Source organism: Oceanobacillus limi, assembly GCF_900111445.1.
In the GTDB taxonomy this organism is placed as follows: Bacteria; Bacillota; Bacilli; order Bacillales; family Amphibacillaceae; genus Ornithinibacillus; species Ornithinibacillus limi.
The window spans coordinates 1-56,944 of sequence record NZ_FOHE01000004.1 but is presented as its reverse complement, the minus strand read 5'-3'; the positions used below and the strand labels follow the sequence as shown (position 1 = coordinate 56,944).

The following is a 56,944-nucleotide window of genomic DNA, read 5'->3' as shown; positions in this document are numbered from 1 at the left end:
GCAATTATGTTAACTGGTGGAGCTATTGCTTTTTCAACGACAGTTTTTATGACAATTACAAACAACCGAATATTAACTCCCAGCGTATTAGGATTAGATTCGCTTTATATGCTAGTTCAGACGTTTATTATCTTTATTTTTGGCGCTAATTCTCTTGTTATGATGAGTAGTAATATCAACTATTTAGTATCAATTGGCATTATGATACTGTTTTCATTAATTCTTTATCGATTCTTATTTAGAGGAGAAAAGAATAATATCTACTTTCTACTATTAATAGGAATGATCCTAGGAACGTTCTTTGGTAGCTTTACAGACTTTATGCAAGTGCTGATTGATCCGAATGAGTTTATGGTTGCACAGGATAGAATGTTTGCCAGTGTCAATAACGTAAATACAGATTTAGTATATATATCTATCGTCATCATAGTAGCTACATTAATTTACTTTATGCGTTTTTATAAATATTTAGATGTCATGGCGTTAGGAAAAGATGAAGCGATTAATTTAGGTGTTCCGTATGATTACATTGTGAAACGGTTACTAATAATCGTTGCGATCCTAATTTCTGTTTCAACTGCATTAATTGGTCCGATAACATTTTTGGGACTGCTTGTTGTCAATGTGTCTTATGAATTAATGAAGACTTTCCGCCACTTCTATATTATTTTAGGTGCAGTATTTATTAGCATTATTGCATTAATAGGTGGACAGTTCATTGTTGAAAAAATATTTACATTTAATACAACTATCAGTGTGATTATTAACTTCATTGGTGGCATTTACTTTATATATCTTTTGTTAAAGGAGAATAAATCATGGTAGATATTAAAAATGTATTCAAATTGTATAACCAAAAGAAGGTTGTTGACGATGTTTCCTTATCAATAGAAAAAGGAACCATTACATCGTTCATTGGCCCTAACGGTGCAGGAAAAAGTACGTTAATCTCAATGATCAGTCGCCTTATTGCAAAGGACAATGGGGAAATCACGATTGATGGTCAAGATATTATGAAAACGAAAAATAATGAGTTAGCTAAAAAAATCTCAATTTTAAAGCAATCGAATTCTATTAATTTAAAATTGACAGTCCGGGAATTGGTTGGGTTTGGAAGGTTTCCATATTCTCAAGGGAAACTAACGAAAGAAGACCAGGAAAAGGTTGATGAAGCAATTGATTACATGGAACTAGGAGAGATTCAAAATAAATATCTAGATGAGTTAAGTGGTGGTCAGAGACAACGTGCCCATATAGCGATGGTTTTAGCTCAGGATACAGAGTACATTTTACTTGATGAGCCACTGAATAATTTGGATATGAGACATTCTGTTCAAATTATGAAGACATTACGGAGACTAGTAGATGAGTTAGGGAAGACTATATTAATTGTGATACATGATATCAACTTTGCTTCTTGCTACTCAGATCACATTGTTGCTCTAAAGGATGGGAAAATCATTAAGCATGGTCGTACATGTGATGTCATTGATCAATGTGTATTAAAGGATATCTATGATATGGATATTGATATTCAGAATATCGATGATAAACGGATTTGTGTGTATTTTTAAGTAGATAGGAAGCTGCGTGCTTTTTATCTACTTATTGGGCATTCACTGTTTATGGCATACGTGGCAATATTACTGGAAGGATCAAGTAGTACTTCAAACCCCCCAAAAAATTTTGGCTAATAAAAAGTCCCTTATAATAGTTAGCAGACGTGCTAGCTATTATAAAGGAACACTACTTATTTATAGTTTACCTTATCAAGGCGATTCGGTAAATGGAATTGCTTAATAAAGATAAATCCCATCTTGCTTTTGAGCGCTCAAGTAGGTTGGGGAATTGATAGATTAGCTTGTTTTTGTACAGTACAGAAAATGGCTTGGATTTTTTGGGGAGATGGAGTATTACTAGTCATTCAATTAGTAGTAATATTGCAATCTATTAATCAAATAAAAGGAGTTAATATATATGAAAAAGTTGTCCATTTTATTAATTATGGGTTTAATGATCTTTTTAATTTCTGCCTGTGGATCTGCTGAAGGTAGTGAAGATTCGAATAATGATACAAAAGATATGGTTACGGTTCAACATGAATTAGACGAAACAGAAGTGCCGAAAAATCCTGAAAAAGTTGTTGTCTTTGATTTCGGTATACTGGATACCTTAGATAAACTTGGCGTTGATGTAGCTGGTGTTGCACAATCTGGAACTATTCCTACTTACTTAGAAAAATTTGCGAGCGATGATTATGAGAACATTGGTAGCTTGAAGGAGCCAGATTTTGAAAAAATTTCCGAAATTGATCCAGATGTGATTATTATTTCGGGACGTCAAGCTTCACTTTATGAACAATTAACTGAAATAGCACCTACTGTTCATCTTGGGGTTGATACAACAAGGTATATGGAATCTTTCAAGGAAAACATGGAAATTGTAGGAGAAATCTTTGATAAACAAGATGAAATTGGTGAAGAATTAGCAGCTATTGATGAATCGATCTCAACTATTAATGAAAAAGCCTCTTCTTCAGGGAAAAACGCGCTTATCATACTTGCAAACGATGATAAAATCAGTGCATATGGTCAAAATTCAAGATTTGGTGTAATTCACGATGTATTTGGTGTTCCAGCAGTTGATGAGGATATTGAAGCATCTACACATGGAATGAATGTTACATTTGAGTATGTTAGTGAACAAGACCCTGATCTGTTGTATGTGGTAGATCGTAGTGCTGTCGTAGGTGGAGAATCTTCTGCACAACAAATTGTAGAAAATAAGCTAATGGAAGGTACGAAGTCTTACCAAAATGATGATATTTATTATTTAAACCCTGATGTTTGGTACCTATCAGGTGGAGGACTTACATCTGTATCTGAAATGATTAATGAAATTGATGCAACTTTAGGTGAATAGGATGTAGTAACAGAAGCAATCCATACATTAGTGGGTTGCTTCTGTTATTTGTGGCAAAAGTGAGTAAAAATGTAGTAGTTTTGTTATCTAAATGTTAATATGTGCGACTATGTCAGGCTACAAGGGGATTTAAAGATAAAGGCGCGTTTTTAAAGACTTGCTTCCATACCTCTAAATATGTTTGAATAGGAATACATTAAATTTAGAAATGAGGTATTTACTATATGAAGAAGTTAATTTTGCTTATCTTATCAGTAGGACTAGCTGGTCTACTAGTAGCTTGTGGAGATAATGAGGATGCTGAAGACGGAGCAGAAGAAGGTGCTGAAGCCACGGAAACTGGTCAACAGGAACCACCAGAAACAGAAGTAACGGAAGAAGAAAAAGTGGCCGAAGATGAAGTTGTAGCAACTATCAATGGAGAAGAGGTTTTAGGAAACAGATATAATCCAATCTATAGCCAAACCAAAATGAATATGGCTATGTATGGTCTTGATACGAGTGACAAAGATGCACTCAAAGAACAAACAGTCAACGAATTAGTTGCACAAGTGTTAATTAAACAAGAAGCTGAAGATAAAGGAATAGAGGTTACGGAAGAAGAAGTTCAAACTGAAATGGAGTCGATAGAAGAGGAAGAGCTTGAGTCCTATTTGGAACAATTCCAGTTAACAGAAGCTGAGTTTAAAGAGCAAATCAACTTTAATGTATTGCTTAATAAGTATATGGATCAAGAATTAACAGTTGATGAAGTCTCAGATGAAGAAGTAGAAGAAAGATATGATCAATTGGTGGAACAAAGCGGAGAAGAAATTGGTGAATTAGAAGAACTAGAGGAAACAATTCGTCAAGATTTGAAAGACCAGAAACAATCTGAACAGCTCCAAGCAAAATTGGAAGAGCTTCAAGAACAAGCGGAAGTAGAGAAGTTAATTTAATAAAGATATATTAACTGTAAACTCTTAATCAAAGAGGGATCCGAACAGTCATTCCATTCATGGATGGATCAGCATTTGTTCGGATTCCTCTTTTTGTTTTTTTATCTACTTTATTTTTTTGTATAATGCGAGGTAACTTATCAAATTCTTTGTTCAAAATTATTATTGTAAAACTTGTGCAGCTTTTGTGAGAAATAATTTCATATCCTGATCACTGCCGATCGTAATTCGCAGGTAATTATTAATTGGATGCTTGTTAAAGTGGCGGACTAGTACACCAATTTTCTTGAATTGTTGATACAAATAGGTAGCCGATTCTTTATAGTGGGTGACAAATATAAAGTTAGCTTGAGATGGTATGACATGGAAGCCAAGCTGTTTTAATTCATCTGAAACCCAAGAACGTGTCTGTAATATTTTTTGCGTTGTTTCTTTAAAATAACTCTTATCCCGAAAGGATGCTTCTGCACCAGCAATTGCCAGTCGGTCAATTGTATACGAATTAAAGGAATCTTTGATTCGCGTTAATCCCTCAATAAGTTCAGGTTGACCAAGCGCGTAACCAATTCGTAAACCCGCTAGAGAGCGTGACTTAGAAGTAGTTTGGACAACTAATAAGTTTGGGTAGGTTTGAATCAAAGAAACAGCTGATTCTGTTGCGAAATCAACATAGGCCTCATCAATAATGACAACTTGTTCCGAATTCTGTTCGACAATGCTAGCTACATCATCAAGTGACAGGAACACACCTGTTGGTGCATTTGGATTAGGGAAAATCACACCACCCTCTGATTGAAAGAACCCTTCTACCTGTAGTGAAAAATCCCGTTGGACAGGAACTTCTTCATAAGGAATATCAAATAGCTTACAATAGACAGGGTAAAAGCTGTATGTGACAGTTGGAAAGCGAATTGCTTTTCCAGACTCAAAAAAGGCCATAAAAGAAAAGGCCAATACTTCGTCGGATCCATTGCCAACGAATACATTTTCTTTTGCCAATTGATTATAGGAGGCAATCGCATCTCGCAACTGTTCAACAGTTGGAGAGGGATACAGATTTATTCCCCTTGCTAATTCCGTCTTGATTGCATCTGTAACCTTTGGGGAAGGGGGATAGGGATTCTCGTTGGTATTTAATTTTAATATATCCTTTTGGTCGATCTGCTCGCCAGGAATATATGGCACCGTGCGTTTCACCATGGAACTCCAAAATTTACTCATTAGCTACACCCTGCTTGCTACTATGTCTTTTATGAAGTTCCTCCTTAATATCTGTGGTGGTCACGCCCAACAATTCCATTAACACAAGCGTGTGATAGGTAAGGTCAGCAATTTCCCAAGTGACTTCAGCTTTATCTTGATTCTTTGCACCAATAATTACCTCACTCGTTTCTTCGCCAATTTTCTTAAGAATCTTATCTACACCTTCTTGGAAGAGATATGTCGTGTAAGATCCTTCTACGGGATGAACTCGTCTATTGGAAATGCTTGTTACAACATCTTCAATAATATTATTTTTGCTTGGTTGGTCTTCCCAAGCGGTATGATAAAAGCATGTCTTTTCCCCTGTGTGGCAGGCAGGTCCTAATGCGTTCACGTGAATAAGGATCGTATCCCCGTCACAGTCATAGGAAATGCGTTTTACGACCTGTTTATTTCCGGAGGTTGCGCCTTTATTCCATAATTCGTTTCTTTTACGGCTATAGAACCATGTTTCCTTCGTTTCGATGGTTCTTAAATAAGCCTCTTCGTTCATATAAGCAAGCATTAATACTTCTCCAGTTGTCTCTTCCTGAACAATTGCTGGGATAAGTTGGTTTTCTGAAAAAATAGGACCTTCAATAGGCATTACGTATTCCTCCTAACAGGGATGTTGTGTTTGGACAAGGCATTTTTTAAATCAGGAATGTAGATTTCACCATAATGGAAAACTGAAGCAGCTAGGGCTGCATCAGCAACTCCAGGTTCTAGGATGGTTTGAAAATGGTTGATTGTTCCAGCCCCACCGCTAGCTACTACAGGGATATTCACAGCTTCAGCTATTTTCTTCGTTAACTCAACGTTATAGCCATTCTTTTCTCCATCGACATCAATGGAGTTAACAACTAGTTCACCTGCCCCTAGCGTCTCTCCGGCAATAGCCCATTCCAGTGCATCGCGATAGGTGTTTTTTCTTCCGCCATGAATGAATATGCTCCATTTATCGAATTCCACTTTTTTTGCATCAAGAGATAGGACAATACATTGTGATCCGAACTTTTTGGCAGCACGTTTAATAAGCTGAGGATCTTTAACGGCAGAGCTATTGATAGAAACTTTATCAGCTCCGGCACGCAATACTTGATGAATGTCCTCTAATGTACGAATTCCTCCACCAACTGTAAATGGAATGGCGATTTCTGCTGCTACTTTTTCCACGATTTCTAAGAAAATATTGCGTTCTTCATTCGAAGCTGTAATGTCATAAAATACAAGTTCATCTGCACCTTCATCATTGTATCTTTTTGCTATTTCCACCGGGTCGGCAACGTCTTTGATGTCTTTGAATTTTTTTCCTTTAACGACACGTCCTTTGTCTACATCTAGACAAGGGATAATTCGTTTAGCTAGCATGTTGATCACCCTCCGATAATGATTCAAATGAAAGTGTTCCATCATATAATGCTTTACCGATAATGGCACCGTAGAGGTTCATCGATTGGAGCTTTTCAATATCCTCTTTACTAGATACTCCTCCTGAAGCGATGACATTAATGGATGATGCATCATTCATGGCTTGAAGCTCTGCGAAGTTGGGGCCTTTTAACATGCCATCCTTTAAAATATCTGTATAAATGATCGTGGCTACACCAATATCCACTAATTCCTTTAGTAAGTCTAATGCACGAACTTCGCTTGTATGTTTCCATCCATTTGTTGCTACATAGCCGTGCCGCGCATCAATGGAAACGGCAATTTTAGTACCGTACTTCTCTACAGCACTTCTTAAAAATGCTTTGTCATCAATTGCTGCAGTGCCAATAATGACACGATCGACTCCTATAGCAATATAGGCATTAATTTGTTCTAAGGAACGAATTCCACCTCCAACCTGAACAGGGATGCTTGTTTCGGAAGCTATTTCATGTATAACAGATTGATTGCTAGCATTTCCTGTTTTTGCTCCATCTAGGTCTACAAGATGAAGGAACTTAGCTCCCTTTTTTTGCCAACGTAATGCCATATCTATTGGTGAATCGCTATAAACTTGTTCTTTATCGTAATCTCCTTGGATGAGTCGAACGCAATTACCACCCCGGATATCGATTGCTGGAAAAAGAATCATGATACCATCCCCCCAAAGTTTTTTAGTAGCTGAATTCCAACCTTTCCGCTTTTTTCTGGATGAAACTGCATCCCGATAATGTTATCTTTTTGAATAATAGCGGGAACTTCTATGCCATAAGCGGTACTACACACAAGTTCACTGGCGTTCATTTCGGAAGCGTAATATGAATGGACAAAATAAACGTAAGCATTTTGTTCTACATGTTTCACAATGGTGCTATTTTGTTTCATAGATAATGTATTCCAACCCATGTGAGGGACTTTTACCGTATCGGTAATACGTTCGATCTTGCCTTCAATGAGCCCAAGTCCTTTTGAAATTCCACCTTCACTACTTGTTTCATATAGGAGTTGCATTCCTAGACAAATCCCTAATAGGGGTTTGCCATTTGTTACTTCTTCTTGGATTACGTGAACAAGGTTTGCGTTTTTTAACGCTAACATGGCATCTTCAAATGCTCCTACCCCAGGTAAAATAATTGCTCTTGCTTTCTTTATTTCATCTGGATCTGTTGTTAAAATCGACTCTAATTCCAGTTTTTCTAGTGCGAATTGTAAACTTTTGATATTTCCAGCTCCATAATCAATAATTGTGATCATTTTTAATCTCCTTACTCCCTATCATGGTTTTACAAAACCCCTTTTGTAGAAGGAATGCCTTGAATACGTGCGTTTTTCCGACTTGCTTCATCTAAGCATCTTCCAAATCCTTTAAAAATAGATTCAACAATATGATGGCTGTTCCTACCATATTCCAGATTAATATGTAACGTAATATTTGCTTGGTTAACAAATGCATGAAAGAATTCTTCGACTAGCTCCGAGTCAAAGTTTCCAATTTTGTCTTTTAATCCATCCACGTTAAAAACCAAGAAGGGTCTTCCGCTAATATCAATTGTAAGAGAGGACAATGCTTCGTCCATTGGGGTTTTAACAGTAGCATACCGATTAATTCCCTCTTTATTGCCAATGCTTTCACGAAAGGCCGTTCCCAAAGCGATTCCAATATCCTCAACCGTATGGTGTTCATCTACTTCGAGGTCTCCTTGACAAGATAAATTTAAGTCAAATAATCCATGCTTTGTAAATAAGATCAGCATATGATCAAAAAATCCAACACCTGTTTGAACATTAGCGTCTCCTGTTCCGTCTATGGTGAACTGTAATTGGATGTCTGTTTCGCTTGTTTTGCGTGAGGTAGAAAAACTACGCATGTGCATCATCCTTTCTTAGTCGAATGGAATTGGCATGAGCTGTCAATCCCTCCGTGTTTGCTAGACGTATGATTTGATCTGCGGCTTGAAGCAATCCTTCTTTAGAATAATGGATAATACTCGATTTTTTTATAAAGTCGTAAACCCCTAATGGGGAAGAAAATGTTGCCGTACCGCTTGTCGGTAACGTGTGGTTAGGACCAGCAAAATAATCCCCCAGTGGCTCAGGGGAGTATTTGCCTAGAAAAATTGCCCCTGCATTTTGTACAAGTGATAGTTTTTCGGAAGGGTTTTCCGTCATTATTTGTAAATGTTCCGGTGCGATTTGATTAACGACTTCAAATGCCTCCATGATGGATGTTGCAAGGATGACTTTCCCGTTAGCTTGTAATGATGCCTTTGCAATATCCTTTCGTTCTAATTGGACAACTTGTTCTTCTAGTTCCGTCACAACTTGTTCTGCAAATTCTTTACTCGTAGTAATACAGATTGCCCTTGCTTCTTCATCATGCTCTGCTTGGGAAAGTAAATCTGCTGCAACATAACGAGGGTTGGTAGTTTCGTCGGCAACTACACAGATCTCACTTGGCCCTGCAATCATGTCAATTGCAACATCTCCATATACCCATTTTTTAGCCCGGGCTACATAAGCGTTTCCTGGCCCGACAATTTTATAGACCTTTCCAATTGTTTCTGTTCCATATGCCAATGCCGCAATAGCTTGTGCACCACCAACTTTATAGACACGATCAACACCAAGGAGTCTGGCTGCTACCAGGACATAAGGATTAATTTTTCCGTTTTTGTCTGGTGGAGTCGTAATAGAGATAGATTTAACGCCGGCAAGTTGTGCTGGAATGACATTCATTAAAACAGTAGAAGGATAAGCGGCCTTGCCGCCAGGAACATATACACCAACCTTTTCGATAGGCGTAATCTTTTGACCAAGTACCACATCATTCTCTCTTTCTATAAACCAAGATTTTTCTATTTGTGAGCGGTGATAGGTTTCTATGTTTTCTTTAGCCTGGGTTAATGCGCGAATAAAAGCTTCGTCAACTAATTCTTGTGCATCGTCAAATTCTTGGTTGGAAACAGTAAACTGCTTTACCTTTACGCCGTCAAATTTTTCGGTGTATGACGCTAATGCGGTGTCACCATATTGTTGAACGTTGGCGATGATATCTAAAACAGCTTTATCTATCTCCCTGTTATGAGGTGTAGGCGCCGTTAGATCTTTTTTATAAAACTGTGCGGTCGTCACCACGTCCATAATTCATCCCTCCAGTGCTTTTTTTAGCTTTGTTACAAAATCTTCTATGGTGTCCGTTTTTGTAGCAAAGCTTGCTTTATTAACAATTAATCTTGTGCTAATGTGATCGAGCTCTTCAAGAACAGTTAGCCCATTTTCACGAAGTGTTCTACCAGTTTCTACGATATCTACAATTACATCTGCCATACCAATCAAGGGTGCAAGCTCAACCGATCCATTTAATTTGATTGTTTCAATTGGTATCCCCTTACGTTGAAAATGATTCTGTGCTACAACTGGATATTTAGAGGCTACTGTTAACCGTGACCTTTGCTGTAGGGATGAATTCAATCCTGCTACAACAAATTTACATTGACCGAAGTTTAAATCGAGTAATTCGTAAAGGTCAGATTGGGCTTCTAATATATTATCTTTTCCTACAATACCGATATCTGCTGCTCCTTTTTCCACATAGGTAGGAACATCTACTGCTTTTACGGAGATCAATTTTACCTTTCTTTCTTTATCGTAGAAAACGAGTTTCCTAGTATTATCCTCAATATCATCAAAGTGAAAACCGGCACTTTGTAAAAGCTTAATAGAGCTATTGGAGGTTCTTCCTTTAGCTAGTGCTACTGTCATCAATGCCAATTATGCTCCCTCCCTTAACCGATTAATTTGTTCTTGTAATTCCTGGTTCGTATGAAATTCTATGGTTTCTGTTGCAGTAGTAAGTAAGTTTTTCGTTTGCTTGAGCGTTATTTTGTATCTTACATTCGAATGAAAATGATTCACTTTCTCTAATGGACACAATACGACGCTTTGCCCATTCCTTCGAAAAAGCTGAGCGATGTTTGCTGCTTGCTTTCTTTTGCTAGGGTCATAGAAAACAGCAATTTCCTGTGTATCGTATGGATCCTCTTGTTGTTCTAAGGTTAAAAGTAAGTCAATATCAAATGCAAAACCGATCGCTGGTATGGAAGCTCCGAATTGATCTGCAAGGTGATTGTAGCGCCCTCCTGTTAAAATTGGCTTTCCAATACTTTCGATAAATCCCTGAAAAATAACATCTGAATAATAATCCATATGATTAATTAATCCTAAATCTAAAACAATACGTTCTGTACACTGGTAAGCTTCAAGTAGACTACATATTTCCTCAAGTGTTTCTAGTTTTCTTTTCATATTGGCCGGTAATTCAAGTTCCTTGGCACGTTGGATAACTGTAGTTGGATTCCCATATAATAATGGAATTTGTTCCACGATGTTTTGGACGGACTCATTCATGTTTAGCTTATTTATAAATTGTTGTAATCCAGCTATATTTTTCGCTTGAACAAGTTGTTTAAATTGGTTTGTTTGCTCTGGTGTTAACGATAAATGATCCAATATTTCTTTGAAAAAACCCGCATGGCCAATTTCGATCGTAAAGGTTCCAACCTGTAAGTCGGATAATATATGTTCAACAAGAGCAAGTATTTCTGCATCTGCTTCTGAACCGTTGTTTCCAAAAAACTCAACACCTGCTTGTAATTGCTCATAATCTGTTATTTGTTGTGATGTGTTACGAAATACATCCGAAACATAAAAATAACGCAATTCTTCGGTTAATTGAGGTGTTTGCTTTGCAACTTGTTGTGTGATCGGTATTGTAATATCAGGTCGTAAAACAAGTACACGTCCCGAGCGATCTATAACCTTTATCATGTCATCCTGCTTCAAGGTGCCTGTTACGGTTGTATATAGGTCATAGGACTCGAATGCTGGTGTTTGTATTTGTTGATATCCATAAGTCGAAAAACGCTTCTTAAGGAGATCGATCACTTTTTCCTTTTGCTTAAAAGCTATCGTATTTAAATCAAGCTTATTCTCCTTCACATAGGAATGCATTTTCTGCTCCTTTCTGATTAACAAAACACTTTATTGCTTTATCGCTTTATCTAATTAAAGTTATATAGTATTCTAGTAGTTAAATAGATAATTGTCAATACAAGGGGATGTTTTTAATGTTTGATTACCATATTCATAGTGATTTTTCAGCAGATTGTTCTACTCCAATGGAAAAAACAATTGAGGAGGCAATTCGCTTAAATCTTAAGGAAATTTGTTTTACGGAGCACATTGATTATGAGTACCCAGATCCAACAATAGATTTTGACTTGGATGTAGAAGGGTATAATCGTAAGATCTTGGAGATGCGACAAGCTTATTCTCAAGAAATAATAATAAAAAAAGGTGTGGAGATAGGTGTTCAGCCTCATCTTTTGGACCAATATCGATCGTTAATGAAGAAGGAAGTTTTTGATTTTGTTATTTGTTCGATGCACACCACTGAGAGAAAAGATTTACACTCGGGTGATTTTTTTGAAGGGAAAACAGTGGACGAAGCTTACCAAATATATTATGAAGAATTACTTTATTGTGTACAAAACTATGATCAATTTAATATTTTAGGGCACCTTGACTTGGTAAAACGGTATACACAAGAGAGGAGTACACAAGATTTTCGTGAGATTATTTCAGAGATATTTAAAATAATAATTCCACGAGGACAGGGGATCGAACTTAATACCTCGGGCTATCGCTATGGATTAAGAGGTGGAATGCCAAGTAAGGATATACTACAACAATATAAGCAACTTGGTGGTGAAATCATTACACTTGGGTCCGATTCCCATATCGAAACAACACTAGGATATCAATTTCAGTCTTCATTGGAGTTGTTGGATGCGATTGGCTTCACTTATCTTGCTACATTTACGAAGCAAAAACCAACATTTCATTCGATTAATGACTTGTTACAATCTGTCAAATAACTGTTGGAAATACGTCATAGCAAATAGGAGAGTCCTTGGTATAATAGAGCTATAATCTTATCCAATAGCTGGTGGTTTAAAATGAACTATCTGAAAAAAGTTTTATTAATAATTTGTGGGTCTATCTCTTTGGGAATCGGAATCCTAGGAGTTGTACTCCCATTAATCCCTACAACACCGCTCTTATTATTAGCTGCTGCATGCTATATTCGGAGTTCGGAGCGATTATATAAATGGTTAATTCAAAATAGATATTTTGGTTCCTATATAAGAAATTATCGAGAAGGCAAAGGCATCCCGTTAAAAGCTAAGGTAATGGGGGTATCCTTAATTTGGCTGTCGATGAGTTATACCATCATTTTTGTCGTACCGTTATGGATTATTAAAATTGTCCTGACGTTCGTAGCAGCATACTTTACATGGTTCATTTTGAAACAAAAAACATTGTGTAAATCCACCGATAAAGCAGGTAGTAAACCTTTAGCAAGTCAGACATATAAATGAAAGTAGGTAGTTTAATTAGGTGGCAATTTACACTGTAAGTATTGTTTGTTATTCATTTATTCGTGACAAGTACAGGCGAAATGACTTACAATAAAACAGATGGTCAAATATTTACTTGGTCTGTAAAGGAATGATTTTTAGTGACAAATCATCATGTATATGAAAGATTAGTTCGTGTTACATCGTCAGAAAATGTTTTAGTTAATGAACCATTAAAAAACCACACGTACACTCGTTTAGGTGGTGAGGCTGACTACTTTGTAACACCAACAACTTATAAACAAGTTCAAGAAATTGTAAAGCTTGCTAACCATGAGAATATAAAATTCACCTTATTAGGCAATGGTTCGAATTTAATTGTAAAAGATGGTGGAATTCGTGGTATCGTCATGAACTTAAATAAATTAACCACAATCGAAACAAATGGAACAACGGTCGTTGCTCAAAGTGGAGCTCGAATTATCGATGTATCGAGAGAAGCACTAAGCGATAAGTTAACCGGTTTAGAATTCGCCTGCGGAATCCCTGGATCCGTTGGGGGAGCATTGTATATGAATGCAGGTGCTTACGGTGGCGAGATTAAAGATGTGCTTGAATCAACGATCGTTGTGGATCCACAAGGGAATTTGCTGACGTTAACAGCGGATGAATTGGATTTAGAGTATCGATCGAGTAATATTCCAGATAAGGGATACATTGTTTTAGAAGCAACGTTCTCATTAAAAGAAGGAAATTATGAAGAAATAAAAGCAGTGATGGATGACTTAACCTTTAAACGGGAGTCAAAACAGCCGCTGGAGTACCCTTCGTGTGGAAGTGTGTTTAAACGGCCGCCTGGATATTTCGCTGGTAAGCTAATTCAAGATAGTGGCTTACAAGGGCAACAAATAGGTGGTGCTCAAGTATCCTTGAAACATGCGGGTTTTATCGTTAATAAGGATGAAGCGACTGCACAAGAATACATCGATCTAATTAAGCACGTTCAAGCAACCGTCCACGATAAATTTGGTGTTCGATTAGAGCGTGAAGTTAGAATTATTGGTGATGATTTAAATCGATAAATCATAGTTAAAAGCTATGGGCTGATGCTCGTAGCTTTTTTGGTTCGGGATATGTTGTATTCATTCAAGAAATTACCTATATATAAAAAGCAAGGATCCCTCATAATTGGGATCCTTGCTTAGATCTTTATCCTCTGAATCTGTGTAAGAACTGTTGCAATCTTTCATTATCTGGGTTTTCCAGTACTTTACTTGGAGGGCCTTGCTCGGCAATTACCCCGTTGTCTAAGAAAATTACACGGTCAGCAATATCAAGAGCAAACTCCATTTCATGTGTAACGAGTACCATCGCCATTTCCCCTTCTTTTGCGATGTCGCGAATAACTTCCAATACTTCTCCAACTAATTCAGGGTCTAGCGCAGAAGTTACTTCGTCAAATAGCATCACCTTTGGTCTCATGACTAAAGCGCGGGCCATGGCTACACGTTGTTTTTGTCCACCAGATAATTGGCTTGGGTAATTGTCTAATTTGTCACCAAGGCCAACCTTTTCCAGCATTTCAATGGAACGCTTTTTAGCACTCGCTTTATCTTCCTTTTGTACATGAATTGGTGCAGTCATACAGTTTTCTAAGATTGTCATATGCGGAAATAGATTAAAGTGTTGGAACACCATGCCAATATCTCCGCGTACCTCACGTAAATGCTTTTCTGTGGCTGGTACTAATTCTCCGTTCTTTTCCATATGCCATAGGTTTTTGCCATCTACAATAATTTCACCTGATGTCGGTTGCTCAAGTGTCATAAGCATACGAATAATAGTTGTTTTCCCTGATCCACTTGGTCCAATAAGGGCAACCTTTTCGGCAGGTTTAATATCTAGGTCAATTCCTTTTAAAACTTCTACATCGCCAAATGATTTGGTAATATTCTTGTAGCTTACGATTGCGTCTTCGTTATTCGTGGTTGATTCAGTTGCACTTTCGTTTGTCACAACAGATGTTTCTGACATTACGACACCGCTCCTTTACTTTCTTTCATCGAATGAAGTGCTTCTTTCTTATCAAAACGACGATTCATTTTATTTTCTAGCTTCTTAATAAGTAGAGCTGATGGATAACTTAAAACTAAGAATAAAATAGCCACAATAGTTAATGGTTCTAGATACCGAAAGTTTTGTGCACCATAATTATTCGCTAGCTGTAATATACCAACTACACCAATGGTTGATGCTAATGGAACTTCCTTAAACATAATAATTAGGTAGTTCCCAAGCATAGGGATGGTAGGTGGTATGGCTTGTGGTAAGATAATTTTAGTCCACTTTTTGGGTGTTGAGAAGTTTAAGGCTTTCGATGCTTCCCATTGTCCTTTTTCTACATTATCAATACCAGAACGATAAACCTCACCAATATACGTACTATAATGTACACCAAGTCCTAAGACCGCACAAGTAAATGGATCTAATGTTACTCCAACATATGGGACCATTGGCCAAGCGAAGTATAAAAAGAACAACTGTACAAGTGGTGGTGTTGATCGAATGAATTCCATTACCCATGAAAGAACCCATCTTAAAGGTTTCATTTTCATTCTACCGATAAAGGTCCAAATAAATCCGACGATCAATGCACATAAGTAACACGCAAAAGTTAGCGAAATAGTAATACCTAATCCTTCTACAACTAAAGGGAAGGCTTCAAAGAACGTATCCCATTGCCAATTACTCATTGAGTAGCCACCCCTTTCTTAGAGAAAGCTTCCATTTTTTTGGTTAACCATATTAATGGTAATGCCATCAGGAAGTAGAATACAAGTACTAATAAATAAACAGTTGGTGCTTGTGAAAGGTTTGCATCTCTTAATAAATCTCCTTGATATAGGATATCATGCATTCCAATTAATGACACTAGTGACGTAGACTTGAGCATTAGAATTAAATAATTTCCGAATTCAGGTAGCATCATACGAACTGCCTGCGGTAGAATTACTAATCTCATACGCTGAAATCGTGTCATGTTTAAAGCAGTTGATGCCTCGTGCTGTCCTTTTGCGACGGATAAAATCGAGCCACGGACGATTTCTGACATATATGCTCCGTAGTTTAATGAAATTGCTAATACACCAGCCCAAAAATTACTTCCAATATCAAAATTAAATAGCATTGGTAATGCGTAGAATAGCCAAAATAATTGCACAATTAAGGAAGTACCGCGAAAAACTTCGACATAGAAGCCAGTGAAACTACGGAGGATAATATTGTTGGAAAGGCGACAGAATCCAGCAATGAAAGCCATGGAATATCCAAGAATTATTGATGCGAAGAGAACTTTGAGTGTTACTTCCACACCTTGTATAAGTGCGGGGAAGATGTCTGCAATCGCACTAATGGTAATCACTCCCTTATATTTATTACTTTCGTTAAATGAAAGGGTCAGACCCCCGGTCGAGGGAGCCTGACCCTTTGGAGTCATAATATAACTTGTTTACGAATTAGTACTGATCTCCACTACAAACGCCTTCAGTAGTGATTTCTTCTGGAACTTCATTATTTAAGAAACCATTTTGTTCCATTAATTCTACAATAGTCCCATCTTCTTTTAACTCTGCTAATTTTTCATTATAAGCCTCGCGTAATTCGTCACTATCTTTATGGAATGCCGCAGCGCCATAACTAGGAATACCTTCAATATCTGGTTGTTCGAAGTCTTCTACAAATTCTAGGTCATCACCAGAAGTTTCTAATGCCATTCTTAACGTCATTTCTGTAGCAGTAGTTGCATCTGCTCGGCCGGAAGAAACAGCAGAGAAAGTAGCAGGTATATCTGCAGCAGCTTGTATTTGACCGGCATCTACGCCTTCCGTTTTCACATATTCATTTTCAGTTGCACCTGACATAATAGATACTGTTGCGTCTGCCTCAGCTATATCTGAATAGCTATGTAAATCTAATGGATTCCCTTTTTGAACGACAAGTCCTTCACCATACATCATTTCAGGATCACCAAAGTCCACTTGCTCACAACGGTCTGGGTTGATTGCCATACCAGCTGTAATAACATCAAATTTACCGGCGTTAAGTCCAGGAATCAATTGTCCGAACTCAGATAGCTGTGCATCTAATTCTTCAATTCCAAGTTCAGCAAATACTGCTTCTGCAATATCATATGCAGCCCCTTTTAACTCACCATCTTCTTCGTATGCATAAGGTTTTTCATTTGCAAAACCAATTGTAACTTTTCCTTCTTCTTGGAGTTGAGCTAGTAAGCTATCATCTCCACTTTGTTCACTATCTCCATTATCTCCAGAAGTGTTTCCGCTATCTCCATCTCCACTAGCATCATCCCCACATGCAGCTAATAGAATAATAGAAAATACAAAAATTGAAGCTATTAATAACTTCTTCATACCCTAAATGACCTCCTAAGTTTTTTTAATACATTGGCTAACTCGCCAAGTACTATCGTAAAGTATTTTCCCTTTTTACAAACCGTTTGAAACCTTAAATTTAAGACATTGTCCATTCGAAAACGTGGTGACTTCCATATTAGGTATAAATCACCACATTGATTCCAAAAGAAATACACTTGAAAGAAAAACAGATTTCAAACAGCTATATATTAATGTTATCGATAACTATGTACGAGTTCAAACGCAGTATATTTAGATAATTTGGAATTAAATTGCATATGATTGCATAGGTCCGACCTTATCTTGATGATTCTAAAATATACTCAAATATAGTTGAAAATTCTATTAAATCCCCAAAAATTGACAACGAGTCATGATTTACTAGTTAGACAATAGAATATGAAATATGTACGATATCAGTATAATCGTTTGAAGGAGGATTCAGATTGAATATTGTTGTAGTTGGTGCAGGAGCATTAGGTGTTTATTTTGGAGCCCGCTTGGAGGAAGCTGGTGAGAAAGTAACGTTTTTAGTACGGGAAAATAGAGCTTCACAAATAGAAAAACACGGACTTAAAGTAAATAGCACAAAAGGAAACTACACATTTGAAGATCCAAACGTCGTTAAAAAAGTCGAAGAAATCGATGAGGTAGACCTAGTCTTTTTAAGTGTAAAAGGGTATCATTTGGAGGGAACGTTTCATAGCTTGAAAGAATTACGGAAAAAAGGTGCCTATATTTTACCGGTGTTAAATGGAATCGAGCATATTCCAATCTTACAAAACGAATTAGGGAAAGACTTTGTTCTTGGCGGTCTCTCTTTTATCATGGCTACGTTAAATGAAAAAGGACATGTGGAACATAATAGTGATTTCCATCAGCTTGTTTTTGGTTCACTTGAAGCTACTCAAACGAGCATTTGCCATCAGCTCAAAGAGATAGCCTCAAAAGCAAACATACAAGTAGAAGCTAGTGATGATATTTTACGTGAACTATGGAAAAAGTATATGTTTATTAACGCTTTTTCTGGGATAACGACGGCAACAAACTTACCAATTGGTCCGATTCGTTCCAAACAAGAAACCTTTCGTATCGCCGAGATGATGCTCCAAGAAATGAAGCTGATTGCTAATGCGCATAATGTGAATGTCTCCGAAGAGGATGTAGAAGATGCTAAGTCAAAATTGATGAGCCTACCAGATAAGGCTACTTCATCGATGCATCAGGATAGAAGAAAAGGCTACGTCCTTGAATTAGATCATTTGCATGGAGGGGCAATCCGTTTAGCGAAGGCGATGGGGGTGGAGGTCCCGTATATGGAGTCGATCTATGGAATAATAAAACCTTTTGAAAACAACCAACCTAATTTTACAAAAAAAGGAGTGTCATAAAGTTGATCATTTACATTATTCTAGCAATCATAATAATATTTGCGGTACTAGCTTTATCTCTTTTTACAACATCAAAAGGGTACGCATATAAACATACCGTTGATCCATTACCAAATGACAATAATGAATCAACTAATCAAACACAGACCGAGCGAGAGAAGGAGTAGAATATGAAATTTTCAACAATCGGAACAAGCTGGATAACCGAGATGTTTATTGAAGCAGCTCATCAGATTGGAAAGGTAAAATTGTATTCCGTATATTCAAGAAAACAAGAAGCTGCTGCACGATTTGCTGAAAAGACTGGAGCTGAAAAATGGCATACGGATCTAGAGGAATTGCTGAAGGATTCAATCGATTTTGTGTATGTTGCTTCTCCAAACATCTTACATTATGAACATGCCTTAGCTTGTATCCGCCAAGGAAAGCATGTTTTTTGTGAAAAGCCCTTAGCTTATACACGTAAGCAAGTGGCTATTCTTATGGACGAAGCCGTTAAAAATAACGTATTTATTTTTGAAGGCTATCGTCACTTGTACTCACCGAATTATGAAATTTTGAAACGAAATCTGAATCAAGTTGGAGAAATACGAAGTGTGCTCTTGCAATACATTCAATACTCCTCAAGATATGATGCGTTTAAGGCAGGCGATGAGCCTAATGTGTTTTCCAAGGCGTTTGCTGGAGGAGCATTAATGGACTTAGGGGTTTATCCATTAAGTATGGCGATCGATTTATTCGGAAGTCCAGCTGATATTGACTATTTTCCAGTTAAATTACGTAATGGAATTGATGGAAGTGGTACTTTAGTGTTATCGTATACCGATTTCCATATTACAATTATGTGCTCCAAAATTGCCCAAGGAACCATACCATCTGAGATTCATGGGGAAGAAGGTACATTAACAATGGATCATATAGCTCCAATAAAACAAATAGGATTAACAACTCGTTCCTCCCAGGAAATTGAGCAATTAGCAGGTTCGCAGCTAGATTTAGACATGGTTTATGAATTAACGGCATTTATCAACATGGTAGAAACAAATGATACAGAGCAATTTATTCAAATGATGGAACGAAGTAATAAGGTCGCAAAGTGGTCGGAGATTGCAAGAAAGAAATCGGGGATATTATTTCCAAGCGAAGAAAATTGATAAAAAAACGAGATCAAATGCGATCTCGTTTTTTATCATTGATTCTACTTTTTTGAAAGATTTATCTACCTTATCGTTTCGTATCAAGTGGCTTTAACTTCGCTTCAATCTCTTTTCTTTGATCCTCAAAAAATGGTGGTAGGGCAAGGGATTCACCTAAATGCTCAACTTCTTCATCGGTAGCAAATCCTGGCCCATCGGTCGCCAATTCAAATAGAATACCATTTGGTTCTCGGAAATAAAGCGACTGAAAATAGAATCGATCTACTAGTCCAGAATTAGGAATTCGTTCAGCTTGAAGACGTTCTCTCCATTTGGCAAGTTCATCTTTGTTTTCAACTCGAAATGCCACATGATGCACACTGCCTCGTCCAGGTCTTTCCCTAGGTAAATCATTTCTAACCTCCAAATGGACCTCTGCGCCTGTTCCGCCTTCTCCAGTTGAAAATACCATAATATCCTCTTGCCCTTTGATGGATGATGGATAACGATCTACTTGTTTAAAGGTTAAAACCTCAGTCAGAACTTGGATTGTCGGTGTTGGATTTTCAACGGTTAATTTGCTTGGTCCGAGTCCTGTAATTCCGTGTTCAATAGAAGCGCTACTTTTAGACCATGGTCTTCCACCAGCGACACCTTTGTTATCTTCATCGGATACTAGTGTTAGCCTTTGTTTTTCGGGATCTCGAAAATGGATAACTTGTCGTTTTCCCTCCATCGTAATACCATCGTGATCAACATTATACTGATCCAAACGTTTATTCCAATATTCAAGCGCTTGATTCGTTGGAACACGTAATGAGGTACCGGAAATACTGCTTATACCAAGGTAAGTTGTCCCCGCATTTGGTATTTCGAAAAAGGTAAGATCCGTTCCAGGGTTTCCAACTTCATCGGCATAAAACAAATGATAAACGGATGTATCATCCTGATTAACCGTCTTTTTTACTAATCGCATTCCTAATATTTCGGTATAAAAATGATAATTATTTTTAGCGTTTGCAGTAATAGCTGATACATGGTGGATACCTTTAAGTTGCATACAATTTCCTCCTTTACCGGGAACTATTTTGAATTCAAGATAATTTAAGTTTAATTGAACAAGAAGCCAAATGCTATCTTCCTGCCTATTCCGATTGTAAGTCTGCTTTTGGACGTAAACCACGTTGAAGCTGGGAAATGCTCAATCCAAATGTCATTTGTAGATGTGGGTAATCTTTGAAAGTATCCCAGTCCCCACCCCACTCAAACCCAAGCTCTTTTGCAATAGCTGCAACTTCAAACCAATCAGATTTCCCGTTTCCATTTCCATCATATTTAATATCCCAAGTCTGTTCGTTATTATGTTTCATGAGCACATAATCAATTGCCAATCCATAATTATGGTAAGACTCTCCACCCTTAGCATAGGTGACGATATTGCCATCCTTTGTTCGACCAAGAGCATATAACTCATTCTGTCTATCTACACTGCGAATCGATTCGGTAAAAACAACCGTTATCTCTTCTTTGGCAGCTTTTTTGATAAGTACTTCGGATTTCTCTGCAACAATGGGATGTAATTCAGTTGGTAAGGGGGCATTTTTCCCAAGGTATTCATAACGGTTATATCCAAAATAGTAGTAGATGAAAATTATAATTATACAAATTAATAATAACAAAATGATCGATCGTAAATATCTCAATAATAGTCCTCCGTATCCGAAAATGGTTGCGTAACTAGCTCCTTTTCTCCTAGCTAATTACGTTATACGATAAAATGGTTGTTGGGGAGCTCAGTCCAGTCCGTAAGTCTCTCCCCAGGGCGCTTGCGCTTTTGTTCTAATCATCGGTCATAATTATCGGCTTACAATGAAATTTAGTGGTGGAAAAGGTACAGCATCTTTCGTAGGGATTTTGTTAGCAATAGATTGGAAGGTTGCACTTATCGGAATAGGTATTTTATTATTGTTTACAAATGCTACTGATTATTTGGTCATTGGTGTATGGCTCATTTCTTTGGAATGGAACCAATAATAATTGTAATTCATTTATCTTTGCTTAGCATATTGAAACATGTGGAGAACTATAAACGTATTGTACGAAAAGAAGAGACAAAGCTTTCCAGTATTAAAAAGCCAGTAGCTTAGCATTTAAATGATTGGAGGAAGGAAAACTGGATATCGTAATTTGGGTATGTATCATTGCATTATTTATTCTTAGTTTTATTGGTGTTGTCTTCCCAATAATACCTTCTGTATTAGTTCTATGGATAGGTTTTCTATTATATCATTTTATCATAAATGGAAGTGAACTAGGACTCGTATTTTGGATTGCAATGCTTTTGTTTACGGTAATTTTAATTGTGGCGGATATTATTGCTAATAGTTATTTTGTAAAACGGTTTGGGGGAAGCAAGTGGGGGGAACGTGGTGCAGCGATCGCCGTTATCGTGGGCTCCTTCATCATTCCACCGTTTGGAATTATCATTATTCCGTTTATTGCAGTATTTGTTATTGAATTGATGCAAAGTCGTACCACTCAAGAAGCACTACGCGCATCGATAGGTTCGTTGTTAGGGTTTTTAGGTGGAGCCTTTGCAAAAGTTGTGATTCAATTAATCATGATCATTTGGTTCTTTATTGTCATTGTATTTTAAAATAAGGTAATTATTATTTTCATAGGTAGGGATTGAATAAATGAAAATGCCATCAAGGGTTTTGACTATTGCAGGTTCAGCAGCAGGAGGAAGTGCTGGTATTCAAGCAGATTTAAAAACATTCCAGGAACTAGATGTCTATGGAATGAGTGTTGTAACTGCTCTTGTTGCTAAGCATCCAGATACAAAAAAGAATGTACATCTTCAAACCATTGAAGCAATTGAAGCGCAGTTTGCTACTGCAGTAGAACAGGTTGGTGTCGATACGATTAAAGTCGGTATGTTATTTTCTAAAGAAATAATAGTAGCAGTAGCTAAACTAATTGAGCAATCTTCTGTCCAGCATGTGGTGGTTGATCCTGTGATGATCGGGAAAATGAACTCACGATTGCTTGCAGAGGATGCAATCGAATCACTACAAGAAAAACTCCTTCCGCTAGCAACGATTATGACACCAAACATGCCAGAAGCATCTTTGTTGTTGGGAGGGCGAACGTTAACACATGTTGAGGATTTAAAAAAGGCTGCAGTTGATTTGTGGAAGTTAGGTTCAAAAGCCGTACTAGTGAAAGGTGGAAGGCTATCCGGACCAGCAGTGGATGTATTGTATGATGGATCGTCGGTTACAACATTTGAGGTTCCTAGAATTAATACAGAACATACAAGTGGTGCGGGTTGTACATATTCCGCAGCAATTACGGCGAACCTCTCGAAAGGAAGTAGTATAGAGAAAAGCATTCGATCTGCAAAAGAGTTTGTATCAACGGCGATTGAACATGGATTTTCCTATACTAATGTTGTTGGCCCTACCTATCATGCAGGTTTACGTAAGCAGGGGCTTGCTTATAAAGTAAAAGTAGAAAAATAACGAAGTCTGTAAGATTTTACAGACTTCGTTATTTTTTATTTTCTTTTGTTATCATCTTCAGGCATTTTCATTCCCGTAAAAGGATTTAACTCATAAGTCATATCTTTCTTATGTTCTTTTTCCGTTTGCCTAACATTTTTTCCTAATGCTATAAAATAGAAGATAAAAGGTAACGCAACGACTACCATAATCATTCGAATAAGCCAGTCATTCATTTCAGTTTCAACCTCCTAATCGCATAGTATACTTAGCAGCGCCATTGGATAAATTTCTCTGCTGTTGGCCGACGTGCTCCATACGTTCCTAGGTAGAGATTTCCCTATAAAGTTTATCAACCAATCTTTGGGAATGGCGAATCCCTCCTAATTATAGATACGAAAATGGTGGAGAAAAGTTTCAAAATAACCGAATTTACGGAAGAGATGGGATGCACATGAATTAGGGGTTTTGTAAACAAATAAATAGAAAGTTACAGTTTTTGTTCAGTCCTGCTAATACTTGACTTTGGCGCTTTATATCTATATATTTAAAATTAAACTAAGTTATACGGAAACGTTGAAAAGGATTAGTACAATTTTAACGTCTTTCTCAGAGAGGAAAGGGACGCTGCAACTTTCTAAAGACGTAATTTGGAACCTGCCTTGGAGTTCGCCATCGAGAAGATGTGCGCGGTTTTAAAACCGTTATCAAACAAAGTGTGTAATCATTTATATCTGGTTACAAATTAGGGTGGTACCACCAGACCTCGGTCCCTTATTGGACGGAGGATTTTTTGCGTTCTAACAAAAATAATTTTCTATAGAGAGGTGTATTAATTTGGGTAAGAAAAATAAGCAGTTTGTAGAAAAGATTACTGCAATGGAAGACGATTTCGCACAGTGGTATACAGATGTAGTGAAACAAGCTGAGCTCGTAGATTATGGTCAAGTTAAAGGGACTATGATTATACAACCATATGGCTTTGCTATTTGGGAAAATGTGCGTGACCAATTAGATCGCATGATAAAAGAAACGGGACATTCGAATGTGGCTTTTCCATTGTTTATACCCGAAAGTCTACTTCAAAAGGAGAAAGACCATGTAGAAGGCTTTGCTCCTGAAGTTGCTTGGGTTACTCACGGAGGAGAAGAGGAATTACAGGAAAGAATCGCTGTTCGACCAACTTCTGAGGTGTTGTTCTGTGAGTATTATTCGAAAAAAATTAATTCCTATCGTGATTTGCCGAAGCTATATAACCAGTGGGGAAATGTAGTACGCTGGGAAAAGACGACACGTCCATTCTTACGTTCCTCAGAATTCCACTGGCAAGAGGGACATACTGCCCATGCAACCGATAAAGATGCATCCGAAGAAACCGATCGAATGCTAGGTGTTTATGCCAATTTAGTTGAAAAATATTTAGCAATACCAGTACTACGTGGTAGAAAAACAGATAAAGAAAAATTTGCCGGTGCTAAATACACGTTAACAATTGAGGCGCTAATGCATGATGGAAAAGCACTGCAATCTGGTACGTCCCATCATTTTGGCTCAGGCTTTGCGGAAGCATTTAACATTACTTACCTAGATGAAAATGGTGAGACACAACATGTTCATCAAACCTCCTGGGGATTATCTACACGTATTATGGGGGCTCTTATTATGGTCCATGGTGATAATCGTGGTTTAGTAGTACCACCACGTATCGCACCTACACAGGCTATGATTGTACCAATTGCCCAACATAAAGAAGGAGTGCTCGATAAGGCGTATGATCTTCGGGATAAACTAAAAGACCTTATTCGTGTTGATATTGATGGCAGTGATAAAATGCCAGGATGGAAATTCAATGAGTACGAAATGAAGGGAATTCCGGTTCGTATTGAAATGGGGCCAAAAGATATTGAAAAAGAACAAGTTGTCCTTGTTCGTCGTGATACAGGCGAAAAGGAATTTGTAGCCCTAACTCAATTAGAGGAACGATTACCAGCCTTGCTAGAAGAAATCCAGCAAAATTTATATGATAAAGCATTAAATCACCGTGATGAAAAAACATCTGTTGCAACAGATATGGAAGAGTTTAAACAAACGCTTGAACAAAAAGGTGGATTCCTAAAAGCGATGTGGTGTGGCGACGTTGCTTGTGAGGAAAAAATTAAAGAAGAGACAACAGCAACCTCTCGTTGTATTCCATTTGAAGAAGAGAAAGTGGCAGATACATGTGTATGCTGTGGCAAGGAAGCAAAAGAACTTGTTTACTGGGCGAAAGCATATTAATATTCGAAAGAGCTCTGAGAAAACTCAGAGCTCTTTTTCTTTAGTGATGAAGTAGCATGAAACTTAATGTGTAGTAGATCTCCTTGTTTGTTGTTTTTGCCATTTAACGGAACCACGATCCTCATCAATGACGAATCGGAACATCATAATTCTGATTTGACAGTTTTATCAGGTCAAAAATTACCTTCTATCACTCGACATCATCAAATGGACAAGACCGCATACAAGTATGCATTGTTCGTTTCATCCCGCAATTTTATTGAATTGCCTTACGCGAAAAATAGCATAAACATAGGTGAATAAACCTAACTGAAATTGAAAAAATTCATAGAAATTCCAAAATACTATTGCAAATGATCTAGTTACTATGGTATAAATATACACATAAGTTAATAAATATACAAAAAGGTGAATAAATATGAAAGAACAATTGCAGGTAGAATTAAATAAAACAAAACAGAAATTAATAGAAATGAGTGATCATCTTTATCATAATCCTGAACTAGGTGATCAAGAATATCAGTCAATGAAACTACTTACAGATTATTTATTGAAGCATCATTTCCAGGTAGAAAAGGGAATTGTGAATCGTCCAACTGCGTTTAAAGCAGAATATAGAAGTGAAAAGCCTGGACCTACTATTGCATATTTGGCTGAATATGATGCATTACCTGGAGTCGGCCATGGGTGTGGACATAACCTGATTGGAACGATGAGTGTTGGTGCAGGAGTAATATTAAGTAAGTTAGTAGATGAAATTGGAGGAAATGTAGTTGTATTAGGCACGCCTGCTGAAGAAACAAACGGTGCAAAGGTGCCAATGAGTGAACAAGGTGTATTTGATGATGTTGATGTCGCGATGATTCTTCATCCCGGTGATGCCTCTTATGAGAGTGGTGATTCATTAGCGATGGATGCCGTACAATTTGCTTATACTGGTAGGTCGTCTCATGCAGCAGCATCACCTGAAAAAGGGATCAATGCTTTGGATAGTGTGATTCAACTATTCAATGGTATTAATGCAATGCGGGAGCATTTAGCTGATGACGTTCGAATCCATGGAGTTATTTCAGATGGGGGAAAAGCAGCAAATGTTGTTCCAGATTACGCAGTAGCTCAATTTTATATTCGGGCTAAAGAGCGTTCCGTATTAGATGGAGTTGTTGAAAAGGTAGAAAATATTGCAAAAGGTGCTGCACTCATGACGGGAGCAATACTAGATATATCAAATTATGAATTGAGCTATGACAATATGGTAACGAATGATGCTTTATCACAATCATTTACTCAGAATTTAAAAGAATCTAGTAATCATGATGTATTACCAGCTAAGCAAAGCTATGGTTCAATTGATATGGGGAATGTTAGTCATGTTGTACCTGCTATTCATCCCTATATCTCATTAAATGAGCCGGGATTAGTCGCACATACAAAAGAATTTGCTGAAAAGACAATTACTATGGATGGACACCAAGCATTAATTCAAGGAGCGTTAGCACTGGCATCTACAGGATATGATATTATCGTTGACACGGAATTGATGGATGCAATCGCAATGGAATTTAATAAAAAACAAAAGTAATTTTTATACATTTTAATGCATAAATATTTATATTAAATGATAATGATAAGGGGAGATTTGTGATGAAAAAGTGGATTATTCAAGTACTTATGGTAGGACTTATAGTAAGTTTGATGGCTGCATGTGGGGCAGATGCGGAGGATGCAGCTTCAACATCAGAGGAAACAGAGGATAAAGAAGTTTTAAAAATGGCAACTTCTGCCGACTTTCCACCATTTGAATCCTATGATACAGAAGGGAACTTTCAAGGGTTCGATATAGAATTAGCAAAAATTATAGCAGATGAATTAGGATACGAATTAGAAATTGAAGACATGGATTTTGACGGATTGATCGGTGCTTTACAAGCTGATCGTGTCGATATGGTGATGGCAGGGATGAGCGCAACGGAAGACCGTAGACAAAATGTTGATTTCTCCAATGCATACCATCGTTCTGGAGAAATGTTTATTTCACAAACAGATGCGGAAGTAGATAGTTTAGAAGAATTAGAAGGTAAAGTGGTAGGGGTTCAGCTTGGGACAATTCAAGAAGAAGGTGCCGAAACCCTAGCTGAGGAATATGGATTTGAGGTAAAGAAAGTCGATGATGCCAGTATCCTTATCCAGGAATTAAACTCAAATCGAATTGATGTTGCGTATATGGATAAGACAGTTGCAAAAGGGTATGTTGATTCCCAAGGGTTTGTTGGATTCGATGATCCAACTACTAGCTCACCGGGTATGGCGATTGCTTTTCCGAAAGGGAGCGATCAAGTAAATAAAGTAAATGATATCCTAGAAGAACTGACTGACAGTGGGAAAATGGAAGAATTAAAAGATGAATGGTTATCTGACTATGAATAAGATAGGCAACTAGAAGGAGAGGTGTTAAGGCATGAATTTGGATTTCAGCCAAATCGTGCCTTCTATTCCTTTTATATTAGAAGGAATTGGGGCTACATTAAAATTTGTAAGTGTTTCGATCCTATTTGGATTAGTATTAGGTACCATTTTAGCATTGTGTAAAATTACAAATAAAAAAATATTAAAATGGCCAGCAGATATCTATACTTCTATTTTTCGTGGAACACCACTGATTCTGCAGTTGATGTTAATTCATTATGCTATTCCACAATTAACAGGGTATGATATTGCAATATTCCTCAGTGCTGTTTTAGCATTTGGATTGAACTCAGCAGCATATGTATCAGAAATAATTCGAGCCGGAATATTAGCTGTGGATCAAGGGCAGGTTGAAGCAGCAGAGGCACTTGGCGTTCCCTATCCTGCGATGATGCTTTCCATTATATTACCTCAGGCTTTAAAAAATATCTTACCAGCATTAATGAATGAATTCATTACATTAACAAAAGAGTCTGCTTTAGTTTCAACAATTGGATACATGGACTTGATGAGAAGGGCAGAGATTGTCGGAGCACAGTTGTATCGTAATTTTGAACCTCTCCTCATAGCTGGGATTATTTATTGGATAATGATTTTTATTCTTACTAATATTGGTAGTTTCGTAGAACGGAGGATGCGTCAAAGTGATTAAAACAATAGATTTATCCAAAGAATTTGGAAATAATTCGGTATTAAAGAATATAACGACAACCATCCAACCGGGAGAAGTAGTAGCTGTTATTGGGCCGTCGGGTTCAGGAAAATCGACTTTTTTGAGATGCCTGAACCTCTTGGAGCAACCAAGTTCTGGTGAGATTTGGTTTCATGATAACGAAGTAGCGAATTCAAACGCGAATAAAACGGAAATAAGAAAAAATATTGGGATGGTGTTTCAACATTTTCATTTATTTCCCCATATGACCGTACTAGAAAATGTAACTTATGCTCCAGTCAAAGTGAAGAAGTTAAAGAAGGATGAAGCGGAGCAAATAGCCAAGGAATTACTTGCGAAAGTAGGATTAACAGATAAAGAATCCTCCTATCCAAATCGTTTATCTGGCGGTCAGAAACAACGGGTAGCAATTGCGCGTGCATTAGCAATGGATCCTGAAGCGATGTTGTTTGATGAGCCAACATCTGCACTTGATCCAGAAATGGTTAAAGAAGTATTAGATGTAATGAAGGATTTGGCGCAGACAGGTATGACGATGGTAGTCGTTACGCACGAGATGAATTTTGCTAAAGAAGTAGCTGACCGTATTATGTTTTTGGATGAAGGAAGACTAATGGAAGAGGATAAGCCTCAAACCTTCTTCAATCAGCCAAAGACGACCAGAGCGAAAGAATTTCTAGATAAAGTATTATAAGAAGAAGCTTCTGAGTTAAAGGAACTCGAAGCTTCTTTTAGTCAATTTAATAATTTCTCAATATCTTGTTTAATGCTTTCTGGCTTTGTTTGTGGTGCGTATCGATTAACGACATTACCGTTTTTATCAATCAAAAACTTGGTAAAGTTCCATTTTATTTCTTTGGACAATAATCCCTTTGCTTCGTTTGTTAGATAAGCGAAAAGTGGGTGCTTTGTATCACCTTTCACATCTATTTTATGAAACATTGGAAAGGTGACCCCATAATTTCGCTGGCAAAAGGTACTGATTTCCTCATTCGAACCAGGGTCTTGATTTCCAAATTGGTTGCTAGGAAATCCTAAAATTTCCAATCCTTGGTCTTGGTAGTCCTTGTATAGATTCTGTAAACCCTCAAACTGTGGTGTGAAGCCACATTCACTAGCTGTATTAACGACTAGAAGTACCTTTCCCTTGTAATCAGCTAAAGATTTCTCTTCACCGTTCATTGTAGTTGCTGAGTAATCGTAAACGCTCATTTTCATTCCTCCCTTAATTATACAATAGCAAGGGCGCAAGGGGAAAACAATGAAATCGATTATTCAACAGATCGTTTCTTTGTTATTTGTGTAAGATAACCCGAAGAAGTACGCGGGTGCTGCAGCTCTGGACGTGGCTGTTCCTGCCAATAATTTATCTACAGGGATTTAATTTGATAATTTCCTGGTAAGCAACAAAAAAGACGACCATTTGGCCGCCTTTTAACTTAAGCTTCTTGTTTTACGTTATCTTCTTCAGCAATTACATCTAATCGATGTTGAATTTCTTCTTGTGATAGATTATGCTCTTGTACATATAAGTTTCTTGGGCTTACACGACATTCATGTGTGCAACCACGCATATATTTATGCTCATTTTCTTCTGAGCAGAGAATTTGTTTATTACATTCTGGATTTGCACAATTTACAAAGCGTTCACATGCTTTACCGTCAAAGTAGTCTTTACCTACGACAACATGTTCTTTTTGGTTTACAGGTACGGAAATTCGCTCATCAAATACGTAGCATTGACCATCCCAAAGTTCACCTTGTACTTCAGGATCTTTTCCGTAAGTTACAATTCCACCGTGAAGTTGTGCAACATCTTCGAATCCTTCTTTTATCATCCAACCGGTGAATTTTTCACAACGAATTCCACCAGTACAATACATTAGAACCTTTTTACCTTCAATTAAATGTTTATTCTCGCGAACCCAATCTGGTAAGTCACGGAACGTTTTGATATCAGGATTAATTGCGCCGCGGAAATGACCCAATTCATATTCATAATCATTACGCGTATCGATAACAACGGTATCTTCACGTTGCATCTCTTCATACCATTCTTTTGGACTTAGCTTTTCACCAGTTAGTTCTTGTGGACTCACATCTTCTTCTTCATCTAAACGAAGTGTTACTAACTCTTTACGAGGGCGTACATGCATTTTCTTGAATGCATGTCCATCGTGTTCATCCACTTTGAAAATAATACCATCAAAATGCGGATCATTTCTCATTGCTTCCATATATTTGTTCGTATTTTCAACTGTACCAGAAACTGTACCATTGATTCCTTCTTTGGCAACTAAAATTCTACCTTTTAATTCAATATCTTTACAGAACTTCAGATGTTCAGTTGCAAAGGTTTCAGGATCCTCAATGTCCGTATAATGATAATACAATAATACTCTGTAATCTTGTTTTTCCATTTGTTTTTACCACCTATCCATTCATATTTGCAAGATATAAATGTTTGGTAGTCGATATTCATTTTTATAATCTTGCAAGACTATATTTTAGCAAATAAGTGATGGTTTATCAATATCTTTCTGCTTTTGGACGCAGTTTGGAAGTTTTCAATAAAGTTCAAAAATTATTTTTACAAATAAATGGTGATTTACTTGCATTTTATTTCATAAAAAGGTAAAGTTAAAAGTGCAAAAGGAAATTGAAATTTGTAATACTTTACGATCTCTTTAACAAAGTGGTGTAATAGTATTAATGATTCAATTATACTTTGCACGATATTTGTATAAGGAGGTCATTTTAATGACTGGTAAAGTAAAATGGTTTAACGCAGAAAAAGGTTTTGGTTTCATCGAGCGCGAAGACGGAGACGATGTATTCGTACATTTCTCAGCAATCAATGCTGAAGGTTTCAAAACTCTTGAAGAAGGTCAAGACGTTGAATTTGAAATCGTAGAAGGTAACCGCGGACCACAAGCAGCTAACGTTACTCGTCTATAATTTATAGAAGCTAAAGGTAAAAGGCTTATCTCTTCGGGGATAGGCCTTTTTTGCAAGGGAAGATTTGTTAAGAAGGTAGTATAGCTAGCCTTAATATTGAAGAGATGGAGGTGTCTGGCATGAGTTCATTTGATTGGCATCAAGTAGCAAAAGAACAGTGGGATCAACGAGCTGGATTCTGGAGTGAACGTAGTATGTCCATGTGGAATGAGGGGAGTAGGAAAGGTATCATTCCATTCCTTTCCAAACATATTAAGGAAGGAAGTCATATTCTTGATGTCGGCTGCGGAGATGGATATGGTTCCTATAAACTAAAGCAAGCAGGATACAAAGTAACAGGTATTGACCTTTCAAATGAAATGATAAAAAAAGCTAGAGCACAAGGAAATGATATCCGATTTTTGCAAGGGGACGTAACGAGTCTCCCATTTGAATCCAATCATTTTGATGGTATGATGTCTATTAATGTTTTAGAATGGACGGAAGTTCCAGCAAATGCATTAAAAGAGCTTAAGCGTGTCTTAAAAAAGGATGGGCTACTTTGTGTTGGTATTTTGGGGCCGACTGCGGGACCGAGGTCAAACGGTTACCCTCGAGTATATGGTGAGGAAACGATCAATAATTCCATGATGCCTTGGGAATTTGGTAAGCTGGCTAAAGAGCTTCATTTCGATTATCTAGATGGATTTGGTGTTTACAAGCAAGGAGTAGAGGAAAAGCACTATCAGGAATTGTCGTTAGAATTAAAACAGGCACTTACATTTATGTGGGTTTTTATGTTACAGAAAGTTGGTGAATAAAGTTGGATAGAAAAGAAATGGAAGAAAGAGTTATTGAAAGCTATAAAAGTGATGAAAAAATGATGATTTTAGTTTATGCACAGTGGTGTATCAATAATGGTATAGACCCAGTGAATCTGTATGGAAAAGCCTACCCAGATCAATTAAAAAATCAGGCATTGGTTGAAGCGATGGAGTTAACCGTTCCCAAGGAAGAGTCGGAAGAGATACCTAACCAAACGGTATTAAATGTCTTACAACTCTTTGGGAACGATGACCTTGCATTTCTAGTTCAAGAACAAATTGATCAGCAAAAGAGATAAATGATCTATGCTTGGAATAGTTTAATTAATGCTTGCGTGCCGCTATCAGCTTCCCCTTTTTCCGCTAATTCTTTATATAGTTCGAGTGATAAAGAGAGACCTGGCGTGGATAGTCCCATTTCTTGAGCAGATTCTAAAGCGATAGTCATATCCTTAATAAAATGCTTTACATAAAATCCAGGTTCAAAGTCACCTTTAATCATCCGTGGCCCAAGGATAGATAACGAAAAGCTACCTGCTGCTCCTGTTGTAATACTTTGAAGGACTCGTTCAGGGTCAAGACCGGCTTTTTTTGCATAAATGATTGCTTCACAAACACCAATCATATTTGATGCAATGGTAATTTGATTGCTCAATTTGGTATGTTGACCAGCTCCTGCATCACCTTGTAAGATAATATTTTCCCCGAGAATGTTGAAAATTGGTGAAACAGCATTAAATGCATCTTTGTCACCACCTACCATGATTGCTAAACTTCCATTTTTGGCTCCGACATCCCCACCAGAAACAGGTGCATCCAAAGAATGGATTTGGTTGGCTTTTGCCTGCTCATAAATCTTCACCGCTAAGGATGGCTTCGAGGTCGTCATATCGATCACATAAGAACCAGGTTTTGCATTTTCTAATATGCCATTTGAGCCGAAATAAACTTCCTCAACATCCTTTGGGTAGCCTACGATCGTAATAATTAAATCGGACGTTTGAGCAATTTCCGCAACAGAGTTTTTCCACTGAGCGCCATTCGCTAACAAATCCTGTGCCTTTGACTTTGTTCGAGTATAAATGCTTACATTATAGCCTGATTGTAGTAAGTTATAAACCATACTTTTCCCCATTACACCAGTTCCGATAAACCCAATTTTTGACTTCTTGGTAATCATAATAACGACTCCCTTTATGTAAATGATTATAAACTAATTCGCCATTCATTATATAATATCCTTCAAGGGGAGTGTTAGTACATGGAATGGAATATTAAAAAGTTCGAAGAAATACCTAATGACGAATTATATGCTCTTTTAAAAGCGAGAGTAGATGTTTTTGTGGTAGAACAGGATTGTCCCTATCCAGAGTTGGATAACTTTGACCAAGATTCGATTCATTACTATTTAAAAATAAATGGTGAAATAGCTGCTTTGGTTCGACTTTTACCGAAGGGGTTAAAATATTCGGATGCAGCATCGATTGGAAGGGTAATGGTAGTAAGAAAATTTCGAGGGAATGGATATGCGGGATTGATTATGAAACGAGCGATTAAATTTATTTCAGATGAATGGCAAGCGGATAAAATCCAAATTCAAGCCCAAGTTTATTTGCGTGCGTTTTATGAATCGTTAGGGTTTGAGCAAATTACAGAAGAATACTTAGAGGATAACATACCACATATTGACATGCTTCGAATTCGAAAATAAAGAATCAGAATAGGGCTTTTACACATAGTATAATTAGCAACCTTTTTCAAGCAATATATACGGCTCTAATGGAGGAGGCTAATTATGATAACACGTGATCAACTTAATCAATGTAAAGAGGCATTATTAGCGCGGCAAAATGAATTGATAAGTCACGTTCAGGATCACTTTGGAAATGAATTGGAACTAGTAAAAGAATCGATGAGTGAACTGTCTAACTATGACAACCATCCTGCTGATCTAGGCACAGAACTATATGAACGTGAAAAAGATGTTGCTTTAAATGAGCATGCAGAACAAGAGCTTGAGGAGATAAATGAGGCTTTACATGCGATCGAACAAGGAACATATGGTATTTGTAGTAAGTGTGGAGCTGATATACCTATTGAACGGTTAGAGGCAGTTCCAACGACAGATCGTTGTGTAGAGCATGCCAATAATGTAACCTTTGAAAGCAGTCGTCCAGTGGAGGAAAGGGTGTTTAGTCCCAATATAAATCCAGATGAAGTTACCGACGAGAATCAGGTTAACTATGATGCAGAAGATGCCTACCAAGAGGTAAGTAATTACGGAACTTCGGAGACGGCTTCAGACTTTTATGGAGATCAGGATCAGTATAATGAAATGTATCCAAATAGTGATGAAATTGTAAGTAGTGTAGAAGATATTGAGGACTTTATCGCTGCGGATGAGCGTGGTAAATTTACTGGTGTTACACCAAACCATAATAAATATGAAGAAGAATATGATCAGAATGAGTGATAATGTGAAATGTACACAATGTAAATAAGTTGTGTGCATTTTTCTTGTTACGTTGAAACAAAATAGGGTGTTATTTCGTATATCTTAGTAAGGAGCGTGATGTTAAATGAGTGATAACGGATGTTTGAAATGTGGAAGTACGGACGCTGACAAGAAAGAAGTGGCGATGACGGGGACTGGCTTATCAAAAATGTTTGACGTCCAACATAATCAGTTTATCGTAGTATACTGTAAAAACTGTGGGTACTCTGAGTTTTACAATAAACAAAGTTCAACCGGTAGTAATATTTTTGATTTGTTTTTCGGATAAAGAAAAGTCCTCTTTCGCTTGGGAAGAGGACTTTTTCACTAGATAATCCAGGGCGCTAGTGCTTTTATTCTTTAATAACCAAAATTGCCGATTATATTTTCTAAATGTGTCTGAATCATTACAGTGGAAATGGATTGAACAACTACCCAAAAAAGCAATAAGGATATAATATAAAATCCAATTAGTATATAAATACGATCCATACTACGATCGTTTTGACTTAAGATGATGAATGTCGGTGCTAGTATTAGTGAGCCAAATATGCTGATAAAGAATATAAGTACGGCTAACCCTTTTAAATTTATTAAGGTAAGTAAGAAACCAAAAACATATAAAAGAAAAAACGGAACTAAATAGGCGCCATACTTTGCTAGCGCATCTTTAAATGATAGTTCGCTTTTAATCATCCGGAGAGCCGCAAAAGTTAACATACCAATCGCTCCAAAAATAATGACAAAGGATAAAAATGGCACCAAAAAGTGATCGATAAATGACACATCAACAAACATTCCTCTTGGACCAGCAGTAGAATGAATGGCAAGGTATGTACTTAAAGCGATGAATAACGAAAAGATCGTCATGGTAATCGATGCTGAAGTGAAATCGTTGTAATTCGCTCTTATGGCCGCATCTGGCTTTTTTATAAGCGTCATAAAGAAATGACTAAAATTATCTCCTATAATTCTTAGTTTCTTTACCGTTTCATTCGATGAATTTTCAGTTTGTTCTTCGGATTGATTTGCAGCATCTGGGTTGTTATTTAATGTTGCTGCTTGCTCTGTGTTTAACTCGGTACCGCAATTTGTACAAAATGCCCCAATTTCCGTCTCTTGTCCACAATTCGTACAGTGCATTTTTCCACAACCTTTCAAGTTAAGTTACCTTAATGATACTATAAATAGCCTTGGGTAAAAACATATAAAAAAGAAGGGGGATTTCCCCCTTCTTAAATGGAGTTTCGTTTTGATAAGTTTAATTCAATCTCTTGTTTATCTCCATTACGATAAATTTCTAATGTAACAGAGTCACCAACTTTTGTTTCGGAATACATATATTTTCTTAACTCGAGGATGGATGTTACGTTCTCACCGTTAATTTTGGTAATCACATCAAATTGCTGTAATCCTGCTTCATCTGCAGGTGAACCAGCTTCTACGTCGGCGATTACCATACCACCTTCCACATCATCAGGTACGGCTACATTATTTTGATATTGTGGTGGAACTTGGTTAATTGGCGCTGTGCTTATTCCGATAAACGGTCTAGAAACTTCGCCGTCAGTTTCTAACTGTTCCATGATCGGTAATGCAGAATCAATAGGTATTGCAAATCCGATTCCTTCTACCTCGCTTCGAGCTACCTTCATGGAATTAATTCCAATTACATTTCCATCTGTATCGACGAGAGCTCCTCCACTATTTCCAGGGTTGATTGCCGCATCTGTTTGAATTACTTCTGTAATCCAATCTGCAACACCGTCTCCATTTGTATCAACGCTAACCGAGCGATCTAAGCCACTGATAATTCCTTTTGTTAGCGAGTTAGCAAACTCCATACCTAATGGATTTCCAATAGCTAGAACCGTTTCTCCCACTTTAACGTCTGAGGATGCTCCTAAATTAGCCACTCTATTTATCTTACTACCGTCTACTTGAAGAATTGCTAAGTCCGATAGTTCGTCTGACCCTAATACTTTTGCATCTAATCTTTCTTCATTGTTTAAAACAATTTCCACTTCTTCGGCACCATCTACAACATGATGGTTGGTAACGATATAAGCTTTTCCATTCTCTTTTTTATAAATGATTCCTGAACCGGCTCCAGCTTCTTCGCTAGTTGTCCAGATACTTTGTCTCCTAAGATTTAATACGCCAACAACAGCTTCCGATACTTCTTCTAAATTAGAGGCTGATATTTCGTCATTATCAACTGACATGGTTGTGACAAATTCTGCATTATTTTGATCTTCGGTAGCTTGAGCTTCTGCTGTACCAGTTTCTTCGTTTTGAATTGGAATAATATTATTCGTAAATAAAAGGGTAACAATTACAGCTGATATAATCCCACCAAAGATACCTGAGAGAAGTCCACTTAATTTAGACTTACTCTTGTTTGAATCATTAGATTGGGGAGATGCTTTAGTTAATCCCAGATCTTCCGTCTTTTCTTTATCTTCATTTATTTGATTTTCATTTGAAAAATTATTGCTATTATGTTCCATAGTGTTTCACCCTTTCTAAAGTATTAATTTATTGTAATTATAGTATATCCATTGATATTGTGATCTCTTTGGAAATTTTGTGGAATAAATGTGTAATCTAGAGAGAAAAGCTAGTATTTATATCGAAAAGACCATATTCTGAAAGAATAAGGTGAGAGTTTTGTCTTAATAGGCTCTAAAGGTCTGGTCTTCATACAACTTATAAAATAAAAACACAGCTATTTATTGTTCATGTTTGAATATTTGTGTAAAAATAGAGGAAACAATGGATGCATAAAGGGAGGTGGCTGCCATGAGCCAACATATCGGTATTGTTGAAGATGATCCAAATATCCAAAACATTGTATCCGCCTTTTTAAAAAAAGAGGGATTTCGTGTCTCCATCTTGGATACAGCAGAAGCAGGTATAGAGCTGTGGAAAGATAATCCCCCGGATATGTGGATATTGGATATTATGCTACCAGGAATGGATGGATATGAGTTTTGCAAAAAGGTGAGAAATGAAAGTGATGTACCTATTATAATTATTTCTGCGAAGGATGAGGAAATTGATAAGATACTTGGACTTGAGTTAGGCGGTGATGATTATCTAACAAAGCCATTTAGTCCAAGAGAGCTTGTAGCACGTGTGAAACGCTTATTTAAACGGACAATTCCCGTAGAGTTGGATAAAACAAAACAAGTAAATGTAAGTGTTGGTCCACTAGTTATATATAAGAATGACCGCCGTTTATTTTGGGATGGGCAAGAACAGGAAGTTACAACAAAAGAATTCGATATGATCCTACTATTTGCAGAAAATGTGAACCGGGCATTTTCCAGAGAGGAATTACTAATAAAAGTGTGGGGAGAAGATTATTACGGAAGTGATCGAGCTGTAGATGATCTTGTAAAACGAATTCGAAAAAAAATCGCCGATATGCCACTTGAAACCGTTTGGGGATATGGTTATCGATTGCGATTTGATAAGGACTAGTTTATATGAAACTTCAATATCAGTTAAATATAGCCTTTACAGCTTTGTTATTAATCATTATGGGGGTTACAGGTTTTGTAATCTATTCCTTAATTTTGGATTTATTAATACAAGATGAACAAAGGCAGTTGGAACAAAAAGGAGAAATTCTGGTTAATGTCTTAAATGAAACGTATGGTACTAGATCAGATATCCAGCAATTTAATGACTTCTTACAAGAACAAGATTTACAACTGTTCCTTTATGACCGGAAACAAAATGCCGTCTTATTTTCGACGATGTCTGATCAAGTTGTACATGGTTTTTTCCTGAATAATGATTTTTCTAATACAAATGAAGAACTGTGGGAGTTTGGAAATGATAAATTTGTTACTTCACGAATTCTCTTTTATCCAGAAAACCTAGGATTAGAACTCATCCTTTTAACTCCGTTAAGAGATATTCAAGTTGTTCAGCATAATTTTATTCAGCGTATGTTGATTGTATTTTTAATCGGTTCCGTCGTAACGGTATTACTCAGTTATGTTTTAACAAATAAACTGGTAACCCCACTTTCTCGATTGAAGAGGCAATTGAAAAAAATAGAAAAAAGGAAATTTGATGAAGTAGAGCCTATTAAGGCAACAGGTGAAATTAAGGAAGTCGCACAAAGTGTTTATGATATGGCTAACGAATTACAACGGTATATTAATACCCAGCAAACATTTTTCCAAAATGCGAGTCATGAATTAAAAACCCCTCTAATGACGATTCAAGGGTATGCAGAAGGAATAAAGGAGCATATTTTTGATAAAGCAGACGAAGAAAAAGGGTTAGAGGTAATGGTCAATGAAGTAAATCGATTGAAGAAAATAATTAATGAGATGATTTTACTAGCGAAACTGGAAAGTGAGCAATCGGTATATAATCCGGATATAGTAGATGCGAAAGCATTAATCACTCAAGTTGCAGATAGGGTCCGACCGTTAGTTAACGAAAAAGAATTGCAAATGACCTATAATGTTGACAGTAGAATGGAACTCGTTGTAGATGAAGAGAAAATGTTACGAGCATTGTTAAATCTAAGTATTAATGCTGTTCGTCACGCTACATCACAGGTTCGAATTACTGGTTCAAATGCTATGAAACAAATTGTTATCGAGGACGATGGGGAAGGTATTTCTGAAGAATTAATGCCGCATATTTTTCACCGTTTTGTTAAAGGTAAGAATGGAGAAACAGGCTTGGGATTAGCCATTGCTCGAGCGATTATCGAGCAATCAGGAGGCAAGATTTTTGTGGGTAAATCCGAGCTTGGAGGAGCGAAGTTTACGATTCAGTTAAACGCACAAAATGGAAATAAATAAGACAGGGAATAATGTTTATGATATAATTATATAGTTTGAAGCATTCGTGAAGATAGAGGAGCGTACTTTTATGCAATTAAGAGAAGATATTCGTAATATCGCAATAATCGCCCATGTAGACCATGGAAAAACAACGTTAGTTGACCAAATGTTAAAATATTCGGGAACGTTTCGTGAGAATGAACAGGTGGACGATCGTGCCATGGACTCGGACGATATCGAACGTGAACGTGGAATAACAATTTTAGCTAAAAATACGGCTATTAATTATAATGATACGAGAATCAACATACTAGACACTCCAGGGCATGCCGATTTTGGTGGAGAAGTAGAGCGGATCATGAAAATGGTTGACGGTGTAGCATTAGTAGTTGATGCGTACGAAGGAACAATGCCACAAACTCGTTTTGTGTTGAAAAAAGCATTGGAACAGAAGTTGACCCCAATTGTAATCCTAAATAAAATCGACCGTCCGAATGCGAGACCTACTGAGGTGGTTGATGAGGTATTAGATTTATTTATCGAACTTGGTGCCGATGATGACCAATTGGATTTCCCTGTTGTTTATGCATCTGCATTAAATGGAACTTCAGGTGAAGAGCCTGAACAGCAAGAAGAGACAATGGATCCAGTTTTTAAAACGATCCTTAAACATATCCCTGCTCCAGTAGATACGAGCGAGGAACCACTCCAATTCCAAATCACTCTATTAGATTACAATGATTATGTTGGTCGAGTAGGTATTGGTCGTGTTGTTCGTGGGAAAATTAAGGTAGGACAACAAGTAGTTGTCATGAAAAAAGATGGTACTCAAAAATCTTTCCGTATTAGTAAGTTGTTTGGTTTCTTTGGCCTAAAACGTATGGAAATTGAGGAAGCTGTATCAGGTGATATCGTAGCAATTTCCGGATTAGATGATATAAATGTTGGGGAAACAATTTGCCCACAAGATCATCCAGAGGCATTGCCGATCTTACGTATAGACGAGCCTACGCTACAAATGACGTTTTTAGTAAACAATAGTCCATTTGCAGGTAAAGAAGGTAAATATATCACAGCTCGTAAAATCGAAGAACGCCTAATGAAACAGTTAGAAACAGATGTTAGCTTGCGTGTAGACCCAACAGACTCACCAGATGCATGGACCGTATCTGGACGTGGAGAACTGCACCTTTCCATCTTAATTGAGAATATGCGTAGGGAAGGATACGAACTACAATTATCCAAACCACAAGTAATCATCAAAGAAATTGATGGTGTTCAATGTGAGCCTGTTGAACGTGTTCAAGTAGACGTTCCAGAAGAATATACTGGGGCTATTATGGAATCCCTTGGAGAGCGTAAAGGTGAAATGTTAGATATGGTAAACCAAGGAAATGGACAGGTACGTTTGGAATTTAAAGTCCCATCTCGTGGTTTGATTGGTTATTCTACAGAGTTTATGTCCCAAACTAGGGGATATGGGATCATCAACCATACGTTTGAAGCGTATGAGCCAGTTATTAAAGGTCAAGTAGGTGGACGTCGCCAGGGTGTACTAGTAGCCCTTGAAAATGGAAAAGCTTCAACTTATGGAATTATGCAGTTAGAAGATCGTGGGATTATCTTTGTTGACCCAACAACAGAGGTGTATTCTGGTATGATTGTAGGGGAACATAATCGAGAAAATGATCTAACGGTTAATATAACGAAAGAGAAGCATTTAACCAATGTTCGCTCTGCGACAAAAGATCAAACCTCAACTATTAGAAAAACAAGAAATATGTCTTTAGAAGAAGCGTTACAGTATTTAAACGATGATGAATATTGTGAAGTAACACCTGAATCCATTCGATTACGGAAAAAAATATTAAATAAAAATGAACGTGAAAAAGCGGCTAAACGTACAAAATTAGGTTCATAAAATAGAGAAAAAGCTAAGAGTTAGGATCAATAACTCTTAGCTTTTTTTGTTATGTCTGCTTGCAATCAGGGAAAGATAATTCGTAACTGAAAGACTAAAATAGTTGTGCAAACTTGTATATACAGGTTATACTTAATCGGTTAACATGTATATACAAGTTGACTGAAGAATAAAAAGGAGGCGTTTCATAATGAAGAACGACATGTTAATTTATGCGCCGTTGAGTGGTAATACGATGCCACTAAGTGATGTGCCGGATCCAACATTTGCCGAGAAAATGATGGGAGATGGAATTGCAATTGAACCTACTGAAGGGAAAATTGTTGCCCCGTTTGATGGAGAGGTAGTACAGGTTTTTCCTACGAAGCATGCAATTGGATTAGTTAGTGAATCTGGTCTAGAGCTATTAATTCATATTGGAATTGATACCGTTGCACTAAAGGGAGAAGGCTTTGAAACCCATGCGAAACAAGGGGATAAAGTAAAAGCTGGAGATCTTCTCGTTACATTCGATCTAGAATATATAAAAAATAAAGCTAAAAGTCACATTACCCCAGTGATTGTTACAAATGGGGATAAGTTTGATGAGCTGGAAAAAACAGCTGAAAAAAATGTGACCGCGCTGGACTCCGTACTTCTTGGAACAAAGGAAAAAGAGGAATCTGAGTCAAAAAATAGCGCAAAAGTGAAAACGCAAACAAGTGGGTTAGAATATAGTGAAGAAGCAACTGCCATTGTAGCCGCTGTTGGTGGCGAAGAAAATATAAATGCTGCTACACACTGTGTTACAAGACTTCGGTTTGCATTAGAGGATGAAGATAAAGTTGATGAAGCAGCTTTGGAGAAAATGAATATTGTAAAAGGATCTTTCTCTTCTAGTGGTCAATTTCAAGTCGTTATTGGACAAGGAACCGTTGATAAAGTATACAAAGCAATGATAAATAGTACAGGAGTATCGGAAGCCACCAAGGAAGAAGTGAAAGCTGCAGGTGGGCAAAAGCAAAATGCCTTACAAAGAGGGATTAAAGTTTTAGCTGATATCTTTATTCCTATATTACCAGCAATTGTTACAGCTGGTTTGCTAATGGGGATTAATAACATTTTAGCTAATCCAGGTATATTTGGCAGAGAAGCTCCTGCATTAATTGAAACATATCCTCAATGGGCTGGAATTGCTGATATGATCAATATTATTGCAAACACAGCCTTTACATTCTTACCAGCATTAATTGGTTGGTCTGCTGCAAAACGTTTTGGAGGGCATGAATTATTAGGTGTTGTACTTGGGTTAATCTTAGTTCATCCTGATTTGATGAACGCGTGGGGCTACGGGTCTGCTCTATCAGAAGGTGAAATTCCTACATGGAATCTTTTTGGTTTTGACGTGCAAAAGGTAGGTTATCAAGGACAAGTATTACCTGTGTTAGTTGCAGCATGGGTGTTGGCTAAGATTGAAATTTTTCTTCGCAAACGTGTTATGGATTCACTACAGTTATTGGTTGTTGCCCCGGTGGCATTATTAGTTACAGGATTTCTAGCCTTTATTGTTATTGGTCCTATTACATTTACAATAGGAAATTGGATAACAGAAGGGCTAGTATCTCTATTTGATGCAGCGCCAATTATTGGTGGATTTATCTACGGAGCACTTTATGGACCGTTGGTAATAACTGGAATGCATCACACATTCTTAGCAGTTGATTTGCAATTAATCGGTAGTACTGGAACGACATTCCTATGGCCGATTTTAGCCCTTTCTAATATTGCGCAAGGTTCTGCTGTTTTTGCTATGATGCTTGCAGCTAGAGATGAAAATTTAAAAGGCTTAGCTGGAACTTCAGGTATATCAGCTTGGCTAGGTATTACAGAACCGGCTATGTTTGGAGTTAACCTACGTTATCGCTATCCATTTATTGCTGCCATTATTGGTACGGCTATAGCAGGTGCATTTATTACATTGCAAGGTGTGAAAGCAAATTCAATTGGTGTAGGTGGTATACCAGCTCCATTATCTATTGTTGCTTCTGATTGGATTTCATTTTTAATTGGTATGGCCATCGTAATTGTCGTACCATTTATAACAACATATGTAATTGCACAGCGAAAATTAAAATAGACAAATTTGTGATAGTAGGAGTGAGTGTAATGCGTGAAGCCTGGTGGAAGAAAGCAACAATTTACCAAATTTATCCAAAGAGCTTTAATGATACAACAGGAAACGGTGTAGGGGATATTCAAGGAATTATTGAGAAGTTAGATTATTTAAATGAATTAGGTGTCGACGTCATTTGGTTGACACCTGTTTATAAATCCCCTCAAAAGGATAATGGCTATGATATAAGTGATTATTATTCGATTGAGCCTACTTATGGAACAATGGAAGACTTTCAAGAGCTACTCGATGAAACACATAAACGAGGCATGAAATTAATTATGGATTTAGTGATTAATCACACGTCGACGGAACATGAATGGTTTAAACAAGCCTCTTCATCAAAAACGAATGAATACCGTGACTTTTACATTTGGAAAGACTCCGTTGACGGTGCGGAACCGACTAACTGGGAATCAAAATTCGGTGGTCCTGCATGGGAATATGATAAAAAGACAGGACAGTATTATCTTCATTTGTTTGATGTTACCCAAGCAGATCTTAACTGGGAGAATAAAGAAGTACGGGAAAAAGTAGTTGAGATGATTCGGTTTTGGGCAGAGAAAGGCATTGATGGTTTCCGCCTTGATGTTATTAATTTAATATCGAAAGATCAACGTTTTCCAAATGATGATAGTGGAGACGGAAGAAAGTTTTACACGGATGGTCCACGAGTGCATGAGTATTTACATGAGATTAATCAAGCTGCATTTGAACCATATAATATGATGACTGTAGGGGAAATGTCTTCAACTACATTGGAAAACTGCGTACGTTATACAAATCCAGAACGAAAAGAATTGGATATGACTTTCCAATTTCATCATTTAAAAGTCGACTATCCGAATGGGGACAAATGGACGAAAGCCCCATTTGATTTTGTTGAATTGAAAAAAATCTTATCAGAATGGCAGGTTGGAATGCATGAGGGTGGCGGTTGGAATGCGTTGTTCTGGTGTAACCATGATCAGCCACGTGTTGTTTCAAGGTTTGGGGATGATGCAACATATCATAAAGAATCTGCTAAAATGCTTGCGACAACCATTCACATGATGCAAGGAACCCCTTATATATATCAGGGGGAAGAAATTGGTATGACAAATCCAAATTTCACTTCCATAGAACAATATCGTGATGTAGAATCACTAAATGCGTACAATAAATTGAAACAGCACGGAAAATCAGATCAAGAAATTATTGGTATCCTTCAGCAAAAATCTCGTGATAATGCGCGTACTCCCATGCAATGGTCAGATTACGAAAATGCAGGTTTTACAAATGGAACACCATGGATTGAACCAGCTCCTAATTATGTAGATATAAATGTAGAAAAGGTAACGAAAGAACCGGATTCTATTTTCAATCACTATCAAAAGCTTATCGAGCTGAGGAAAAAGTATGATATTATTACGTATGGGGACTACCAATTGCTATTGGGAGAGGATCCTCAAATCTTCGCATATACACGAAATTGGAAAAACGAAAAATTAGTAGTAATCAATAATTTTTATGAGAAGGAAGCATCGTTTCGGTTTGCACATAATAAGGAAGGCAAAAACAAGCTTTTATTATCGAATTACGATGATTCTCCAATTGAACTAGCTGATATGGTGTTAAGGCCATATGAATCCGTTGTGTATTATGTGAAATAACGAGGTAAAAACATGCAGAAGAAATATTTAACCATTTATGATGACTTGGTTGACAAAATAAAAGCAGGTATTTGGCCTGTTAATACGTTGCTTCCATCGGAGAACGATTTAACCAATCGATATGAAACATCACGAGAAACCATTCGTAAAGCATTAAACTTATTATCACAAAATGGTTATATACAAAAGGTAAGGGGAAAGGGATCTATTGTCCTTGATGCGCACAAGTTCTCTTTTCCAGTATCAGGAATTGTAAGTTACAAAGAGTTAACAAAGCAATTAAATATAACAAGCAACACCATTGTTCAAGAGTTAAGTTACATGGAAACCCCAAGTGCCTTACAAGAACTAGTTAATATTGAGGGAAACGTGTGGAGGGCTGTTCGCATCCGAGAAATTGATGGTGAAAAAATCATCTTAGATAAGGATTATTTCAGTGAAATGCATGTACCATTCCCAACAAAAGAAATATGTGAGGATTCCATTTATCAATACATTGAAGAAGAACTAGGATTAACGATAGGATTTGCACAAAAGGAAATTGTGGTGGAAGAGCCTACCAAAGAAGACTACGAATTGTTAAGCCTAGAAGGCTTCTCCAATATTGTAGTAATTAAAAGCCATGTGTATTTAGATGATACTAGTTTATTTCAATACACCGAGTCTAGACATCGTCCGGATAAGTTCCGTTTTATCGATTTTGCAAGAAGAATATAAGTAATACATTTTTCTTGGGGGTATTTATATGTTTTTTAAACGGCTCGGATTTTTATTTAAATTTCGCAAATCAATTCCTTTTTTAAAAGATTTCTTCTTAGCTAGAGATGTAAATCTCTTGAAGAAGATGTTATTTATTTTATTGATTATCGGTTATATTATCATTCCTTTTGATGTCATCCCAGACTTTATCCTTGGCCTTGGAATCGTTGATGATCTTACGATTGCTCTATTTCTCCTACAACTAATGGTGAAAATGGCACCTCAGTGGCTAAAGGATAAATATGATTTTTAATAGAGACAGATTGAAAAGACAAAACAAAAAAACTCTAGGAATAAACTATTTCCTAGAGTTTTTCTCGTTATCTTTGTCTGGTATATATTTTGTGAAATACGCTGCGAAAATTAGACAGATTAACGTCAATAACCAGGTTACTGCTCCGGTCCACTGTAAATCAATTGGCAATCCAATTATTAGGATAATCGCACCTAACAATAGGAAAATTGCCGTCAAATATCTTTTCATTTATGAACACCTCGTAGGTTGTTGTCTGCAAATTCCACTTTAGTTATATCACAAAAGGCTTATGATTGATAGTAAGTAGAAATAAGAAAGGATATAAAGAAAATCTATTCCTCTATAATCGTCTTCGGTTTACGGACCAGACACATAATTCCAGCGATCAGATAAAGTATTCCGGCAAAGATACCACCGCCGAATGTGATGATTGCAAAAATAATTGAAGTTGCTATAAAGATAATTCCTGCAACTTTTGGATTTTTATTTCCTTTTAGGAGTACCATAGCAACGATACCTAAAACAATGGCTATAATGGATGATACAAGAAGGAAAGTACCTCCTGTTCCCATTGTATCAATAAGTTCGTTTGCTGAAATGCCTAAGTCTTCTGGGCTTTCGTCTAGAGCTTGCTGTACAAGATCTGGATTGTTGCGTAACCACATCGCTGCACCACCAATAAAGGCTAGGATTCCATAAAACAGAGCACCGATAATCCCTAAAATAATCTCACCAGTTCTTTTCATTAGAATACACCTCCTAATTTGTATATATTCTATTGAGAATGAATTCATTATTGTATAACGATGAATCCCCCTACTAAAATAGTAACATTTTTTGATCCTTTAATATATTTTTTTAAAGCGTTATAATAAAGAAAATGAATTTTCTAAAAATGGGGTGGAAACTGTGCGTGAAGTTGTAATTGTAGAAGGGTGTCGTACGGCGGTTGGGAGAAGGAAAGGTTATTTTTCACAATACCGAGCAGATGAATTAGCTGCTGTTGTTTTGCGTGAAATTGTGGATCGTTCAGGTATAAGTAAAGAATTAGTAGAAGATGTTATTTTAGGTTGTGTAACACAAGTGAATGAACAAGGGGGGAATATTGCAAGGACGGCCGCTCTTATTGCTGGATTTCCAACGTACGTCCCTGGAGTCACCATTGACCGACAATGCGGATCTAGTCAACAAGCTATCCATTTTGCAGCACAAGCAATAGCATCAGGCGATATGGAAACTGTGATAGCAGGAGGTGTAGAAAGTATGACACGTTCCCCAATGTTTTCAAATATGGGGAACACGAAGCCTAGTCCGAAGCTTACGGAAAAATATGATATTGTGAATCAGGGCATCTCTGCAGAAAAAATTGCAGAAAAGTGGGAGTTCACAAGAGATGAATTAGATACTTATTCATTACATAGTCATAAAAAGGCATTAGCAGCTATGAAACAAGGTCATTTTGAAAAAGAAATTGTTCCTGTTTCTGTGGAAGGTCAAAAAGGGGAATATTACCTCGCTAAAATAGATGAGGGACCACGAGAGGAGACTTCGATGGAGGCGTTACAAGGGTTGAAGGCAGTCTTTCAGGAAGGTGGAAAGATTACTGCTGGAAATTCAAGTCAAATGAGTGATGGAGCAAGTGCCGTTCTCTTAATGTCTAAGGCGAAAGCAGATGAATTAGGACTTAAACCGAAAGCTAGAATAATAGCGCGAGCTGTCGTTGGATCAGATCCCACCTTAATGCTTACAGGACCAATTGAAGCAACGAAAAAGGTATTAGAAAAAGCAAACTTAACAATTGAGGATATGGACCGTTATGAGGTGAATGAGGCCTTTGCATCAGTCCCTTTAGCATGGCTCCGAGATATCGAAGCGGATCCAGAAAAATTAAATGTTAACGGTGGTGCGATTGCACTTGGTCATCCCCTAGGAGCAACAGGGACGAAGCTTATGACCACATTACTTCATGAATTAGATCGAATAGAAGGCCGCTATGGATTATTAGCCATTTGTGAAGGAATGGGAATGGCTAACGCAACCATTATTGAGCGCATTCGTTAAGTGAAAATATGGCGCTGTTTTATTTAGAAATATGCGGATAATGGATATAATGTGTCATAACTTTATGTTGGTTATTACTAATTTTTCGCTTATTAACGGTATAAAAAACGCTACGACAGAATACTTTGCTTTCCGCGGATTGCCTGAGCCATTATTTAAAGGAATGAGGTTCCACTTCGTCATTGACGAGGATCGTGGTTCCGCTAAATCACAAAATACCTCCCAAACTAGGTGTATGAGGATCCTCGTTCCTCTATTAGCCATAATTCAGTGTAAATTATACTAAATATAGGTGAATAAAGGAATGAGGAACCAAAACCATTTTCCAAATGAATGATATCAGCCATTTAGCGGAATGAGGTTCCACTTCATAATTGATGAGGAGCGGTCTTCTACTATTTGGCCGCAATAATGGATAGATGGATCTTGCTATTTTCTCATTGACGGTTTAATTTTGCCTATCAACTTAATATTTGAATGCCAATTTTTTAGTTATTTCGCATAATACATCTACCGTTCAATATTATATATGCAATAAAAAGTATTGGGGGAAAGTTTGCTTGCTAAGAAATAAGTTGATTTCTATATGATTAGTTTCTTGATAATAAAATGAATATAAATAACTATTAACCAAATAGAAAATCGAATAGCTAATCCCGCTAAAATAATTGTCGATTGATGTGGTATGATAAAGACAAGAGAATTAAAGGAGCGGCTATTTATGAAATGGGGTAAATTAGTAATATTTTTGTGCATGAGTATCTTACTAGCAGCTTGCACATGGACCAACGGAAGCAATTCAGAGCAACAACGCGAGGGGATAAATCATTCCCTAAAAAAGCTTGAAATTAGTGATAGCAAACAAGCATTGAATTTCAAGCAAGAGATAACTATTTCAGCAATTGGAGATTTGTTAATTCATCGACCGGTATACAATGATGCTAAAGTGGAAGGTGGATATGATTTTACACCAATGCTGAAGCGGGTAAAGCCGTATTTGAATCATTCAACAATTTCAATTGCCAATCAAGAAACAATGATTGGAGGCGAAAAATTAGGTTTGTCATCCTATCCTCAATTTAATAGTCCTACTGAAGTAGGGGATGCATTAAAGTGGGCTGGAGTAAATGTAGTTTCCTTGGCTAATAACCATACATTAGATCGTGGAGAAGAAGCGATTCAGCGGGCTATTGAACACTGGGAACAAATTGATATGATGTATACTGGTGCCTACAAAGATGAAAAGGACCGCGAAAACATACGAGTCATGGAAACGGATGAAGGTATATCTGTAGCATTTTTATCCTATACATATGGAACCAATGGAATCCCAGTTCCAGTTGGGAAAGATTATTTAGTAAATATAATTGACCGTGAATTAATTGCGATGGAGATAGCGGAAGCAAAGGATAAAGCAGATGTTGTGGTACTAAGTCTTCATTTTGGAAATGAATACGAACGAATGCCGAGTCAAGAACAGAAGGATCTTGTACAGTTTGCAGCTGACCAAGGAGTCCATGTTGTCTTAGGGCATCATCCACATGTATTGCAGCCATTGGAAAGGGTCACCGGAGAAAATGGGAATGAAACACTTGTGGCTTATTCATTAGGTAATTTTTTATCTGGCCAAGATGAATTTTATCGTCGAATAGGGGCGTTTTGTCTTTCTCTGTTTCAAAGACTGTAAAGCAAGGGGAGAAAGTTATTGACGTACATACACCACAATTTGTACCCACCTATGTAAAATATAATAACAATAGAGACTTCGAAGTAATTCCGATGCATCAATTAACGGAAGAAGATTTAGCCAATGCAACAAAACACTATCAAGAAATCAAGGATCATATGTCAAGGTGGTTACCAGAATTAGAGTTTTTGGAAAAGTACTAGACAAGGTGCTCATTAGATGAGCACCTTGTCTAGTTGGTATAGCCGTATTTTCTACCGATTGGAATTGTTATGATATAAATAACTACGCCGAGAACTCCCAAGCCTATAACAGGTACTGATATTTTTGGTCCGATGGATGGAATTAATTTTGGAATGAGATAAAAAAGACCAAAATAAAGTGAACAAAACAGCCATAGCTGTACAAATTCTATCCATTTCTTTTTCTTGGAAAATGACGTCATTTGTATCCACTTTAGTGCGATTTTGATAAATAGAAATAACAAAGCTAGGTAAAGGGCAATTATAAGAGTCCCTGATAGAGGTGTAAAGGTAAATTCACCTGATCCTATTTCAAAGAAGTTTGATAAAGCAAAGCCTAAAACCCCAGTAACCCCGCTAATTATAGCTAAATATTTTAGGGCAATATAAATTCCGAAGCCTAATTTCTTCTTTTTCTTTTCTCCAGGGATTTCTTTAATAATGTCATCACAATATGCCTTGAAATCACTTCCAAATATTTCTTCTGCTGATTTCCCTTCTTTTTGTGCGTCGAGCAAATGCTCTAATAATTCGAGAAGTACTTCTTCGGTTTGTTGTTCGGATTTGTTGGATCCAGCCCGAATGTATATTAGCATTTCTTCATATATTTTCTGATTGTGTTCTGTTAATTCTTCACGTTTCTTATTATTCCATTCAATAATCTCTTTAGGTTCCAAACTACATTTCTCCTTTTTCAATAATCCTGTCTACTGGTGGTTTAATCGAATTCCATTGTTGAATAAACTCATTTAAGGCTTTTGTTCCAGCATCCGTTAACTGATAATATTTTCGTTTCGGTCCAGAAGGAGACTTTTTAAGCGTACCAACCACCAGTTTTTCTTTTTGTAAGCGGAGTAAGATGGGATAAATAGATCCCTCGCTTACGTCCGTTAATCCATGTTCCTGTAGACGTAGAGACAGCTCATATCCATATGTTGGTTGTTGATTAATGAGACTTAAAATACAACCTTCTAAAGTCCCCTTCAGTAATTGACTTCGCAATGACACATAAATAACCTACCTTGTTATACAATATACTTGCGTAAAGAAACAACTACCTTGCAATGCAAAATAGCTTACGTTTATTATAAAACTTTTTCTATAAAATGCAAGTGTTTTTTGATAATATATAAAGTATTAGTGATTGGGACAAAGGAGACAGGATGCATGGAATGGAAAAATATCTACCGTGGTATGATGATGGGGGCAAGCGATGTTATTCCTGGTGTTAGTGGTGGAACAATAGCTGTATTACTAGGGATATACGATCGTCTCATTGCTGCTATAAACGGCTTAATGAGTAAAGAATGGAGAAAACATTTAGGATTTTTAATTCCCTTAGGATTAGGAGTAATTATAGCCGTATTTTCATTAGCCAAGTTGATTGAATGGTTATTTGATTATTATCCAGGACCAACTCAATTTTTCTTTTTAGGATTAATTATTGGTATTCTTCCTAACCTGTTTCATCAAGCGGATGCAAAAACTAAATTTAAGCTCCAACACATAGGATTGGTTTTATTGGGGGCTTTGCTAGTTAGTTCCATGGTTTTCTTGCAAGAAGCGGATGAAACAGTTATTGAGACAATTTCTATTTCGACATATATTCTGCTGTTTTTCTCTGGGTTTATTGCAAGTGCCGCGATGATATTACCGGGAATTAGTGGATCCTTTATATTAATGGTTATCGGTGTTTACTATACGATTATTGGAGCAATTAGTAATTTACAATTTGATATTATTGCTGTAGTAGGTGTTGGAATCGTTATTGGTATTGTTTCTATGAGTAAGATTATCAATTATTTTTTAACTTACTTTCACACAGGAACGTTTGCAGTTATTATAGGACTTGTAATTGGTTCTATCCTTGTCGTGTTTCCAGGCTGGCCAGAAAGTGTGGGATTAGGGACTTTAAGTGTTGTTACGTTTGCAGTTGGTCTCCTGGTAGCATATATTCTGGGCAGAGTGGAATACAAAGAATAAGCATACTATAAGACAAACAGTTTTAAAATCGTTACAATAGGCATAAACCTAGTGAAGGGAGTAATCGTAATGGAACATATACAAACAGAGGAACAATTTAATGAAGTAATCGCAAGCAATGAACCTGTAATTGTAAAATTCTTTGCCGATTGGTGTCCAGATTGTAAGCGTATGGATATGTTTATAGATGGGATTCTAGAGGAGTTTAATAATTATAAATGGTATGAAGTGAATAGTGATGAAATTGAGGGGATTGCTCAAAAGTATGAAGTGATGGGGATTCCTAGTATTTTAATCTTCCAAAACGGAGAGAAAAAAGCTCATCAACACAGTGCCTATACCAAAACACCTGAGTCTGTTACGGAATTTCTGCATCAACAACTTGGATAAAGCTTTGTTAAAAAAAACACTCTCCGATCGGAGAGTGTTTTTCTTTAGACTAAATCAAACGTAAAGTTATTCTTTTCATTAAAAATAATCGTTGAGTTTTGTAATGCAAATTGTTTTTTTAGTAAACGCTTAGGCTTCAGTTGATATATATGTTCAAATTTTTCTCTATCTATGCCACCGTAATTGATCTTCATAATAGCCTGTGGATTTGATAAGCTATCTACACTAGGCCCTTTAGAACCTATGCTAGAACCCCATTCAATTAAAAAAGGTAGCATTTCTCTCGTATAATCATAGGATGGAAATAACATTCTCCAAGTTAGGTTCGTACCATCTGGTCGTTCCCTCTGACCGAAAAAGGGACCTTTAAACGGAATATTTTTTGCATTAAAATGATCTATATAATGATCCATTTCATTGGTTCGTAACGCAAATTGAAATGGACCGACGATTTGCTTATCTAAATTGTGTACTAAATGTTGAATAAGTGGGTTATTGCTCGTATTTGCTTTTTCATAATCTTGGATACCTAGCCACTCAATATAACTTTCATTGGAAAAATACGCCAAATAGTTATACGTTCCCCACTCTTCATGTTCTCCGCCTTTAATGGCTTTGATTGCAAATTTGCGACCATATTTTGTACTAGACTCTTCAATGTTTTCTCCTGCAAGAACGATGTGATCTAGTGCTAGCATTATTTCACTCCTTTCATGGTTCACCGATTGATATATACTATTATCTACTTTTTGACATCATATTTGCAAAATGTTTGATTATGTATTTAATTTTAATTACATTTTACAGAAAATTTGTTATATTACAAGGGTAGATAAGGGGGGAGGGAAAGGCATGGAACAACCTTCAATATTAATTGTCGAGGATGAAACCAAATTAAGTAGAGTATTAGAATTGGAACTGCAATATGAAAGTTATCAAACAAAAGTTGCTCCAGATGGAGTGGAGGCTTTACGGTTAATACAAGAAAGGCAATGGGATTTGGTGTTATTGGATATCATGTTACCGAAGTTAAGTGGCTTGGAGTTATTGCGACGTGTTAGGAAGAAAGACGACATAACACCAATCATCCTATTAACAGCGAGGGATCAAGTTCATGATAAAGTAAGTGGACTAGATTTAGGTGCAAATGATTATGTCACAAAACCATTTCAGCTGGAGGAATTACTTGCCCGTATTCGTGTACACCTACGTAAGCCTTCCCAAAATAATAACGAAGATCACCTCTCCATAGGAGATCTCTACCTAGATTTGAACACGCGTGAAGTCAGAAGAGGAAACAAATCAATTGACTTAACCCCTCGTGAATACGATTTATTAGTTTGCCTACTAAGGAATAAAAACATTGTTCTAACGAGGGACAGGTTAATCGAAGTTGTATGGGGCTATGATTATAGTGGGGAAACAAATGTTGTGGATGTCTATGTCCGCTATCTACGGCAAAAAGTAGATAAGGGCTTTGATAAAGCATATATTCAAACGGTACGTGGAGTTGGGTACACAATAAAGGATAAGGGAAAATGAGGTTACACACTAAGATACAGTTGTTTTCCAGCTTATTTATGCTTGTATTAATAGTAATAATAAATAGCTCCATTTACTATTTGTTTAATAAACTTTCAATAGAAAGTGAGTTAGAAGAGTTAGAGACGCAAACGACATCAATTGTTGAGTCCTTAAATGCTAACCCCGATATAGATGGTAATGAGTTACTAAAAGCTTACCTGCCAACCGATGGAATGATTCGTATCATTCCAAAAGAAGGAGATATGTTTGTCCATTCAAAAGATAAGGATTACTTTAATCTCCCCGGAGAATTTTTAGCGAAAGAAACACATTCAACGATCTCCTATGGGGGAGCTTTGTATGCTACCATTTCTAGACCAATTATTTGGAGTGATGGGCGAATTGTAACACTACAGATTTATAAACAACTAAAAACGCACTCCGAGAACATGCAAGTACTATTGTATGTGCTCGGAATTGCTTCCCTTATAATTTTAGTTCCAACGATTATTGCGGGTAATGTATTAAGTCGCTTTTTATTAAAACCAATTAAAGAACTAATATATACGATGAATGCAAACACGAAACATACAAATTGGGAGAAACTCAACGTAAGAGATCGTTCAAAAGATGAGATATATGAGTTAGAAAAAGCATATAATGACATGATTGAACAGCTTAGAGAAAGTTATGAGAAACAAGAAATATTTGTTTCCGATGCTTCTCATGAACTTAAGACACCTATTTCAATTATTAAAAGTTATGCTCAACTTGTGGATAAACGTGGACAAGAAAATCCTGAAATTATAAAGGAATCTGTTGAAGCCATTAACTCTGAAGCAGACCGTATGCATAAGCTAGTGGAGCAAATGTTGGTACTAGCAAAAAACAAAGAAGTACCTCGCGAAGAGCGTGTTAATATAATCGACCTATGTAAAGAAACAGTTGAAGCTTTTAAAAAAGTTTATGACAGAAGGATAACACTAGAAAATTCTGAGCAAGAATTACATGTGGTCGGAAATGAGGCCCAACTTCAACAAGTTATTTATATAGTATTAGATAATGCTTTAAAATATAGCGAGCAAGAAGTACACCTTAAAGTACATTGCGATCGAAATAAAGTAGCCGTATCAATAATGGATTATGGTAATGGTATTTTAGAAAGTGACCAATCGCTAATTTTTGAGAGGTTTTATCGTGTGGACAAAGCCAGAAGCAGGAATACAGGAGGCACTGGACTGGGTTTGGCAATTGCTAAAGTAATAATAAATGCTCATAATGGAGAGCTGAAGGTTGAAAGTAAGTTAGGAGAAGGGTCAACGTTTACCTTTATGCTACCACTTTCCTAAGTTTTTCTGAATGTAAAAGGAAGAGGAAGCCCCACTTGGGGAAGTGCAAGTAATCAGGAAGTATAGGTGGGGATGGAAGAAAGCCTCCAATGATTAAAGATTGCTTTATTCTATTCTAATGAAATTCTAATCTTACTCACATTATTCTTTCATTTCTCGAGGATAGAATGTAAGTGACATTAAAACAAGGAGGAAAAAAGGTGAAGAAAAAGTTATTAATCTTAGTTGGTGCTTTAACGCTAGTTATTGTATTAGGATTTGGAATCTTTCATTCCAACGCTGCTAATGCTGACCCGTCTTTGACTCATGAGGATATTCGTCTAATGGTAAAGGCTCAATACCCTGGAACGATTACAGAAATTGAATTAGAAAAGGATCAAAACAAGGCCGTATATGAAGTGGAAGTGGAAAACAATGATAAAAAGTACGAGATCAAGTTTGATGGCAATAGTGGTGAAGTGCTGAAATTAGAAGAGAAGGTGTTTATGGCAAAAGGGGAGAAGGAATTTGAAGCAGAAGTTGAAGGGAATGTAAGTTCAGATGATGAAAATTCCGGGAATATGTCCGAAGCGGAAAACAGTGAGGATGGAAACAATAACAATACAAAAAGTAATGCTGACCCAGAGACTAATGAATCCGAGGATGACGATTCGTCTACAGACCAAAATCAGGTAACCCAAAATGAAAAGGAAAACAATTCTCACGAAACGAAAAAAAGTAAAGAAAGTAAAGCGGAAACTACTAACAAAGCGAAAATAGATATTGAAACTGCAAAAAGCATTGCTTTAGGAGAATTCCCTGGTACAGTTACAGAAGTTGAACTAGATGAAGATGATGGTCGTTTGCTTTATGAAATTGAAATTGAAACCTTAACCGGTGAAGCGGACTTTGAGATTGATGCGTATACCGGTGAAATTCTTGTTATATCCATCGACCATGACGACGATGATTAATGGAACAATACCAATTGCGCATAACGTATATAATGCGTCATAACTTTAGGTTGAGTTTATTTCAGCATCACCGACGTGATTTCCGATCCGGGCAGTCGCTTTCCGCGGGCACGGC

General features: G+C 37.0%; 64 protein-coding genes, 1 pseudogene and 1 other annotated feature (1 of these 66 cut by a window edge). Of the genes and pseudogenes, 39 read left to right on the top strand and 26 right to left on the bottom strand.

Features of this window, described 5'->3' with window-relative positions; genetic code table 11:
- From BMX40_RS05935 to BMX40_RS05920, 4 genes are all read left to right on the top strand, one after another.
- Positions 1-825, top strand: the 3' portion of a protein-coding gene (locus tag BMX40_RS05935; RefSeq protein WP_090867840.1) for an iron chelate uptake ABC transporter family permease subunit. It extends 126 nt beyond the left edge of the window; the window shows 825 of its 951 coding nt (coding positions 127-951); the start codon falls outside the window, past its left edge; its stop codon occupies positions 823-825.
- Complete coding sequence (locus tag BMX40_RS05930; RefSeq protein ID WP_090867838.1) at positions 819-1,574, top strand: iron ABC transporter ATP-binding protein; 756 nt, start codon at positions 819-821, stop codon at positions 1,572-1,574. The genes BMX40_RS05935 and BMX40_RS05930 overlap by 7 nt, the downstream gene beginning before the upstream one ends.
- 403 nt (positions 1,575-1,977) lie before the next feature.
- A complete protein-coding gene (locus BMX40_RS05925) occupies positions 1,978-2,922 on the top strand; it encodes a siderophore ABC transporter substrate-binding protein (RefSeq protein WP_090867836.1) in 945 nt (314 codons plus the stop codon).
- A gap of 224 nt (positions 2,923-3,146) precedes the next feature.
- Positions 3,147-3,860 (top strand): SurA N-terminal domain-containing protein, encoded by a 714-nt coding sequence (locus BMX40_RS05920; RefSeq protein ID WP_090867834.1) that lies wholly within the window; start codon positions 3,147-3,149, stop codon positions 3,858-3,860.
- Positions 3,861-4,022: 162 nt separating this feature from the next.
- Here BMX40_RS05920 and hisC read toward each other — a convergent pair whose 3' ends face one another.
- Genes hisC through hisZ form a run of 9 tightly spaced genes read right to left on the bottom strand, consistent with a single transcriptional unit; the run spans position 4,023 to position 11,531 of the window.
- Positions 4,023-5,081 carry a histidinol-phosphate transaminase gene (gene hisC, locus BMX40_RS05915; protein ID WP_090867832.1) on the bottom strand — a complete coding sequence of 353 codons (1,059 nt, stop codon included), beginning with the start codon at positions 5,079-5,081 and terminating at the stop codon, positions 4,023-4,025.
- Positions 5,074-5,709 carry a bifunctional phosphoribosyl-AMP cyclohydrolase/phosphoribosyl-ATP diphosphatase HisIE gene (hisIE, locus tag BMX40_RS05910; RefSeq protein WP_090867830.1) on the bottom strand — a complete coding sequence of 212 codons (636 nt, stop codon included), beginning with the start codon at positions 5,707-5,709 and terminating at the stop codon, positions 5,074-5,076. Before hisIE ends, hisC begins: the two co-directional genes overlap by 8 nt.
- Complete coding sequence (gene hisF, locus BMX40_RS05905; RefSeq protein WP_090867828.1) at positions 5,709-6,473, bottom strand: imidazole glycerol phosphate synthase subunit HisF; 765 nt, start codon at positions 6,471-6,473, stop codon at positions 5,709-5,711. The genes hisIE and hisF overlap by 1 nt, the downstream gene beginning before the upstream one ends.
- Positions 6,463-7,185, bottom strand: coding sequence for a 1-(5-phosphoribosyl)-5-[(5-phosphoribosylamino)methylideneamino]imidazole-4-carboxamide isomerase (gene hisA, locus BMX40_RS05900; protein WP_090867826.1), 723 nt, complete (start codon positions 7,183-7,185; stop codon positions 6,463-6,465). Before hisA ends, hisF begins: the two co-directional genes overlap by 11 nt.
- Complete coding sequence (hisH, locus tag BMX40_RS05895) at positions 7,182-7,787, bottom strand: imidazole glycerol phosphate synthase subunit HisH (protein ID WP_090867824.1); 606 nt, start codon at positions 7,785-7,787, stop codon at positions 7,182-7,184. The genes hisA and hisH overlap by 4 nt, the downstream gene beginning before the upstream one ends.
- A gap of 29 nt (positions 7,788-7,816) precedes the next feature.
- Complete coding sequence (gene hisB, locus BMX40_RS05890; RefSeq protein WP_090867822.1) at positions 7,817-8,401, bottom strand: imidazoleglycerol-phosphate dehydratase HisB; 585 nt, start codon at positions 8,399-8,401, stop codon at positions 7,817-7,819.
- Complete coding sequence (gene hisD, locus BMX40_RS05885) at positions 8,394-9,674, bottom strand: histidinol dehydrogenase (RefSeq protein WP_090867819.1); 1,281 nt, start codon at positions 9,672-9,674, stop codon at positions 8,394-8,396. Before hisD ends, hisB begins: the two co-directional genes overlap by 8 nt.
- 3 nt (positions 9,675-9,677) lie before the next feature.
- Complete coding sequence (gene hisG / locus BMX40_RS05880; RefSeq protein ID WP_342028674.1) at positions 9,678-10,295, bottom strand: ATP phosphoribosyltransferase; 618 nt, start codon at positions 10,293-10,295, stop codon at positions 9,678-9,680.
- 9 nt (positions 10,296-10,304) lie between these two features.
- A complete protein-coding gene (gene hisZ / locus BMX40_RS05875) occupies positions 10,305-11,531 on the bottom strand; it encodes an ATP phosphoribosyltransferase regulatory subunit (protein WP_170840675.1) in 1,227 nt (408 codons plus the stop codon).
- A gap of 128 nt (positions 11,532-11,659) precedes the next feature.
- On the opposite strand from hisZ, the gene BMX40_RS05870 reads away from it, so the two are divergent.
- From BMX40_RS05870 to murB, 3 genes are all read left to right on the top strand, one after another.
- Positions 11,660-12,469 (top strand): histidinol-phosphatase HisJ family protein, encoded by an 810-nt coding sequence (locus BMX40_RS05870; RefSeq protein WP_090867813.1) that lies wholly within the window; start codon positions 11,660-11,662, stop codon positions 12,467-12,469.
- A gap of 81 nt (positions 12,470-12,550) precedes the next feature.
- Positions 12,551-12,973, top strand: a complete 423-nt coding sequence (locus tag BMX40_RS05865; protein ID WP_090867811.1) for a YbaN family protein — start codon at positions 12,551-12,553, stop codon at positions 12,971-12,973.
- 140 nt (positions 12,974-13,113) lie between these two features.
- Complete coding sequence (gene murB / locus BMX40_RS05860; protein ID WP_090867809.1) at positions 13,114-14,034, top strand: UDP-N-acetylmuramate dehydrogenase; 921 nt, start codon at positions 13,114-13,116, stop codon at positions 14,032-14,034.
- 127 nt (positions 14,035-14,161) lie between these two features.
- Here murB and ehuA read toward each other — a convergent pair whose 3' ends face one another.
- The 4 genes from ehuA to ehuB all read right to left on the bottom strand — a co-directional run bounded on the left by ehuA (position 14,162) and on the right by ehuB (position 17,382).
- Positions 14,162-14,986, bottom strand: coding sequence for an ectoine/hydroxyectoine ABC transporter ATP-binding protein EhuA (gene ehuA, locus BMX40_RS05855; protein ID WP_090867807.1), 825 nt, complete (start codon positions 14,984-14,986; stop codon positions 14,162-14,164).
- On the bottom strand, positions 14,986-15,705 hold the full coding sequence (ehuD, locus tag BMX40_RS05850) for an ectoine/hydroxyectoine ABC transporter permease subunit EhuD (RefSeq protein ID WP_090867805.1): 720 nt from the start codon (positions 15,703-15,705) through the stop codon (positions 14,986-14,988). Before ehuD ends, ehuA begins: the two co-directional genes overlap by 1 nt.
- Entirely contained in the window at positions 15,702-16,364 is a 663-nt protein-coding gene (gene ehuC, locus BMX40_RS05845; protein ID WP_244513403.1) for an ectoine/hydroxyectoine ABC transporter permease subunit EhuC, read from the bottom strand. The genes ehuD and ehuC overlap by 4 nt, the downstream gene beginning before the upstream one ends.
- A gap of 103 nt (positions 16,365-16,467) precedes the next feature.
- Positions 16,468-17,382, bottom strand: coding sequence for an ectoine/hydroxyectoine ABC transporter substrate-binding protein EhuB (gene ehuB / locus BMX40_RS05840; protein ID WP_090867802.1), 915 nt, complete (start codon positions 17,380-17,382; stop codon positions 16,468-16,470).
- Positions 17,383-17,831: 449 nt separating this feature from the next.
- Here ehuB and BMX40_RS05835 point away from each other — a divergent pair, with 449 nt between their 5' ends.
- Genes BMX40_RS05835 through BMX40_RS05825 form a run of 3 tightly spaced genes read left to right on the top strand, consistent with a single transcriptional unit; the run spans position 17,832 to position 19,930 of the window.
- The gene (locus BMX40_RS05835) at positions 17,832-18,776 is read left to right on the top strand and encodes a ketopantoate reductase family protein (RefSeq protein ID WP_090867800.1); all 945 of its coding nucleotides are present in this window, start codon (positions 17,832-17,834) and stop codon (positions 18,774-18,776) included.
- Positions 18,777-18,778: 2 nt separating this feature from the next.
- Positions 18,779-18,943 (top strand): YtzI protein, encoded by a 165-nt coding sequence (gene ytzI / locus BMX40_RS05830; RefSeq protein WP_094030681.1) that lies wholly within the window; start codon positions 18,779-18,781, stop codon positions 18,941-18,943.
- Between the two features lie 3 nt (positions 18,944-18,946).
- On the top strand, positions 18,947-19,930 hold the full coding sequence (locus tag BMX40_RS05825; RefSeq protein ID WP_090867798.1) for a Gfo/Idh/MocA family protein: 984 nt from the start codon (positions 18,947-18,949) through the stop codon (positions 19,928-19,930).
- A 70-nt stretch (positions 19,931-20,000) separates the two neighbouring features.
- On the opposite strand, the gene BMX40_RS05820 is transcribed toward BMX40_RS05825, so the two are convergent.
- On the bottom strand, positions 20,001-20,972 hold the full coding sequence (locus BMX40_RS05820) for a ring-cleaving dioxygenase (protein ID WP_090867796.1): 972 nt from the start codon (positions 20,970-20,972) through the stop codon (positions 20,001-20,003).
- An 85-nt stretch (positions 20,973-21,057) separates the two neighbouring features.
- Positions 21,058-21,615 carry a M15 family metallopeptidase gene (locus tag BMX40_RS05815; protein ID WP_090867794.1) on the bottom strand — a complete coding sequence of 186 codons (558 nt, stop codon included), beginning with the start codon at positions 21,613-21,615 and terminating at the stop codon, positions 21,058-21,060.
- A 127-nt stretch (positions 21,616-21,742) separates the two neighbouring features.
- On the opposite strand from BMX40_RS05815, the pseudogene BMX40_RS05810 reads away from it, so the two are divergent.
- From BMX40_RS05810 to thiD, 3 genes and pseudogenes are all read left to right on the top strand, one after another.
- Positions 21,743-22,059: pseudogene (locus BMX40_RS05810) on the top strand (glycerol-3-phosphate acyltransferase); the annotation flags it as partial.
- Positions 22,060-22,070: 11 nt separating this feature from the next.
- On the top strand, positions 22,071-22,568 hold the full coding sequence (locus BMX40_RS05805; RefSeq protein ID WP_244513381.1) for a DUF456 domain-containing protein: 498 nt from the start codon (positions 22,071-22,073) through the stop codon (positions 22,566-22,568).
- Between the two features lie 61 nt (positions 22,569-22,629).
- On the top strand, positions 22,630-23,436 hold the full coding sequence (thiD, locus tag BMX40_RS05800) for a bifunctional hydroxymethylpyrimidine kinase/phosphomethylpyrimidine kinase (protein ID WP_342028671.1): 807 nt from the start codon (positions 22,630-22,632) through the stop codon (positions 23,434-23,436).
- Positions 23,437-23,471: 35 nt separating this feature from the next.
- Here the strand turns inward: thiD and BMX40_RS05795 are convergent, their stop codons facing one another.
- On the bottom strand, positions 23,472-23,651 hold the full coding sequence (locus tag BMX40_RS05795) for a hypothetical protein (RefSeq protein ID WP_090867789.1): 180 nt from the start codon (positions 23,649-23,651) through the stop codon (positions 23,472-23,474).
- A 331-nt stretch (positions 23,652-23,982) separates the two neighbouring features.
- Positions 23,983-24,193, top strand: a binding site (T-box leader).
- A 59-nt stretch (positions 24,194-24,252) separates the two neighbouring features.
- Between BMX40_RS05795 and proS the strand changes: the two genes are divergently transcribed.
- From proS to BMX40_RS05770, 5 genes are all read left to right on the top strand, one after another.
- Positions 24,253-25,692, top strand: coding sequence for a proline--tRNA ligase (proS, locus tag BMX40_RS05790; RefSeq protein WP_090867787.1), 1,440 nt, complete (start codon positions 24,253-24,255; stop codon positions 25,690-25,692).
- Positions 25,693-26,110: 418 nt separating this feature from the next.
- Positions 26,111-27,274 carry a M20 family metallopeptidase gene (locus tag BMX40_RS05785; RefSeq protein WP_090867785.1) on the top strand — a complete coding sequence of 388 codons (1,164 nt, stop codon included), beginning with the start codon at positions 26,111-26,113 and terminating at the stop codon, positions 27,272-27,274.
- 62 nt (positions 27,275-27,336) lie between these two features.
- Complete coding sequence (locus BMX40_RS05780) at positions 27,337-28,119, top strand: transporter substrate-binding domain-containing protein (RefSeq protein ID WP_090867783.1); 783 nt, start codon at positions 27,337-27,339, stop codon at positions 28,117-28,119.
- A gap of 31 nt (positions 28,120-28,150) precedes the next feature.
- Positions 28,151-28,810 carry an amino acid ABC transporter permease gene (locus BMX40_RS05775; RefSeq protein ID WP_090867781.1) on the top strand — a complete coding sequence of 220 codons (660 nt, stop codon included), beginning with the start codon at positions 28,151-28,153 and terminating at the stop codon, positions 28,808-28,810.
- A complete protein-coding gene (locus BMX40_RS05770) occupies positions 28,803-29,525 on the top strand; it encodes an amino acid ABC transporter ATP-binding protein (protein WP_090867779.1) in 723 nt (240 codons plus the stop codon). Before BMX40_RS05775 ends, BMX40_RS05770 begins: the two co-directional genes overlap by 8 nt.
- 41 nt (positions 29,526-29,566) lie before the next feature.
- Here the strand turns inward: BMX40_RS05770 and BMX40_RS05765 are convergent, their stop codons facing one another.
- Together BMX40_RS05765 and trhO are read right to left on the bottom strand one after the other, a co-directional pair.
- Positions 29,567-30,043 (bottom strand): glutathione peroxidase, encoded by a 477-nt coding sequence (locus tag BMX40_RS05765; protein WP_090867777.1) that lies wholly within the window; start codon positions 30,041-30,043, stop codon positions 29,567-29,569.
- A gap of 227 nt (positions 30,044-30,270) precedes the next feature.
- Complete coding sequence (gene trhO / locus BMX40_RS05760; RefSeq protein WP_090867775.1) at positions 30,271-31,251, bottom strand: oxygen-dependent tRNA uridine(34) hydroxylase TrhO; 981 nt, start codon at positions 31,249-31,251, stop codon at positions 30,271-30,273.
- A 340-nt stretch (positions 31,252-31,591) separates the two neighbouring features.
- On the opposite strand from trhO, the gene BMX40_RS05755 reads away from it, so the two are divergent.
- The 3 genes from BMX40_RS05755 to BMX40_RS05745 all read left to right on the top strand — a co-directional run bounded on the left by BMX40_RS05755 (position 31,592) and on the right by BMX40_RS05745 (position 32,891).
- A complete protein-coding gene (locus tag BMX40_RS05755; RefSeq protein WP_090867773.1) occupies positions 31,592-31,789 on the top strand; it encodes a cold shock domain-containing protein in 198 nt (65 codons plus the stop codon).
- Between the two features lie 119 nt (positions 31,790-31,908).
- The gene (locus tag BMX40_RS05750; protein WP_090867769.1) at positions 31,909-32,589 is read left to right on the top strand and encodes a class I SAM-dependent methyltransferase; all 681 of its coding nucleotides are present in this window, start codon (positions 31,909-31,911) and stop codon (positions 32,587-32,589) included.
- A gap of 2 nt (positions 32,590-32,591) precedes the next feature.
- The gene (locus tag BMX40_RS05745; RefSeq protein WP_090867766.1) at positions 32,592-32,891 is read left to right on the top strand and encodes a hypothetical protein; all 300 of its coding nucleotides are present in this window, start codon (positions 32,592-32,594) and stop codon (positions 32,889-32,891) included.
- Between the two features lie 5 nt (positions 32,892-32,896).
- On the opposite strand, the gene BMX40_RS05740 is transcribed toward BMX40_RS05745, so the two are convergent.
- On the bottom strand, positions 32,897-33,772 hold the full coding sequence (locus BMX40_RS05740; RefSeq protein ID WP_090867764.1) for an NAD(P)-dependent oxidoreductase: 876 nt from the start codon (positions 33,770-33,772) through the stop codon (positions 32,897-32,899).
- 81 nt (positions 33,773-33,853) lie between these two features.
- Here BMX40_RS05740 and BMX40_RS05735 point away from each other — a divergent pair, with 81 nt between their 5' ends.
- From BMX40_RS05735 to BMX40_RS05725, 3 genes are all read left to right on the top strand, one after another.
- The gene (locus BMX40_RS05735) at positions 33,854-34,303 is read left to right on the top strand and encodes a GNAT family N-acetyltransferase (RefSeq protein ID WP_090867762.1); all 450 of its coding nucleotides are present in this window, start codon (positions 33,854-33,856) and stop codon (positions 34,301-34,303) included.
- Between the two features lie 84 nt (positions 34,304-34,387).
- Positions 34,388-35,065: a TraR/DksA C4-type zinc finger protein gene (locus BMX40_RS05730; RefSeq protein ID WP_090867760.1), complete on the top strand. Its 678-nt coding sequence runs from the start codon at positions 34,388-34,390 to the stop codon at positions 35,063-35,065.
- A gap of 106 nt (positions 35,066-35,171) precedes the next feature.
- Positions 35,172-35,375, top strand: coding sequence for a zinc ribbon domain-containing protein (locus BMX40_RS05725; protein WP_090867758.1), 204 nt, complete (start codon positions 35,172-35,174; stop codon positions 35,373-35,375).
- A 71-nt stretch (positions 35,376-35,446) separates the two neighbouring features.
- Here the strand turns inward: BMX40_RS05725 and BMX40_RS05720 are convergent, their stop codons facing one another.
- Together BMX40_RS05720 and BMX40_RS05715 are read right to left on the bottom strand one after the other, a co-directional pair.
- The gene (locus tag BMX40_RS05720) at positions 35,447-36,229 is read right to left on the bottom strand and encodes a Yip1 family protein (RefSeq protein ID WP_090867756.1); all 783 of its coding nucleotides are present in this window, start codon (positions 36,227-36,229) and stop codon (positions 35,447-35,449) included.
- Between the two features lie 92 nt (positions 36,230-36,321).
- A complete protein-coding gene (locus BMX40_RS05715) occupies positions 36,322-37,596 on the bottom strand; it encodes a S1C family serine protease (RefSeq protein ID WP_090867754.1) in 1,275 nt (424 codons plus the stop codon).
- 292 nt (positions 37,597-37,888) lie between these two features.
- Between BMX40_RS05715 and BMX40_RS05710 the strand changes: the two genes are divergently transcribed.
- The 7 genes from BMX40_RS05710 (at position 37,889) to BMX40_RS05680 (ending at position 46,637) form a co-directional block, all read left to right on the top strand.
- Positions 37,889-38,572 (top strand): response regulator transcription factor, encoded by a 684-nt coding sequence (locus BMX40_RS05710; RefSeq protein WP_090867752.1) that lies wholly within the window; start codon positions 37,889-37,891, stop codon positions 38,570-38,572.
- Between the two features lie 5 nt (positions 38,573-38,577).
- Positions 38,578-39,918 (top strand): sensor histidine kinase, encoded by a 1,341-nt coding sequence (locus BMX40_RS05705; protein ID WP_090867751.1) that lies wholly within the window; start codon positions 38,578-38,580, stop codon positions 39,916-39,918.
- 70 nt (positions 39,919-39,988) lie between these two features.
- On the top strand, positions 39,989-41,821 hold the full coding sequence (gene typA / locus BMX40_RS05700) for a translational GTPase TypA (protein WP_090867749.1): 1,833 nt from the start codon (positions 39,989-39,991) through the stop codon (positions 41,819-41,821).
- A 190-nt stretch (positions 41,822-42,011) separates the two neighbouring features.
- Positions 42,012-43,937, top strand: coding sequence for a PTS system trehalose-specific EIIBC component (treP, locus tag BMX40_RS05695; protein WP_090867747.1), 1,926 nt, complete (start codon positions 42,012-42,014; stop codon positions 43,935-43,937).
- A 29-nt stretch (positions 43,938-43,966) separates the two neighbouring features.
- Positions 43,967-45,625 (top strand): alpha,alpha-phosphotrehalase, encoded by a 1,659-nt coding sequence (gene treC, locus BMX40_RS05690; RefSeq protein ID WP_090867745.1) that lies wholly within the window; start codon positions 43,967-43,969, stop codon positions 45,623-45,625.
- Between the two features lie 12 nt (positions 45,626-45,637).
- Entirely contained in the window at positions 45,638-46,342 is a 705-nt protein-coding gene (gene treR, locus BMX40_RS05685) for a trehalose operon repressor (protein WP_090867743.1), read from the top strand.
- Positions 46,343-46,370: 28 nt separating this feature from the next.
- A complete protein-coding gene (locus BMX40_RS05680; RefSeq protein WP_090867741.1) occupies positions 46,371-46,637 on the top strand; it encodes a DUF1232 domain-containing protein in 267 nt (88 codons plus the stop codon).
- Positions 46,638-46,682: 45 nt separating this feature from the next.
- Here the strand turns inward: BMX40_RS05680 and BMX40_RS05675 are convergent, their stop codons facing one another.
- Together BMX40_RS05675 and BMX40_RS05670 are read right to left on the bottom strand one after the other, a co-directional pair.
- Positions 46,683-46,868 (bottom strand): hypothetical protein, encoded by a 186-nt coding sequence (locus BMX40_RS05675; protein WP_090867739.1) that lies wholly within the window; start codon positions 46,866-46,868, stop codon positions 46,683-46,685.
- Between the two features lie 104 nt (positions 46,869-46,972).
- Positions 46,973-47,386: a DUF4064 domain-containing protein gene (locus BMX40_RS05670; RefSeq protein ID WP_090867737.1), complete on the bottom strand. Its 414-nt coding sequence runs from the start codon at positions 47,384-47,386 to the stop codon at positions 46,973-46,975.
- A gap of 163 nt (positions 47,387-47,549) precedes the next feature.
- On the opposite strand from BMX40_RS05670, the gene BMX40_RS05665 reads away from it, so the two are divergent.
- From BMX40_RS05665 to BMX40_RS20630, 3 genes are all read left to right on the top strand, one after another.
- Positions 47,550-48,701 (top strand): thiolase family protein, encoded by a 1,152-nt coding sequence (locus BMX40_RS05665; protein WP_090867735.1) that lies wholly within the window; start codon positions 47,550-47,552, stop codon positions 48,699-48,701.
- A gap of 721 nt (positions 48,702-49,422) precedes the next feature.
- Complete coding sequence (locus BMX40_RS05660; protein WP_244513378.1) at positions 49,423-50,388, top strand: CapA family protein; 966 nt, start codon at positions 49,423-49,425, stop codon at positions 50,386-50,388.
- A complete protein-coding gene (locus BMX40_RS20630; RefSeq protein WP_244513377.1) occupies positions 50,361-50,591 on the top strand; it encodes a hypothetical protein in 231 nt (76 codons plus the stop codon). Before BMX40_RS05660 ends, BMX40_RS20630 begins: the two co-directional genes overlap by 28 nt.
- A 29-nt stretch (positions 50,592-50,620) precedes the next feature.
- On the opposite strand, the gene BMX40_RS05655 is transcribed toward BMX40_RS20630, so the two are convergent.
- Positions 50,621-51,307, bottom strand: coding sequence for a DUF1129 family protein (locus BMX40_RS05655; RefSeq protein WP_090867733.1), 687 nt, complete (start codon positions 51,305-51,307; stop codon positions 50,621-50,623).
- Position 51,308: 1 nt separating this feature from the next.
- A complete protein-coding gene (locus tag BMX40_RS05650; RefSeq protein WP_090867732.1) occupies positions 51,309-51,638 on the bottom strand; it encodes a PadR family transcriptional regulator in 330 nt (109 codons plus the stop codon).
- Between the two features lie 159 nt (positions 51,639-51,797).
- On the opposite strand from BMX40_RS05650, the gene BMX40_RS05645 reads away from it, so the two are divergent.
- Together BMX40_RS05645 and BMX40_RS05640 are read left to right on the top strand one after the other, a co-directional pair.
- A complete protein-coding gene (locus BMX40_RS05645) occupies positions 51,798-52,613 on the top strand; it encodes a DUF368 domain-containing protein (protein ID WP_090867729.1) in 816 nt (271 codons plus the stop codon).
- A gap of 69 nt (positions 52,614-52,682) precedes the next feature.
- Positions 52,683-53,003, top strand: a complete 321-nt coding sequence (locus BMX40_RS05640; protein WP_090867727.1) for a thioredoxin family protein — start codon at positions 52,683-52,685, stop codon at positions 53,001-53,003.
- Positions 53,004-53,047: 44 nt separating this feature from the next.
- On the opposite strand, the gene BMX40_RS05635 is transcribed toward BMX40_RS05640, so the two are convergent.
- On the bottom strand, positions 53,048-53,701 hold the full coding sequence (locus tag BMX40_RS05635) for a VOC family protein (protein WP_090867725.1): 654 nt from the start codon (positions 53,699-53,701) through the stop codon (positions 53,048-53,050).
- A gap of 154 nt (positions 53,702-53,855) precedes the next feature.
- Between BMX40_RS05635 and BMX40_RS05630 the strand changes: the two genes are divergently transcribed.
- The 3 genes from BMX40_RS05630 (at position 53,856) to BMX40_RS05620 (ending at position 56,829) form a co-directional block, all read left to right on the top strand.
- Positions 53,856-54,545, top strand: a complete 690-nt coding sequence (locus BMX40_RS05630; RefSeq protein ID WP_090867722.1) for a response regulator transcription factor — start codon at positions 53,856-53,858, stop codon at positions 54,543-54,545.
- Positions 54,542-55,876, top strand: coding sequence for a sensor histidine kinase (locus BMX40_RS05625; RefSeq protein WP_090867720.1), 1,335 nt, complete (start codon positions 54,542-54,544; stop codon positions 55,874-55,876). Before BMX40_RS05630 ends, BMX40_RS05625 begins: the two co-directional genes overlap by 4 nt.
- 200 nt (positions 55,877-56,076) lie before the next feature.
- Positions 56,077-56,829, top strand: a complete 753-nt coding sequence (locus BMX40_RS05620; protein ID WP_090867718.1) for a PepSY domain-containing protein — start codon at positions 56,077-56,079, stop codon at positions 56,827-56,829.
- The last annotated feature ends 115 nt before the right edge of the window (positions 56,830-56,944 follow it).

Excerpts from the sequence above, each read along its gene's own strand:
- BMX40_RS05930 (WP_090867838.1), top strand. The coding sequence starts at position 819 with ATGGTAGATATTAAAAATGTATTCAAATTGTATAACCAAAAGAAGGTT.
- BMX40_RS05925 (WP_090867836.1), top strand. The coding sequence starts at position 1,978 with ATGAAAAAGTTGTCCATTTTATTAATTATGGGTTTAATGATCTTTTTA.
- BMX40_RS05920 (WP_090867834.1), top strand. The coding sequence starts at position 3,147 with ATGAAGAAGTTAATTTTGCTTATCTTATCAGTAGGACTAGCTGGTCTA.
- hisC (WP_090867832.1), bottom strand. The coding sequence starts at position 5,081 with ATGAGTAAATTTTGGAGTTCCATGGTGAAACGCACGGTGCCATATATT.
- hisIE (WP_090867830.1), bottom strand. The coding sequence starts at position 5,709 with ATGCCTATTGAAGGTCCTATTTTTTCAGAAAACCAACTTATCCCAGCA.
- hisF (WP_090867828.1), bottom strand. The coding sequence starts at position 6,473 with ATGCTAGCTAAACGAATTATCCCTTGTCTAGATGTAGACAAAGGACGT.
- hisA (WP_090867826.1), bottom strand. The coding sequence starts at position 7,185 with ATGATTCTTTTTCCAGCAATCGATATCCGGGGTGGTAATTGCGTTCGA.
- hisH (WP_090867824.1), bottom strand. The coding sequence starts at position 7,787 with ATGATCACAATTATTGATTATGGAGCTGGAAATATCAAAAGTTTACAA.
- hisB (WP_090867822.1), bottom strand. The coding sequence starts at position 8,401 with ATGCGTAGTTTTTCTACCTCACGCAAAACAAGCGAAACAGACATCCAA.
- hisD (WP_090867819.1), bottom strand. The coding sequence starts at position 9,674 with ATGGACGTGGTGACGACCGCACAGTTTTATAAAAAAGATCTAACGGCG.
- hisG (WP_342028674.1), bottom strand. The coding sequence starts at position 10,295 with ATGACAGTAGCACTAGCTAAAGGAAGAACCTCCAATAGCTCTATTAAG.
- BMX40_RS05870 (WP_090867813.1), top strand. The coding sequence starts at position 11,660 with ATGTTTGATTACCATATTCATAGTGATTTTTCAGCAGATTGTTCTACT.
- BMX40_RS05865 (WP_090867811.1), top strand. The coding sequence starts at position 12,551 with ATGAACTATCTGAAAAAAGTTTTATTAATAATTTGTGGGTCTATCTCT.
- ehuA (WP_090867807.1), bottom strand. The coding sequence starts at position 14,986 with ATGTCAGAAACATCTGTTGTGACAAACGAAAGTGCAACTGAATCAACC.
- ehuD (WP_090867805.1), bottom strand. The coding sequence starts at position 15,705 with ATGAGTAATTGGCAATGGGATACGTTCTTTGAAGCCTTCCCTTTAGTT.
- ehuB (WP_090867802.1), bottom strand. The coding sequence starts at position 17,382 with ATGAAGAAGTTATTAATAGCTTCAATTTTTGTATTTTCTATTATTCTA.
- BMX40_RS05825 (WP_090867798.1), top strand. The coding sequence starts at position 18,947 with ATGAAATTTTCAACAATCGGAACAAGCTGGATAACCGAGATGTTTATT.
- BMX40_RS05820 (WP_090867796.1), bottom strand. The coding sequence starts at position 20,972 with ATGCAACTTAAAGGTATCCACCATGTATCAGCTATTACTGCAAACGCT.
- BMX40_RS05795 (WP_090867789.1), bottom strand. The coding sequence starts at position 23,651 with ATGAATGACTGGCTTATTCGAATGATTATGGTAGTCGTTGCGTTACCT.
- BMX40_RS05785 (WP_090867785.1), top strand. The coding sequence starts at position 26,111 with ATGAAAGAACAATTGCAGGTAGAATTAAATAAAACAAAACAGAAATTA.
- BMX40_RS05780 (WP_090867783.1), top strand. The coding sequence starts at position 27,337 with ATGAAAAAGTGGATTATTCAAGTACTTATGGTAGGACTTATAGTAAGT.
- BMX40_RS05775 (WP_090867781.1), top strand. The coding sequence starts at position 28,151 with ATGAATTTGGATTTCAGCCAAATCGTGCCTTCTATTCCTTTTATATTA.
- BMX40_RS05765 (WP_090867777.1), bottom strand. The coding sequence starts at position 30,043 with ATGAGCGTTTACGATTACTCAGCAACTACAATGAACGGTGAAGAGAAA.
- trhO (WP_090867775.1), bottom strand. The coding sequence starts at position 31,251 with ATGGAAAAACAAGATTACAGAGTATTATTGTATTATCATTATACGGAC.
- BMX40_RS05755 (WP_090867773.1), top strand. The coding sequence starts at position 31,592 with ATGACTGGTAAAGTAAAATGGTTTAACGCAGAAAAAGGTTTTGGTTTC.
- BMX40_RS05750 (WP_090867769.1), top strand. The coding sequence starts at position 31,909 with ATGAGTTCATTTGATTGGCATCAAGTAGCAAAAGAACAGTGGGATCAA.
- BMX40_RS05740 (WP_090867764.1), bottom strand. The coding sequence starts at position 33,772 with ATGATTACCAAGAAGTCAAAAATTGGGTTTATCGGAACTGGTGTAATG.
- BMX40_RS05735 (WP_090867762.1), top strand. The coding sequence starts at position 33,854 with ATGGAATGGAATATTAAAAAGTTCGAAGAAATACCTAATGACGAATTA.
- BMX40_RS05730 (WP_090867760.1), top strand. The coding sequence starts at position 34,388 with ATGATAACACGTGATCAACTTAATCAATGTAAAGAGGCATTATTAGCG.
- BMX40_RS05725 (WP_090867758.1), top strand. The coding sequence starts at position 35,172 with ATGAGTGATAACGGATGTTTGAAATGTGGAAGTACGGACGCTGACAAG.
- BMX40_RS05720 (WP_090867756.1), bottom strand. The coding sequence starts at position 36,229 with ATGCACTGTACGAATTGTGGACAAGAGACGGAAATTGGGGCATTTTGT.
- BMX40_RS05715 (WP_090867754.1), bottom strand. The coding sequence starts at position 37,596 with ATGGAACATAATAGCAATAATTTTTCAAATGAAAATCAAATAAATGAA.
- BMX40_RS05710 (WP_090867752.1), top strand. The coding sequence starts at position 37,889 with ATGAGCCAACATATCGGTATTGTTGAAGATGATCCAAATATCCAAAAC.
- BMX40_RS05705 (WP_090867751.1), top strand. The coding sequence starts at position 38,578 with ATGAAACTTCAATATCAGTTAAATATAGCCTTTACAGCTTTGTTATTA.
- typA (WP_090867749.1), top strand. The coding sequence starts at position 39,989 with ATGCAATTAAGAGAAGATATTCGTAATATCGCAATAATCGCCCATGTA.
- treP (WP_090867747.1), top strand. The coding sequence starts at position 42,012 with ATGAAGAACGACATGTTAATTTATGCGCCGTTGAGTGGTAATACGATG.
- treC (WP_090867745.1), top strand. The coding sequence starts at position 43,967 with ATGCGTGAAGCCTGGTGGAAGAAAGCAACAATTTACCAAATTTATCCA.
- treR (WP_090867743.1), top strand. The coding sequence starts at position 45,638 with ATGCAGAAGAAATATTTAACCATTTATGATGACTTGGTTGACAAAATA.
- BMX40_RS05680 (WP_090867741.1), top strand. The coding sequence starts at position 46,371 with ATGTTTTTTAAACGGCTCGGATTTTTATTTAAATTTCGCAAATCAATT.
- BMX40_RS05675 (WP_090867739.1), bottom strand. The coding sequence starts at position 46,868 with ATGAAAAGATATTTGACGGCAATTTTCCTATTGTTAGGTGCGATTATC.
- BMX40_RS05670 (WP_090867737.1), bottom strand. The coding sequence starts at position 47,386 with ATGAAAAGAACTGGTGAGATTATTTTAGGGATTATCGGTGCTCTGTTT.
- BMX40_RS05660 (WP_244513378.1), top strand. The coding sequence starts at position 49,423 with ATGAAATGGGGTAAATTAGTAATATTTTTGTGCATGAGTATCTTACTA.
- BMX40_RS05645 (WP_090867729.1), top strand. The coding sequence starts at position 51,798 with ATGGAATGGAAAAATATCTACCGTGGTATGATGATGGGGGCAAGCGAT.
- BMX40_RS05640 (WP_090867727.1), top strand. The coding sequence starts at position 52,683 with ATGGAACATATACAAACAGAGGAACAATTTAATGAAGTAATCGCAAGC.
- BMX40_RS05635 (WP_090867725.1), bottom strand. The coding sequence starts at position 53,701 with ATGCTAGCACTAGATCACATCGTTCTTGCAGGAGAAAACATTGAAGAG.
- BMX40_RS05630 (WP_090867722.1), top strand. The coding sequence starts at position 53,856 with ATGGAACAACCTTCAATATTAATTGTCGAGGATGAAACCAAATTAAGT.
- BMX40_RS05625 (WP_090867720.1), top strand. The coding sequence starts at position 54,542 with ATGAGGTTACACACTAAGATACAGTTGTTTTCCAGCTTATTTATGCTT.